The sequence below is a fragment of the Lysinibacillus sp. K60 genome (assembly GCF_019731275.1).
Taxonomy (GTDB): Bacteria; Bacillota; Bacilli; order Bacillales_A; family Planococcaceae; genus Lysinibacillus; species Lysinibacillus capsici.
The window spans coordinates 1-57671 of the sequence record NZ_JAASJR010000009.1 but is presented as its reverse complement, the minus strand read 5'-3'; the positions used below and the strand labels follow the sequence as shown (position 1 = coordinate 57671).

At 33.2% G+C, this 57671-nt stretch carries 59 protein-coding genes; 46 read left to right on the top strand and 13 right to left on the bottom strand.

Features of this window, described 5'->3' with window-relative positions; translation table 11 throughout:
* Positions 1 to 311: 311 nt before the first annotated feature.
* The 8 genes from HCH28_RS18330 to HCH28_RS18295 all read right to left on the bottom strand — a co-directional run bounded on the left by HCH28_RS18330 (position 312) and on the right by HCH28_RS18295 (position 10169).
* Positions 312 to 731 carry a hypothetical protein gene (locus HCH28_RS18330; protein ID WP_221682537.1) on the bottom strand — a complete coding sequence of 140 codons (420 nt, stop codon included), beginning with the start codon at positions 729 to 731 and terminating at the stop codon, positions 312 to 314.
* Between the two features lie 95 nt (positions 732 to 826).
* Positions 827 to 1594, bottom strand: a complete 768-nt coding sequence (locus tag HCH28_RS18325; RefSeq protein WP_221682536.1) for an AAA family ATPase — start codon at positions 1592 to 1594, stop codon at positions 827 to 829.
* A 62-nt stretch (positions 1595 to 1656) separates the two neighbouring features.
* Positions 1657 to 2037 (bottom strand): hypothetical protein, encoded by a 381-nt coding sequence (locus HCH28_RS18320; protein WP_221682535.1) that lies wholly within the window; start codon positions 2035 to 2037, stop codon positions 1657 to 1659.
* An 11-nt stretch (positions 2038 to 2048) separates the two neighbouring features.
* Positions 2049 to 3230 (bottom strand): replication-relaxation family protein, encoded by a 1182-nt coding sequence (locus tag HCH28_RS18315; RefSeq protein ID WP_221682534.1) that lies wholly within the window; start codon positions 3228 to 3230, stop codon positions 2049 to 2051.
* Positions 3208 to 4053: a S1 RNA-binding domain-containing protein gene (locus tag HCH28_RS18310; protein WP_221682533.1), complete on the bottom strand. Its 846-nt coding sequence runs from the start codon at positions 4051 to 4053 to the stop codon at positions 3208 to 3210. The genes HCH28_RS18315 and HCH28_RS18310 overlap by 23 nt, the downstream gene beginning before the upstream one ends.
* Positions 4054 to 4252: 199 nt before the next feature.
* Complete coding sequence (locus tag HCH28_RS18305; protein ID WP_221682532.1) at positions 4253 to 5188, bottom strand: hypothetical protein; 936 nt, start codon at positions 5186 to 5188, stop codon at positions 4253 to 4255.
* 153 nt (positions 5189 to 5341) lie between these two features.
* Complete coding sequence (locus HCH28_RS18300) at positions 5342 to 8587, bottom strand: type IV secretory system conjugative DNA transfer family protein (protein WP_221682531.1); 3246 nt, start codon at positions 8585 to 8587, stop codon at positions 5342 to 5344.
* A 160-nt stretch (positions 8588 to 8747) separates the two neighbouring features.
* A complete protein-coding gene (locus HCH28_RS18295; RefSeq protein WP_221682530.1) occupies positions 8748 to 10169 on the bottom strand; it encodes a hypothetical protein in 1422 nt (473 codons plus the stop codon).
* Positions 10170 to 10676: 507 nt separating this feature from the next.
* Here HCH28_RS18295 and HCH28_RS18290 point away from each other — a divergent pair.
* The 19 genes from HCH28_RS18290 (at position 10677) to HCH28_RS18200 (ending at position 29650) form a co-directional block, all read left to right on the top strand.
* Complete coding sequence (locus HCH28_RS18290; protein ID WP_221682529.1) at positions 10677 to 11882, top strand: ParM/StbA family protein; 1206 nt, start codon at positions 10677 to 10679, stop codon at positions 11880 to 11882.
* A complete protein-coding gene (locus HCH28_RS18285; RefSeq protein WP_221682528.1) occupies positions 11875 to 12453 on the top strand; it encodes a hypothetical protein in 579 nt (192 codons plus the stop codon). Before HCH28_RS18290 ends, HCH28_RS18285 begins: the two co-directional genes overlap by 8 nt.
* A gap of 798 nt (positions 12454 to 13251) precedes the next feature.
* On the top strand, positions 13252 to 13947 hold the full coding sequence (locus tag HCH28_RS18280) for a hypothetical protein (protein WP_221682527.1): 696 nt from the start codon (positions 13252 to 13254) through the stop codon (positions 13945 to 13947).
* A gap of 820 nt (positions 13948 to 14767) precedes the next feature.
* The gene (locus tag HCH28_RS18275; RefSeq protein WP_221682526.1) at positions 14768 to 15514 is read left to right on the top strand and encodes a hypothetical protein; all 747 of its coding nucleotides are present in this window, start codon (positions 14768 to 14770) and stop codon (positions 15512 to 15514) included.
* A gap of 104 nt (positions 15515 to 15618) precedes the next feature.
* Positions 15619 to 16674, top strand: coding sequence for a hypothetical protein (locus HCH28_RS18270; protein ID WP_221682525.1), 1056 nt, complete (start codon positions 15619 to 15621; stop codon positions 16672 to 16674).
* Positions 16675 to 16804: 130 nt separating this feature from the next.
* Positions 16805 to 18229: a hypothetical protein gene (locus HCH28_RS18265; protein ID WP_221682524.1), complete on the top strand. Its 1425-nt coding sequence runs from the start codon at positions 16805 to 16807 to the stop codon at positions 18227 to 18229.
* Positions 18230 to 18273: 44 nt separating this feature from the next.
* On the top strand, positions 18274 to 19233 hold the full coding sequence (locus HCH28_RS18260) for an SAF domain-containing protein (protein WP_221682523.1): 960 nt from the start codon (positions 18274 to 18276) through the stop codon (positions 19231 to 19233).
* Complete coding sequence (locus tag HCH28_RS18255; protein ID WP_221682522.1) at positions 19233 to 20117, top strand: P-loop NTPase family protein; 885 nt, start codon at positions 19233 to 19235, stop codon at positions 20115 to 20117. The genes HCH28_RS18260 and HCH28_RS18255 overlap by 1 nt, the downstream gene beginning before the upstream one ends.
* A gap of 7 nt (positions 20118 to 20124) precedes the next feature.
* Positions 20125 to 20931 carry a hypothetical protein gene (locus HCH28_RS18250; protein WP_221682521.1) on the top strand — a complete coding sequence of 269 codons (807 nt, stop codon included), beginning with the start codon at positions 20125 to 20127 and terminating at the stop codon, positions 20929 to 20931.
* The gene (locus HCH28_RS18245; RefSeq protein ID WP_221682520.1) at positions 20928 to 22868 is read left to right on the top strand and encodes an ATPase, T2SS/T4P/T4SS family; all 1941 of its coding nucleotides are present in this window, start codon (positions 20928 to 20930) and stop codon (positions 22866 to 22868) included. The genes HCH28_RS18250 and HCH28_RS18245 overlap by 4 nt, the downstream gene beginning before the upstream one ends.
* Entirely contained in the window at positions 22869 to 24932 is a 2064-nt protein-coding gene (locus HCH28_RS18240; protein ID WP_221682519.1) for a hypothetical protein, read from the top strand.
* Between the two features lie 61 nt (positions 24933 to 24993).
* Positions 24994 to 25467: an ABC transporter permease gene (locus tag HCH28_RS18235; protein WP_221682518.1), complete on the top strand. Its 474-nt coding sequence runs from the start codon at positions 24994 to 24996 to the stop codon at positions 25465 to 25467.
* Between the two features lie 63 nt (positions 25468 to 25530).
* Positions 25531 to 25905 (top strand): hypothetical protein, encoded by a 375-nt coding sequence (locus tag HCH28_RS18230; RefSeq protein WP_221682517.1) that lies wholly within the window; start codon positions 25531 to 25533, stop codon positions 25903 to 25905.
* A 19-nt stretch (positions 25906 to 25924) separates the two neighbouring features.
* Positions 25925 to 26482, top strand: coding sequence for a hypothetical protein (locus HCH28_RS18225; protein ID WP_221682516.1), 558 nt, complete (start codon positions 25925 to 25927; stop codon positions 26480 to 26482).
* Positions 26479 to 27465 carry a hypothetical protein gene (locus HCH28_RS18220; protein WP_221682515.1) on the top strand — a complete coding sequence of 329 codons (987 nt, stop codon included), beginning with the start codon at positions 26479 to 26481 and terminating at the stop codon, positions 27463 to 27465. Before HCH28_RS18225 ends, HCH28_RS18220 begins: the two co-directional genes overlap by 4 nt.
* Before the next feature lie 13 nt (positions 27466 to 27478).
* Complete coding sequence (locus HCH28_RS18215) at positions 27479 to 28066, top strand: hypothetical protein (RefSeq protein WP_221682514.1); 588 nt, start codon at positions 27479 to 27481, stop codon at positions 28064 to 28066.
* A gap of 24 nt (positions 28067 to 28090) precedes the next feature.
* Positions 28091 to 28264: a hypothetical protein gene (locus HCH28_RS18210; protein ID WP_221682513.1), complete on the top strand. Its 174-nt coding sequence runs from the start codon at positions 28091 to 28093 to the stop codon at positions 28262 to 28264.
* An 86-nt stretch (positions 28265 to 28350) separates the two neighbouring features.
* A complete protein-coding gene (locus HCH28_RS18205) occupies positions 28351 to 29205 on the top strand; it encodes a helix-turn-helix domain-containing protein (protein WP_221682512.1) in 855 nt (284 codons plus the stop codon).
* A gap of 79 nt (positions 29206 to 29284) precedes the next feature.
* Positions 29285 to 29650 carry a hypothetical protein gene (locus tag HCH28_RS18200; protein ID WP_221682511.1) on the top strand — a complete coding sequence of 122 codons (366 nt, stop codon included), beginning with the start codon at positions 29285 to 29287 and terminating at the stop codon, positions 29648 to 29650.
* 160 nt (positions 29651 to 29810) lie between these two features.
* On the opposite strand, the gene HCH28_RS18195 is transcribed toward HCH28_RS18200, so the two are convergent.
* Positions 29811 to 30650 carry a hypothetical protein gene (locus tag HCH28_RS18195; protein ID WP_221682510.1) on the bottom strand — a complete coding sequence of 280 codons (840 nt, stop codon included), beginning with the start codon at positions 30648 to 30650 and terminating at the stop codon, positions 29811 to 29813.
* A 591-nt stretch (positions 30651 to 31241) separates the two neighbouring features.
* Positions 31242 to 32141: an ATP-dependent DNA ligase gene (locus HCH28_RS18190; protein ID WP_255601680.1), complete on the bottom strand. Its 900-nt coding sequence runs from the start codon at positions 32139 to 32141 to the stop codon at positions 31242 to 31244.
* Positions 32142 to 32345: 204 nt separating this feature from the next.
* Between HCH28_RS18190 and HCH28_RS18185 the strand changes: the two genes are divergently transcribed.
* A complete protein-coding gene (locus tag HCH28_RS18185; protein WP_221682509.1) occupies positions 32346 to 33008 on the top strand; it encodes a hypothetical protein in 663 nt (220 codons plus the stop codon).
* A gap of 119 nt (positions 33009 to 33127) precedes the next feature.
* Here HCH28_RS18185 and HCH28_RS18180 read toward each other — a convergent pair whose 3' ends face one another.
* A complete protein-coding gene (locus HCH28_RS18180) occupies positions 33128 to 34900 on the bottom strand; it encodes a DUF4365 domain-containing protein (RefSeq protein WP_221682508.1) in 1773 nt (590 codons plus the stop codon).
* A gap of 206 nt (positions 34901 to 35106) precedes the next feature.
* Between HCH28_RS18180 and HCH28_RS18175 the strand changes: the two genes are divergently transcribed.
* The 3 genes from HCH28_RS18175 to HCH28_RS18165 all read left to right on the top strand — a co-directional run bounded on the left by HCH28_RS18175 (position 35107) and on the right by HCH28_RS18165 (position 36816).
* Positions 35107 to 35436 (top strand): helix-turn-helix domain-containing protein, encoded by a 330-nt coding sequence (locus tag HCH28_RS18175; protein WP_221682507.1) that lies wholly within the window; start codon positions 35107 to 35109, stop codon positions 35434 to 35436.
* Between the two features lie 214 nt (positions 35437 to 35650).
* Positions 35651 to 36406 (top strand): hypothetical protein, encoded by a 756-nt coding sequence (locus HCH28_RS18170; RefSeq protein WP_221682506.1) that lies wholly within the window; start codon positions 35651 to 35653, stop codon positions 36404 to 36406.
* Positions 36403 to 36816 (top strand): hypothetical protein, encoded by a 414-nt coding sequence (locus HCH28_RS18165; RefSeq protein WP_221682505.1) that lies wholly within the window; start codon positions 36403 to 36405, stop codon positions 36814 to 36816. The genes HCH28_RS18170 and HCH28_RS18165 overlap by 4 nt, the downstream gene beginning before the upstream one ends.
* A 55-nt stretch (positions 36817 to 36871) precedes the next feature.
* Here the strand turns inward: HCH28_RS18165 and HCH28_RS18160 are convergent, their stop codons facing one another.
* Positions 36872 to 37543, bottom strand: coding sequence for a hypothetical protein (locus tag HCH28_RS18160; RefSeq protein ID WP_221682504.1), 672 nt, complete (start codon positions 37541 to 37543; stop codon positions 36872 to 36874).
* 406 nt (positions 37544 to 37949) lie between these two features.
* Between HCH28_RS18160 and HCH28_RS18155 the strand changes: the two genes are divergently transcribed.
* The 7 genes from HCH28_RS18155 (at position 37950) to HCH28_RS18125 (ending at position 47459) form a co-directional block, all read left to right on the top strand.
* Positions 37950 to 38507, top strand: a complete 558-nt coding sequence (locus tag HCH28_RS18155) for a hypothetical protein (protein WP_221682503.1) — start codon at positions 37950 to 37952, stop codon at positions 38505 to 38507.
* A 163-nt stretch (positions 38508 to 38670) separates the two neighbouring features.
* Positions 38671 to 38868 (top strand): hypothetical protein, encoded by a 198-nt coding sequence (locus HCH28_RS18150; protein ID WP_221682502.1) that lies wholly within the window; start codon positions 38671 to 38673, stop codon positions 38866 to 38868.
* A 453-nt stretch (positions 38869 to 39321) separates the two neighbouring features.
* Positions 39322 to 40560 (top strand): S-layer homology domain-containing protein, encoded by a 1239-nt coding sequence (locus tag HCH28_RS18145; protein WP_221682501.1) that lies wholly within the window; start codon positions 39322 to 39324, stop codon positions 40558 to 40560.
* A gap of 17 nt (positions 40561 to 40577) precedes the next feature.
* A complete protein-coding gene (locus HCH28_RS18140) occupies positions 40578 to 43649 on the top strand; it encodes a DUF5704 domain-containing protein (RefSeq protein ID WP_221682500.1) in 3072 nt (1023 codons plus the stop codon).
* Between the two features lie 1139 nt (positions 43650 to 44788).
* Positions 44789 to 46108 (top strand): RNA-guided endonuclease InsQ/TnpB family protein, encoded by a 1320-nt coding sequence (locus tag HCH28_RS25140; RefSeq protein WP_255601679.1) that lies wholly within the window; start codon positions 44789 to 44791, stop codon positions 46106 to 46108.
* 286 nt (positions 46109 to 46394) lie between these two features.
* The gene (locus tag HCH28_RS18130; RefSeq protein ID WP_221682499.1) at positions 46395 to 46490 is read left to right on the top strand and encodes a putative holin-like toxin; all 96 of its coding nucleotides are present in this window, start codon (positions 46395 to 46397) and stop codon (positions 46488 to 46490) included.
* 243 nt (positions 46491 to 46733) lie between these two features.
* Positions 46734 to 47459, top strand: a complete 726-nt coding sequence (locus tag HCH28_RS18125; protein ID WP_221682498.1) for a hypothetical protein — start codon at positions 46734 to 46736, stop codon at positions 47457 to 47459.
* 185 nt (positions 47460 to 47644) lie between these two features.
* On the opposite strand, the gene HCH28_RS18120 is transcribed toward HCH28_RS18125, so the two are convergent.
* Positions 47645 to 47860, bottom strand: a complete 216-nt coding sequence (locus tag HCH28_RS18120; protein ID WP_221682497.1) for a hypothetical protein — start codon at positions 47858 to 47860, stop codon at positions 47645 to 47647.
* 293 nt (positions 47861 to 48153) lie between these two features.
* Here HCH28_RS18120 and HCH28_RS18115 point away from each other — a divergent pair, with 293 nt between their 5' ends.
* The 16 genes from HCH28_RS18115 (at position 48154) to HCH28_RS18040 (ending at position 57377) form a co-directional block, all read left to right on the top strand.
* Complete coding sequence (locus HCH28_RS18115) at positions 48154 to 48396, top strand: hypothetical protein (protein WP_221682496.1); 243 nt, start codon at positions 48154 to 48156, stop codon at positions 48394 to 48396.
* Between the two features lie 233 nt (positions 48397 to 48629).
* Positions 48630 to 49307, top strand: coding sequence for a hypothetical protein (locus tag HCH28_RS18110; protein ID WP_221682495.1), 678 nt, complete (start codon positions 48630 to 48632; stop codon positions 49305 to 49307).
* Between the two features lie 84 nt (positions 49308 to 49391).
* Positions 49392 to 49724 carry a hypothetical protein gene (locus HCH28_RS18105; RefSeq protein WP_221682494.1) on the top strand — a complete coding sequence of 111 codons (333 nt, stop codon included), beginning with the start codon at positions 49392 to 49394 and terminating at the stop codon, positions 49722 to 49724.
* 365 nt (positions 49725 to 50089) lie between these two features.
* Complete coding sequence (locus HCH28_RS18100; RefSeq protein ID WP_221682493.1) at positions 50090 to 50269, top strand: hypothetical protein; 180 nt, start codon at positions 50090 to 50092, stop codon at positions 50267 to 50269.
* A 247-nt stretch (positions 50270 to 50516) separates the two neighbouring features.
* On the top strand, positions 50517 to 50972 hold the full coding sequence (locus tag HCH28_RS18095; protein WP_221682492.1) for a hypothetical protein: 456 nt from the start codon (positions 50517 to 50519) through the stop codon (positions 50970 to 50972).
* A 16-nt stretch (positions 50973 to 50988) separates the two neighbouring features.
* Positions 50989 to 51357 carry a DMP19 family protein gene (locus HCH28_RS18090; RefSeq protein ID WP_221682491.1) on the top strand — a complete coding sequence of 123 codons (369 nt, stop codon included), beginning with the start codon at positions 50989 to 50991 and terminating at the stop codon, positions 51355 to 51357.
* A complete protein-coding gene (locus HCH28_RS18085) occupies positions 51308 to 51658 on the top strand; it encodes a hypothetical protein (RefSeq protein WP_221682697.1) in 351 nt (116 codons plus the stop codon). Before HCH28_RS18090 ends, HCH28_RS18085 begins: the two co-directional genes overlap by 50 nt.
* Positions 51659 to 51767: 109 nt before the next feature.
* Complete coding sequence (locus HCH28_RS18080) at positions 51768 to 52196, top strand: hypothetical protein (protein WP_221682490.1); 429 nt, start codon at positions 51768 to 51770, stop codon at positions 52194 to 52196.
* Positions 52197 to 52247: 51 nt separating this feature from the next.
* Complete coding sequence (locus tag HCH28_RS18075; RefSeq protein WP_221682489.1) at positions 52248 to 52571, top strand: YozE family protein; 324 nt, start codon at positions 52248 to 52250, stop codon at positions 52569 to 52571.
* A 37-nt stretch (positions 52572 to 52608) separates the two neighbouring features.
* Complete coding sequence (locus tag HCH28_RS18070; protein WP_221682488.1) at positions 52609 to 53031, top strand: helix-turn-helix domain-containing protein; 423 nt, start codon at positions 52609 to 52611, stop codon at positions 53029 to 53031.
* 52 nt (positions 53032 to 53083) lie between these two features.
* Complete coding sequence (locus HCH28_RS18065; RefSeq protein WP_221682487.1) at positions 53084 to 53293, top strand: hypothetical protein; 210 nt, start codon at positions 53084 to 53086, stop codon at positions 53291 to 53293.
* 530 nt (positions 53294 to 53823) lie between these two features.
* Positions 53824 to 54147, top strand: a complete 324-nt coding sequence (locus tag HCH28_RS18060) for a hypothetical protein (protein ID WP_221682486.1) — start codon at positions 53824 to 53826, stop codon at positions 54145 to 54147.
* Between the two features lie 80 nt (positions 54148 to 54227).
* A complete protein-coding gene (locus HCH28_RS18055) occupies positions 54228 to 54566 on the top strand; it encodes a hypothetical protein (RefSeq protein ID WP_221682485.1) in 339 nt (112 codons plus the stop codon).
* A 236-nt stretch (positions 54567 to 54802) separates the two neighbouring features.
* The gene (locus HCH28_RS18050; RefSeq protein ID WP_221682484.1) at positions 54803 to 55963 is read left to right on the top strand and encodes a hypothetical protein; all 1161 of its coding nucleotides are present in this window, start codon (positions 54803 to 54805) and stop codon (positions 55961 to 55963) included.
* Between the two features lie 28 nt (positions 55964 to 55991).
* Positions 55992 to 56429, top strand: coding sequence for a hypothetical protein (locus tag HCH28_RS18045; protein WP_221682483.1), 438 nt, complete (start codon positions 55992 to 55994; stop codon positions 56427 to 56429).
* Between the two features lie 369 nt (positions 56430 to 56798).
* Entirely contained in the window at positions 56799 to 57377 is a 579-nt protein-coding gene (locus HCH28_RS18040; RefSeq protein ID WP_221682482.1) for a hypothetical protein, read from the top strand.
* The last annotated feature ends 294 nt before the right edge of the window (positions 57378 to 57671 follow it).

Below are 57671 nucleotides of genomic sequence, written 5' to 3'. Positions count from 1 at the left end.
TATTTAGGCAACAAAAAAACGCCTATTACAAGGATTGAGTAGTTAAAGACAGACCTGTGCCTTTATCAATCGCTGTAATAAGCGTTTTTAGAAATAATGCTCTTCACCGTTTGGTTAGAGGAAAATAAGTTTAAAAATATACTTTGAGAATACCACAAATACTGGTTAAAGAAAATGAAAAAAACAAGTCCTTATAAAGAACTTGTCTTTCATTCTTCAAATGTAAAGATTGATTAAGAGTATGCTTCAAACGTTGATTTGGAAGAGAGAAAAATTCAACAGTTTTTGAAAAGAATTGATTAATGATTATATTAATCAAGTGTAATGGCATTTGCCTTTTTATCATTGATAATTTCTTTTTCAATAACTTCATAAAAATAGGGAAGTATATCTTTATCTTGAATTTCAAAGCTTGGATAATTGGTTGATTTTGTTTTCATAAAATCAAGACGATATTTATTAATTTTACTAATAACAGATCGGTTTAATAATATATCTAATGCACTGAAATACGCAACTGTACACTCTTCACCTAATCTACTATCATATTCAGCAACACTGCTACAAATACAAAGTAAATTATACTCTTCGCTATATTCAATGTCATATCTAAAGTCTTTATAATCTGTAGATACATTAATTACAAAAGGGGTAACATTATTCAAATATGCACTATTTTTTCTATCTTTTTTAGCTGCAATTTCTTTATTGAATTCAACTGTAAATTTCAATAGAATCACACTCCTATTATCAAACTTTGATATAAGTTATTAATCTTAATTTAAAATAATCGAGAATATCTCTAAAACAACATTAATAAAAGGATCTACAAGAAAATCAGTTCCTTGTGCTCTTCAATCCAGCTATTTACATACCTTCGTAAATCTTCGACTGGAACTGTCATCGTATTAAAAACAAAAAATACATTTTCACCTGTATCTCCAACATACTTTATGGTATTATCATCAAGCTCAAAAACCGCAACCTCAATCATATTTCCTATATCAAGTACAACCTCAACTAAATATTTTTCACCGTTGTATTCATAGCGATATTTTGAAACAATTTCTTCTTTACCAAGCCCATAATTTACAGGAACGTTTTTTACTTTGTAATCGTGCAACATGATTATTTCATTACCTAGTGTTATTACCTCTAAATCACCTTCTTGATTTTTGAGGTAAACTAATTTGTTGAAATAACTATCTAAATCCAACTTGGCTGCAACTGCATTACAGTCTTCAGAATTTGTAATTTGAATAGAAGCTACGATTTGTATTTCATTACTCACCATTTCTAAACGTAATCCATGGGAAGTTAAAGCACGTAACTCATCAATAATCAGTATTTTATCTGTACAATGTGTGTATATATTTTCTTTTACTATTTTAACTTCTGCTTCTGTTGCACACATTGAAAAATAAGCAGCTCTATTCACTTTTTTCGCATTCAATTTGTTATGTATTGCCTTTAATAAGGTTGTTTTACCAGTCGCTAAATTGCCAGCAATAATTACGTTATCTCCATCATGTAAAGCGGCCTCTATAATTGCTACCTGTGTTTCAAGTTTTGAATTTAAAATTTGAACGTTCATGAAAATCCCTCCAATTTATATAGGGTGTGTAATGTTTTTCACTACACACCCTTTGCTATGTTTTAAGGAAATCGAGTCATAGGCAACTTGGCCATAAATTGCTCCTTGATTTGTGAATCAGCTGCAAATGAAGTACCAATACCTAAACGAATTTTTTCGTCCGCTTCACTTGAAGGGACACGATCTTCATTTTTGTAATAAGCAATTAATTTTTTAAATAGATACTCATCTTCAATGATACGAAGCTCCACTTCACCATTTTCTTTGTTATCAACTAACAAGAAATGAATATTACCGTTAATGTCATGTCCAACAACATATAAATCACCTTCATATGGTTTAGGGTATCTAAATGCTTCGTCGGATACAACATGTGTTAAATCGCGATCCTCATTAATTTCTTCAAGAAGAATTATTACCCATTTATCTTGTGCAAATGTCAAATTTCTACCTCCTAATAGTCATAGTCCGCATCATCCATTAGTACGTCTTCATTGTAAAGAGACGCATGATATTCAGAAGCAGACATACCTTCCCATTCAGGAGTGAGGAATTTGATTTTCGATGATTTTACACCTGATGCTTCAAAATATGTGTAAAAGATAGCGGGATCATTTTTCTGTATTAATCTTTCGTCAGTTGTGAAGCGGATTATACTGTCGGGCATATATTGTTCTGCTAATTCTGCAATATCAGGGATCCTAGAGACATCATCAACTAACAAGATAACAAGTTCTGGTCGAAGATCGTCAGACAAAGAAGTAAATGCTAATTGAATTTGTTGGAACCTTTCAATGCAGTCAGAGTACCAATTCTTCACTGGTCGAATAACCTCCAACCAAAGGTACTTAAAATCTTGTTCATCTTTGATTGTTTTAATTGCATAATGTGGTCTAAAATAGCGGCCATTTGATAAATCAAATTTCTCCTGTGATGACCATTCAATTACACGGTCTAGTTCTCGCAATTTACAGTAGAATTCATTAGCGATAACTGTAGAAAAATAGTCGGTCATCTTAGGCGCATTACCAGGTACATATTTTATCGGTAAGAATTGATAAGAACGCGGAATATGAGTTCTTGGTAATATTAGACCTGCTGCTTTCGCACCAACTGGTGAAAGTCCATAAAGATGAGGTAATAACTTTTCACTTTCACAAGGAGAAACCCATTTAAAAGCGACAATTATACCACTTCTTAAACACTTTCTTATAAATTCTTTGACTTTTGTATCTGAATCAGTTGATGAAAAGACTGCTCTTTGTATCTGTGATCGTGTAGCGACACGATGATTAGCTAAAAAGGTTAATAAGGCAATTTCATGGTTAGTAAAATTGTTATCTTCTTCTTTTCCACGTAGCCAATAGTTACTATTGCGAATGACATTGTATTCTACTGGTAAAAAATATAGCAGGGCATAAGGGTCTCCAAATAAACTAAATGGGTTACCATTTGGCGGTAGATATTGTAATATATCGCGTGGAAGCGATGGCGACTTATATGGTATCGTCGTAGCGTATGTAGGAGATAATTTGTGTTGAGGAACGGCTCTTGCCTGTTCCTCAACATCACCTACTACAAAATTTTGAATGCTAAGATCTTGTGCAGTCATTTTATGAGCGACGTGCCTTTCCAATTTGGTTAACCCTTGGAAGTACGATATGCCCATAAATATGCCCAATTTGTGTATCTACACGACTTACTTTTAGCTGACATTTTTGCCCTTCGTTAAGGTGAACACCGACACGCATGGAAGGGAATGGTGCTAATGCCGAAATGTTATGTGGTTTTAAGGTTACAAAGACTCCTAATTCAGGATTGATATTGTTGATTTCAGCAGCATAAGTACCACCAGGTTTATAATCTGCTAAAAATACAGCAGGGTCCGCTTCTAAAACACGGCGACTAAACTTAACCTTTTGTTCTTCCACATTAACAGAAGTGATTTTCACCTCAATTCGTTCACCTCTAGCAACAACTTCTCGCATATCTCGGTGATAAGAATAAGAATATTCTTCTTTTGGCATACGTGTACGAACACCATTAACAATCAAATACAGGTTAGCTTTGTCTACGCCGGATACAAATGCAGTATAAACTTGCCCTTCCTTAGCAGAGTTCCAGAATAGATTTGCTTGGATGTTTAAAGCAGCTGTTCGATTTCCGATAAAGAAGGCATTGTTTTCATCAGCAATTACATCTTCAACAACAACCTCAAAATCACCATCTACAAATGCGTGAAGCGATCTAAATTCATAGTCATCCATTTTGTTCTTTGGGATATAACCATAAATACCATCGTAATAGACTTTCAGGCATTCAATCGTTTCCCCTGCCATTTGGAGCTCTTCAACACCTACACTAGTTACGGTAATAAACCGCTTGAAGCGGCGAGCATCTCTTAAATTTGCCTCAGCATACATTCGCTTTTCTTTCAATTGTTCTTCCAAAATTGTCATATCAACATTTCCTCCTTGTTTTACAATCAAAAGAACGCAAAAAAGCACCAAATCCACGTCTAATAAGACGAAAGATTCGGTGCTTCCGAACATTCTTCTGAAAGGTTTATTAACTTAAGTTACAAATAATATACCCTTTCTTTCTAAATTTTGCAATACCTAACATTCAGCTTTCCTTAAAAGTAAAATAGAGCTCATACTATAAAACTTTACATGGATAAAAGATGATCGGAGTTGATCTAACACCAGCTTGTATACATTCTTTTGTATATTGAGTAACAGCGTTTTGAAAATGGGTTAAGAATAGCTGACCGAAAAACGGCGTTTGTTTATCTTCCGTTTCAGATGTCGCGGAATTGACCAATAATACACCACCCTCATTAATAAATAACTCTGTATCGAAAATTTCTTTTCCATCATCATAGTTAAATAGATTTGACATTAAAGGATTGTCTGAAAATTCTCTGAAAAACATCTTAACACCAGTAATATAACGCTCTAATTTATTTTTAACAATCTGACGACCTGCATATTTATGCTCATCTGGATATAAAACATCACCCGCTTCTGACGTTTGATAATCAAGAACATTTTTCTCGAAGTATTCAAGTAAATCCTTAATAGCCTCTATTTGATTGGAATTAAGATCGTTATTGTTGTTATATTGTTCATGGAGTTTTCCAACGATATCAGCTAAATAACGAGGTTCTAAAAACAACTGAATAATATGGTTTATGGTTGTTTTATCACCAAAGGATATAATTGATAACTGTGTAATTGCAAAAATTAGTGAGCTCTGTTGCTCTCTAAAAAACATGTCAGTGTTTGATAATAAAACTTCCATAGTTTGTCGTAGGTCTGAAGCGGAGCTTAGGGCTCCTTTGAATGGCTGGAATTTTAATGTCCATGGCTTAGTTGGGTCAATTACTTTGATCTTTTCAATTGGGATTTCAAGTCTTTGACATAAGTTTAATACTTCATCGATTTTCTTGCTATTGGAGTCAAATAATACAAAGCCACTCTTTGATTTCCCACCCACAATTCTAATTATACTTTGGTAAAGCGGTTGACCAATTATGGTTAATACATCTTTATAAAGAGGTACTTCATTTGTTTTGTCTAGTAATGCTTGCATGTTATATCCTCCCTTTTCTTTTTGAAAAAAGAAAAAGCACCGAATCCACGTCTAAAAAGACGAAAGATTCGGTGCTTCCGAACATTCTTCTAAAAATGTAATAAATTAAGTTGAAGTCATTATATCAAGTCACGGTAGATACATCAATTGATTTTAAATATCTTCTTCAATCACATCTTCTGAAACAAAATGATTACCTGGTATTACAACCTCTCTTTTTTGATTTACTTTTTGTTGAGGCTGTACTTGCTGTTCATCAACTCGTTCTTGCTTCTTTTCAACTTCTTGTTTCTTTACTGAAGAACTACTTTCTCTCCCCTTTTGATTTCTTTTTGATTTTTTATTTTCTTTCACTATGGGTTCATCTGGGAAAAGACTCATTTGATTCATGACTGGAATTGAAACTGCTTTGTTATCAATTCCACTAGTGTTTTTAATATTGTGGTTAGCACTATCAATATCTAACATTGGTGGCTCCATCATAGGAGGATTAAATGGTTCATGTTGCACGTCATTTTGCAATGGCAAATCAACGTATTCAACGTTATTATTTGCAGAGTTCTCATCAACCTGATCAAATACAACAGGAACAACGACATCTACAGGGGGCTGTTCAACCATTGAATCTAGTTTTTCCCACGTAGCATCTGAAGTGTTTTCAGCATCATTTTCATCCATGAGACTTAACCAGTCATTTGTATCATCAGTAGAAGCGGTTTCGCCCATCATATCAGCTGATAGATTTGATGTTTCATTACCTATTTCAAAGTTAAAAGGTATCCCCGCTTCGTTTTCGATTTTCTCCTCATCACCATAGAATGAAATACTGGTATTTTCCTCTTCATCCACACTATATTCGAGGTTGTTTGGTCCTTCTGCAGCTGGGAATGGAATAACGTTATTGTGTTTCTTTTCATTTCTTTGTACTGGAATAGCTTGTGATTGTAGTGGTGGAGACATAAAGCCGTCGTCATTTGAATATTGTTCAAATTCTTTTTGCACCGAATCACCGATAGCAGATACATTAGCCATAAATTCATCAGGAATAACACTATGGAAGTCTGTAAGGTTTAAAATTTCATCGGTAGTTAAAGATTCCATTGATTCGTAACCTGCTTTTACATTTGTTACAAGTGTATCTAATTTATCTTGAGATATATGATCAGTAACATTAAATTCCTTTTCTTCTGTAGACTTAATATCACTGGCTACTAAATCCATAAATCTGTTAATAAATGCTGATTCATGAACAAACTGACCAACAGCCTTCTTAGGTATACCAATACTATTTCGTTCATTAACCACTTGTACAATCATTTCTTTAAACGGTAGTTCTCGAATATCGGTAGGAGTGAACCTTGGTTGCATTTCTTTTTGAGTATTTAAACGGAATCCCCATGTTTGCTTTTCGCTAGTCATTGGAGAACCTGATTCATTCATTGATTCTACAACAACTAGATGTTCACCAAATTCTTTAGAGAAATATTCATTATCTTCTACAGGTCCACGACCAAATACTGTTTTGTGCGAAGCGTTACCCATAACTGATTTACGATAAGACTGGCCAACTGCGTCTAATTGTGCAATAGATTGCATAGCAATAACTGCACCTACCTTAAAAGAACGCCCTAGCGTTAAGAAACGTTCAAATGCTTCGTTAGCGTATAAAGGGAATTCGTCCACATAGAACATGATTGGTATTCGTTCAATACCTGTCTCTTTACACTCTTTAGCTCTACGGAAGACTGCACTTTGGAATTGACGGATGAAGAACTGTCCGAATAAAAGAGATAATTCATCTAAATCTCCTAATGCAGTATTAATTAATACTACGCCACCTTCACGTAAAAACTTGTCCGCATCGAAAGCTTCTTCTCCATCATTGCAGACAAATAGACTTTTAAGCATAGAGTTTAATGCAATCTCATTTAGGTACTTTTTAGCACCCGTAACAAACTTATCCTTTTTATTTTCAACTAATGGACGGCCAGCGTATTTGTGACCTGGTGGATATAAGACTTGTTTAATTTCTTCTTTATCACGGAATGTTTTATAATCCAACACCTCATTTTCAAAGTAAGCTACGATTTGTTCAAATGAACTTAATTCTGCTCGCATACTGCTAGTTAGTGAAGGATCTTCCCTTTTAGAATCAATTGTTTTTCGAACAAATTCTACTATATCTGCTAAGTAACGAGGGTCTGTAAACATTTGCTGAATATGAGTGATATTTGTAGCAGGACCAAAACGGATCTTTGCTAATAACGTAAACGTACTAGCTGCTTCATTTTGTTGTCCTTTAAAGAACTCATCTTGATCACCAGTAAGAGCATTTAATGTACCCTGGAATCCAGAAGCGGCTGACTCTCTCGACCCTCCAAATGGATTGTATTTCATTGACCAAGATTTTGTAGGATCGATAACTTTAATTTTCTCGTCTGGAACACCAAGCTTTTTGCATATGGTCAATACATCATCTACACCATCACCTTTTGGTTCCAAGAAAACCAAGCCCATATCCCGCTGCCCTGTAGCAATCTTTAATATATCCTGTGCTATCCGTAACAACAAAGTTGTAGATGTTTTACCTGAACCGGTTGCCCCTATTATGGCCTCATGTAAAAATCGTTCATTTTCTTTTATAATAATTGGTTTCTTTGTATCAAATTCGAAACCGACTATAACATCACATGTTTCCAATTTGTACTCGTGTGCATATTTTTTGATGTAAGGAGCTTCCCAAGTCATAAAGTGCTTTTGAAGCAAATCTTTATTTATCATGTAATCACGCGCTTGTAAGAAAAGAGAAAGAGCGCTAAATATTACTGGAATGACAAACAGAACTAATATTAAAGAATCCAAATCATCTGTCATAATGATGTCTTTGTATGGTTCAAAAATCCGTACACTGGTTAAATAATCTAAAAAGTAATCTACATTATATTTTGCAAATGCACACCAACTTAGAAGATGAAAAGGAGCTAAATTAAAAATTGCTGCTTTCCATCTTCCCTTTTTGGTCTTTGACCAATCTTTAAGTATTACTGGCCCTTTTTTCTGAGGTATTGAGATTGTACTATAATGCCATGTAAAGTACGGTAAAAGCCATATCAGAATAAAAAGCCACCATGGCAGTTTGTTTAATAAAGCTAGTTCAAATACACCTAGTAAATTCATTACCCATGTAAAAATAGCTATTGGTAGTAGAACAGCAACATTAAACCAAGATAATACTGAAACTATTTGGTAGTTTAAAGTCATCCGAACGAATTCTTCCCGTTTCGTTTTCTTAATAGCCTTTTCGAAGCGGTATTTTAAGAATCCTTCACGTTCGATAACATATTCAGTATCTGATTGTAATCCGACCTCTTGCTTCTCCTTTTTTTGTAAGAAGCCCATTAAATCCCCCCTTCTTTGTTTGAAAAACAAAAAAGCACCGAACCCAACACCTTAAAAATAAATCTTTAAGGTGTAGGTTCGGTGCTTCCGAACGTACTAATTATTTGTTTTTCTTAATTTCAATTATATGTTTCTAACTTGTAAAGTCAAGACCAATAAGCTACTTAACTACGAATACAGAATCCCTAAAATCAATAGGTTCTAATTCTTTATAGAGAACGGGTCGGTTAATACGAAGATCCATCATATGCAATCTTTCATAAAATAACTTATCTTCTCCAGCTTTTAAAGTATTATCAATTAGTCCTACTGAATAAGGGGTTAGCTCTCTAAAAACAACTATAGGCACAATTATATATGTTTCATTCTTTTCAACGGCTACCTTTTGAAGATTATTAAATATCTTAATACACCGTTTCCATTTAAGAGTATTTAACCCTTCAATATTAAAGAAAACACAGTAATATTTTCTGTCACCAGTAAAACGACCTAGCACATCGCCAATGTTTTTAAAGTAATCAAATAATAGTCCGTCAGTATTTGGATCAGAATAATTAAAAGTCTTTTGTAGATCCTTGAAGCGGAATGCATCAATGAGTGGATACTTAAAGTCTTTACTATATTCGGTTCTCAGAGAAAGAATGGTACTTTCAAGATTACTACTAGTAGTAGCTATGATATTGAAATCATCAATGAATTCACCACACATAGCATTAAAGGCTTTTAGAAAGTTAAGATATCTAAGATTCACCTGTAAATCAGTGGTCATTTGATTGTTTGAGTACCGTGGATTTTCTAATACAACAATCATCCCTTTGTAATACCTTAACTCATTATTCTCCTTAAGTTCCTTCAATCGATTATTAAGTCGTTTGAATTTAGCAAGTAGCCTTTCACCGTACTCTGTTTTTCTGTCATATTCCATGAAATAATAAGCTAATTCACCATGGGTATCTATAAGATTCCCTTGCTCATCATAACGAGATAGATTTAAACAAATTTCGCCATCAGGTTTATATTGCATACTTTCTTTAATTTTTGATTTCCGAGGCGATGCATGTAAGTTATCACGTAAAGAACATATGTTCGTTAACTTAACTCCACCGAAAATCCATTGTTCATTTTCCGAATCTCTAGCAGCTTCTTCTACTTGCCGATTAAATGCTAAAATATTGCATTGTATCTCTGTTTGAAAACGGGAATGTATGTTCTCTAACGGTGGGACCCTCCAAGGGAAAAATCCCAAATCAAAATCAAACCCTGAGTGCTTATTCTTATCCAGTTCCGTGATCCCCATGAACGAGTAAATTTCGTTTTGACCCTCTTGAGTCAAATAATAGTACACTTCCGTAGAATCAGAAACCCTATGTTGCTTTATGTAACCAGCATCCTGTAATAACTTTATGGTTTTACTTAAAACCTTTCTGCCACTTTCAAAGTCCTTATCCTGTCGGGTTTTACCCTTAAGTTCTGGTCTTAAATAACTCAATATTTGATGTATCTTAGCCATTCTAACCTTTAAAATGAACCTTAGAATTTCCAGTTGTTTATTGCTTAATTGCTTGTGTGTTGGGGGTGCCATTAATTAATTTCTCCCTTCTCCTTATTACTCCGATTTTAGGTTAATGAAGTTCGGAGTGCAAGATACTTATAGAAATATCTTGACAAAATAATAAATATCAATATTTTGTAGGGCGCTGATATATGGTGCTGATATAAGGTGCTTGCAGCACCAATATGTAGCACCCTAGTTTGGGAACGATTTTTAATCTAATATCTGTTTAGAAAACCTAAGACATTTCCCTGAACAAATTTCCAATTTCTAATTACACATTATAGATTTTTTGTTCTAGCAAATTACATGCAAAGCATTTTTCCAAAGAATATAGCTACTTTAAAATTAAAATATATAAGGGGGAATTTAATTTCTATTTTATACACACATTATACTTACAATGTATTTATAATTTATACATATATTGTGTGTATAAAATGTATGTATAATGTGTTGACGAGTGGCAATCTTACCCTGTATAATAAATACAGAAACATTGGTTTCAATAGGACAATTATTAGGAGTGAATTTTGAATGACTAAAAAGAGAACTAAAAACGTAGTAAGAAAAGCTGGCGTAGATGGAGGAAATGGTGAAACAAAGATGTATTTTGAGGGAGTTGATGAGGGACTAGCCATCCCAACAGCAGAACTCATTTTGTTAAATGCAAATAGTAAAAGTAAAGGTAATTTCTTAGCTAATGATGTAGTAACGCCTAAAAATATTCATGAGCACTTAGATATTACTTTCTTATCGTCTAAAGCTTTATCAAAATCAAATGAGCGTTATCTTATTGGAAAAAGAACATTAAAAGCTTTGGGTGCCAAACCAAAAGAGACACCAAAACATGCTCAAAAACATACTTCTGAAATTGTGGCAAGAACGGTACTTGCAGGTTTATTAGTGGATGCTATAAGAAACAACCCTGAAAGTAAGACAATAACTGCCCATTATGATTTAAATTTGGCTTTACCTTTAAATCAAATTGACGAAGAAGCATTCCAAAAACACGCTGAAAGATTTATTGGAACTCATGAGATGAAATTCCATTACCCGAATGGTGAAGAAATCCTCGTAACAATTGTTGTAGAATTTGCGATGACTTTACCTGAAGGAGCAATTGGAGGTTATGCGATTGTTTATAATCTCGATGGAACTCCAAAAATTTATGAAATTCTTGAAGAAGATGAAAATGGTAATCAAGTTAAAACGGAAGTTACTTTTGAAGATAGAGAACTTTTGATGGGTGATATTGGTGCAGGTTCATTAGACTGTGCAGTAATGTTTGGAGTTGATTTTGATTATGAGAACTCTGAGGGATTTGAACTAGGAACAAAAGAGTCAGTAAATAAGATTCGTACAGAATGGAATAAACTACAAAAGCAAGATCAAATTAATTCTCTAACACAATTCACAGAAATTTATAGTAACACTGAGATTTTTAACTCTGCAAAACTACAGAACTTCTCAACTATGTATCTGAATGATGATGCAATTGTAATTGCTGACAGTCTAAAGAGTATTTATGAAAAAATGCCATCAAGAGCACGAATTGTTTTATATGGTGGTGGAGCTATCCTTTATAAAAATGCATTAATACCATTATTAGAGGAATACAGTGATAAGGTGATCTTTGCGCCAGATCCTAAGTTTATAACTGCAAAAGGATTACTAATTTTTGCCCTTACCCCTGCATTTGAAGAAATCAAAAACAACTACTTAGAGGCACTAAGTGTCTAAACGTAGAACAACAAAATATGAACATGGGGATCGTTATCAAGTCTATATAAATAGAACTGTTGATGATGAACTACTATCATTTATAAACAAGCAATCTGATATATCTGGTGCAAGTATGTTAGGACTTATATTGCTCTATCAAATGTATGGGAATATCGATATTGATGATATGCTGCCAAGGAATTATAGAGTAAATTCCAAAATTCCTAATTCAACTATTAATGTTCCTAACTCTATCCAAAAAAATGAAGTTAGAATTCCTGAAACACTTGTTGTATCTTCAGATAGTCAAAATAATAGTACTGAAAATACTGAACGAGATAAGGCACCTAATGCTGAACCTCGTTCAGCATTACAAGTGGTAGTAGATTCAACTACATCTACTGATATAAAGAATATAGAAACAACTGATAATCTAGATAACAAAAATGGTCTAGTCTCCCCTTCTCAAAATGAAACTATTGAGAGTAAAGAAGAAACACCAAAAAGTAAGGGTAATGGTTTAACTTCAATTAAGACTAATTCAATGATGCAGTTTGGCAATATGATGAATCCAAAAAAGGGTAAATAAATACACCGTACTTAAATGTACGGTGTTTTATTTTATACATATATTGGTGATTAGAAATCAATAGATCCTTTCAATATCTTTACATATGAATAATTATTTTTTGTGTTATCTAGGTTGTTTTAATCCTTTAATACATTCCCCAGCTTCTGAAATTACTTTTTTAAAGTAAGATCTTTAATAAAAAATAAAAGTAAAATATAGCTAGTAAAATTAATTGCAGTACTTAATCTAGCCACATTAGAGTCCTTTTACAGTCCCCCACCACTCTTATTATATGAAAATTACCTCTTGCCCAGTAAGGGTTGAATACCAAATAAATCTTGCCCAGTAACCCAGTGGGCATGATTTATTTGGCTAATATAGATAAACAATTATCTTGGGGGGAGTAGACGTTATGTATAACAGCAATAAAGTTAATTTTTTTGCTGCTAAAATATAAACCATAAAAATTTGGTTATTCTAATAAATTATTTTTTACCTTTTTTTTCATGCTGTATCCCTGCTTTCTTTTTTACTGGAAAGCCATATTTTTTTGAATGATTTTTCATTTCAGCAATCAATTTGTTCTTTTTTTCACTCATGCAATCACCCCTCTTCATTAGATCCATACCCAGTGGACCAGATTTATCATGCTGTTTCCCCCTATTATTAAAATAAGAGAAACGTATCTTCAAGTTAGTCATTTATGCTTTAATAGTTACAAATTTAAGACTCAAAAATTATTGAGTCCCCTTTCACTAGTATTATGACCAAAAAAACTCTTATCTATACTCATACAATTAGAGAATTACACATACTATGGAAAAAATACCTCTTGCCCACTGGGTAGAAACGAGAAAATGGGTGATAAATATGTTAGTCACTAAAAAACGTAAAGTAAGAAGCGATAAAAAAGTTAATATAAAGCCAACAATCTTGTTGGATGCTAGAACTGCAATATATCGACTATCTGATATAACTGATACCCCTGTTAAAGATATTGGTGAATACTTATGTAAAGAGGCTCTTACCAATAAAGATATTATAGATGAGCTTGCAAAGCATTTAAAACGCGATGTAGCAATAGATAATACATTATATAGAGGTAACCCGAAGAATCCTTCCATTATTCGTAGAACTGAATCTGGAGATTGCGAACGTATTACTATTAGGGTCACTGTTGATATGAACAATATACTTGAGAACCTGGCATATTGTTTAGGTTGTGCAAAGGCACGTGTTACAGCAGCTCTAATTGAATATGCAATAACCGATTTTAGTATAGTTGATGATTATGTAAAAGGATTTTTAGAGGAAGGTATTGACAAACATAAAATGAAAGAGCTAAAGAAACTGTTCAATTATGTTAATGATAATGAATCAGGTAACGAATATTCTTGGGCTTCTATGCTATCTGTAATTGTGGATGAGGTTAGATCAAATACAGCCACCCTACTAAACGATCCTAATGAAATTATTGAAGAGTATTTGATTAATAACTGGAGAGATAACTAAATAAGCATATTGAACACCACTAACTATGTGGTGTTTTTTTATATTCCCCCTCCCCCACCCTTATTTATCATTACAATATGATGATAATATGTGTATATTTTATACGTATAAAATACAATTTGAAGGAATTTATACATATAATACATACGGATATTGTGTGTATAAAAAAATATGTATGTATATTATCGCTATATTTTATATGTATAATATACATTTAAAATATAGCGATAATATAATTGGAAAGCTATTCAGTGATTATCGTTCATTTATTCTGTTCAATTATCGATAGTATTCAGTTAGATTAATCTAAATTAATAAGTTAATGGTCTATTAACGCAATTGATTACTGATATTCTTTAGTTAAGATAACTACTAATGATATATTAACTGTTCTATATCGATAACGATTAACTAGTATATTTGGATATATACTGGTTAATATAATCTTGATAGTTAAATTAACAAGTTTATAATGGTTAATGCTATGTTAATTAATTGAATAATCCAAGAAGTGCTTAATGTTAATAAGAAGATTAATGATAGATTAACTGTTAATTGAATGGTTGTTATTGGGATATCCGATAAATAGATTAATGTCGTAATTTGCTTTATCGTTAAGGTATTCTGTTCATGTGAATGGTTTAATTGGATAATTTAAAGTTAACTAACTTTGTTTAATAAGCGAGTTTCCTTGGTTCGTTAAACTATCGGATGCGTTGATTAAAATTTTATTAAAAAGCCTTTAATATCAAGCGTTTGTTGATTATCGATAGATTAATGTGGTATTTTATTTATAGAAGGAAAGAAAGGAGGGGTAGTATTGTCTGAAGAAATAACTAAATTAGCTCTTGTTAATGAAGGGGAAGAAAATGCAACTTCGGATGTTGATTATTTGCAAACTTGGAAAATAACTGAGTTTACTGAAGTTGTAAATGAAACTTTTAAACAAAAACATAATATAGAACTAAATATTACTGTTAATACACTTAATAATTACTTTAGAGAATTAGAGAATGATGATATTCATTATTTAAATCGATTAAGTGGTGTAAAGATTTATGATCAAATGGATTTGAATATAGCGGAATACATTGCTATTAGGCGTTCCAAGAAACTCAACAATGGAATAACGTGGCAGTTACCCCAAATTTTTGATGCTATTAAGAGAGATTTACCTTGTCGTCCCAAACCTGAAGCAACTGAGTCGAGTGAAAGGGAAACGTCAGAAGACATTACAAAACAGCTTGAGGAATTTAAAGAATCATTTAAAGAAACTTTAATTGAAATTGTAAAACATGAAGTTGGTCAAAGAAATGATATTCAACAACAATTAATTGAGATGAAACAAGCTAATGAAAAGCAAGTTAGTCGAACAATGGTCGAAGTCGTTCAAAAACAAGGTGAATTCAGAGCTCAAGCACGTGCTGAATGGGATAAAAAGTCACCATCAGAAAGACTTGAAGGATTGATTTTTAAGAGAGAAAAAATAAAAGAGCGAGAACAATTTATCGACGAGTATGTCGAGAAAAAATTTATGGAATGGATAATTGAACAAACCAATAGTTGAATTCAAATTTCTTTTCCAATAAAATAGTAGTATTACTAGCGAAGCACGCAGTAATTCCTTACGGGATTACTGCGTGCTTTTTGTGTGAAAGGGGAAAAAGGGATATGACTAATGATGAACTAGAGTTAGAGGTTGTTGATGAAGAACCTAATAAACAAGAAACATTCAAGGATCATTTTTATTTAGCGTATAAGCCACATGATTTCTCGATAACATGGGACTGGCAGCATTCCATTTTTGCTAGAGTCGGATTTATGCATGATGATGTCTATCATCCATTTATTAATCATATAAAGACAACTGCTCGTAAACATCAAATGCGTATATTACATCTCTCAACTGAAATTATCCAAGATCAGTATGAAGATAAGGATATCATTAACTTGTATGATTTTGAGCTATTGCCAACTGAAGAGGGGGCAGCTGAATTAGAAGATACTAGAATGAAATGGGTTCAACTTTATCTAAAATTGTTATGCTATGTAAATGGAAAAGAAAGAGCACACTTTATCCCTCAAATGAAATATTATCGAACGGAAGAAGGGCCTCTTGCAGGTTATTTAAGAGCAATTGACGAAATGGCCGATTCAACTGATAAAACAACATTATTGAGACATCTGGAGAAACTTCAAATTGTAAAATGGGGTGTTAAATATAATGATGAAAAAGGAATAACGGATTTTATATATCATATAAAAGGCTCTTCATTTAAGGAACAATTAGAGTCTTTCTTTATAGGTTGTTGGGCAGTTATGAATGTGCATTATGCAAGAGATTTTAATGATGAAAATATGGATAGCTTATTAACAATGGTTCAATTTAGTAAAAACTTTATTTATCCATCAATTGATCAAACTGGAAGAGACATTATTGAGGGTGTTATTCAATTGCTAGCTGATTTAACTATGATCTCAACAGATGAAATTCTAGTAAAACAAAAACATGCTCTGTTTATTCAATCACCACAGCTGTTTCCTAATCATTATCCGCAAGTAAGTCACATGTTTTATGGGATGGAACATTCACCAGACTTTAATTTGCGTACTATGATAACTGATTTAAAGCCATTAATGGAAAATGAAGCTATATACAGAAGTAAGGTTGTATTAAATGACGGAAAAGAATTTATCAGAAAGGTATTTTTGGCTATTGCAACCTAAAAAGGGATATGCTAATATATTTCACATAAAGCAACCAATTTAATACTAAAATTTACAATGCGAAGCACGCATTATCCTTTATCAGGGGGTAATGTGTGCTTTTTTTGTTTTTTTAAAAGGAGGGATAAATTTGAATCTTATTATCGCCACTTCAAATACTGATTTTGCAAAATCACTACGTGAAAAACTGAAAGAGGTGGATTGCAATGTTCTGGACATTGTTTCATCAGTAGAAGATTTAATTTCTACAATTAGTGAATATCCAGGTAAAATCGATGGAATTCTTCTGAAAACGGATTTAGCTAAGAAAAACAATGATTATCGTCTAGAAGTATTAAGTGACGTTGTACTAAGTATTCGACAGACACCCGAATTCGAAAATGTTGTTTTCACAGTGTTATCTGACTATCCCAAAGGACACCCGTTATTGGCTGAGTTTTTAAATATGGGTATCTACAATTTCTTTGCTCGGAACGGTATAAAATTTACTGTCCAAAACTTAAAAGACTCATTTATAAAACCTATGTCTTTTTCGATAGCTTTGGAGTACGGAACTGTTAACAAAGAAATTCCATGGCGAAGAGATCTTACAAAACCTCAAACGCTTGAAGTTAAATTTGTTAATCCAGAAGCTGAAACCCAGAAATTAGAACAATCCACCGGTGACATAGCTATAAGTGATAACTCAGATAATGGCTCTGAATCAAAGAAAAATCCAATGGACTTTTTATCTAAAATTCCAAAACCGAACATACCAAAACCTAATATTTCTTTACCTAAGATGGCAGTGCATGAGAAGGATACTACAAATGAATCGTTAGATGATGAGTGGATATTTGAGAAGAATGAAAATTCTTTCACAAATAAGATGCCTGTAGTTGGTACAGTCCTGATTGGAGTTGCTGCAGTTCAGAAGCATTTAGGTGCAACAAATACAGCAATCAACATAGCAAAGTTTCTAAGTAAAGCAGGGCATAATGTTGCTTTGGTTGAGGCTAATAAAAATATGGATTTTGATAGGATTCATTCGTTAATTGAGGGTGAAACCATAACTCTAAGTGAAAAGGAGTTTAACTTTCAAGGTATCACCCATATCAAATATAGAGATGATATGGATCTTAGTGGTGTTTATACCAAATTTCAATTTGTAGTTTTAGATATTGGAGATATCCGCAACTCACAATTTAAAGCCGAGTTCAACCGCTCCCATATTAAATGTGTTGTAGCTACGGCAGATGAGTGGAAATACCACTGGATAGAAGAGTTTTTACTTAATGTTGATTCGACAGAGGATCTTGTCTTTTTGGTGCCAAGTAGCGATTTTAAATCTGCAAATGATCTTGAGTCGAGGCTGAAAAAGCACCTTGTCTATCCACTAGAGAAACACTCGAATCCTTATGAAGTACCAGAGGAGTCAGGTGAAGTGTTTAAGCAACTTTTAAAACTCTATCTTAAAAATCATGAACTACGGCTCAAGGGTAAACATCTATTGTTAACAGCGTTATTGGGCGCATTAATTTCTGCTATAGGTTTTACATTCTTTATATTTAAATAATAAAAAAGGTGGTGAATCCTGTTCGTTAATCGAATAGGGGGAATTTGGGAATTCGACTAAAGACAAAGAAATTAATACTAGTTGGCACAGCTGGATTTATGTTGGCAACAGGCATTTATAGTGGTGGTGTTTATTATTGGCACTCAAAAGTCCAAGAGAATGAATTGAAGTTAATTGATAAATATGAGAAGCAGATTGAGATCTTAGAAACAACTGCAGCTCAGAACTTCACAGCTTACGCACTGAAAAATGATGTCAAGAAGGGGGATGTTATTACACCCGAAATGCTGACGTCAGTTTCTGTACCTGAAGCAGCAAGTGCAGTTGATATTGTAAGACCAAGTGATTTAAAAAAGGATGATAAGTTTGTACTGTATGCAAAAACTGATATGAAATCAAGGGCAGTACTTGTTCAGTCAATGGTATACAACACAGTAAATGTTACGAATGACATACGTGAAGCTGAATACAGTTTCATCGAACTTCCATCAAATATCTCTACAGACAGTTATGTTGATATTCGTATCAAATTCCCAACGGGGGATGATTATGTAGTTCTAACCAAAAAACATATCAAAAAGCTATCTGGTATCACTTTATGGTTTGACATTGGTGAATCGGAATTGTTAACGATTAGTTCAGCCATTGTTGATGCATATCTAGAAGGTGCCAAAATTTATGCAATCCCATATGTTGATGAACATATGCAAGAAAAAGCAAAAGCGACATATCCAATTAAACCGAATGTACAAGAATTAATTAAAGAGTCGCCAAACGTTGTAAATCTTTATGAAATGGAACTAGAAAAGTTAAATCGTGGCCGTCTTGAGAACAATCTACGTGAATTAAGTGAAGAACAAAAGTCAAAAATTCAAGATGGAGATCAGCAAGTACAATCCAAAGTCTCAGATGAAAATGCTAAAGCAGCTGAAGAAGAGCGATTAAATGCTATGAATGAACAAGCTCAAGAACAGCAAGCTTTGATAGGAGGCGAAAGTGAGTAATGAAACTAGTTCAACTACTTGGTTCAAGAAGTAAAGCAGATTTTGCTATTTATCTCGGACATACTATTGCTGACTTAGGAAAACGAGTATTAATCGTTGATTCTACAAATAACCTCGAATATCAACATTCATATATTCATTTGGAAGGAAATGAAGAATTGTATGAATTTCAAGATGTGGATCTTCTTATTAATACAAAATCATTGCAAGATTTAATGACAAAACTTAACAACGCGAATGAAATGTTGGAAAACTATGATGTCATTATTGTGGATGCAAATGACAGCAGCACTATCCTTAACGATTGGCCAAAATTTCATGAGGTCCTTTATGTAAGTGATAATACTCGTTTTACTATTACCCAAGATATTGACATCCTAAATGATTATGTAGATTCAACTGGCAATACAGTACTTAAACGTGTACATTTCGAATCAGCTCATAAAATACCAAATGATTATTTAGATCTATTAATTAACAACAGGTTGGAATTCAAGCTAATCGATGATCCTTTAGAATACGACGATTTAGAACACAAATTACGTAATTTTATGCAACATGAGGGTCTTATTCCTTATAACAAACTACCAAAGGATTATAGGAGACTATTAAAAGTCATTGTGACTGAAATGTTTGATTTAGGGATAAAAGATTTCGAAGCAAGTACCCGCAGAGGTCCATTTAATTTCTTATTTGGCCGCTTCAAATCAAAGAATAAGACTAATAGCGAAAGCAATTTGAGTAATCATGAGGAAGATATAAAACCTGATGAGCAGGCAACTTTATTAGTTCTAAACAAAACAAATCAAAGTACAAAAGATTCAAATAAACCTGATGATAAGATGACTAGCAATAAAAAGACAAAAGAAGTAGTAGGAGGGTGATCATCATATGGGCAAGACAATAGTAAGCTGGTCACCAGTACATGGGCAAGCAGCCACTACATCAAATGTTGCTGCATTAGCTGCACACTTTGCGTTAAGTTACAATCATCAATCATTAATTACACATACACAGTTAACCTATTCTTCCTTAGAATCATTATTCAAAAAAGAGATGACGGAATCAAGAGGGTTTGACAGTGGAATTGAGGCATTAGAACGACTTGCACAAAGTAGTTTACTAAAGCCAGATGCAGTAAGGGATTATACTGAAACAGTTTATAAAAATCGATTGGATTTACTTGGTGGTACTCAAAATCAATCATTAGAGACGCCTCATCTTTTAGAAATACTGTTAAAGGTTGCTGAAAGTGCCTATGACATCGTATGGATTGACGCACATTCGGGAACACGTAGTAATACTTCAAAAAGGTTATTAAAAAAGGCAGATTTAGTAATGGTTAATTTGCCTCAAAACCGTTTTGTATTAGATCAGTTCTTTTCTGGCGAAGGATTCCCAGAAGAATTAAAGGACAAAGAATTTATTGTTTTAATAAGCCAGTATGATCAGAATGTCAAACCAGGGATTCAAAAAATAAAAAGTAAGTATGGTAAGAATCATCCAGTGTTTGCGATAAATTACTCTAGCAAATTTAAAGATTCCGCAAACAAATTTGAGTTCACAGAGCTTTTTTACAGAGTAGTCCATTCAAGTAAAGGTTCCGACATGCAAGACCTTATTAAATCGTTAGAAAAAGTAAATAAGTACATCTTAAAAAAACTTGATTTAGAAGAATTAGAGGAGGAAGATGAATGACTTATTCACTAAATCTTCTTATCATTATCGGAATCCTTTCATTAATACTCTTTCTAATACTAATGAAGCTAGCTCAAGCTAAGAAAGAAAGTAAAAGCTTAGAGTTAAAAAAAAGCGACATCAATAAAGAAGAGTATACCGTAGCTGCACTACAAGATTACATAAGTGAGGTAATGATAGCTAATACAACAGGTAATCTTTATGAAGAGGGTCTGACTGAAGAATCGTTTAACCGGAAGAAAAGACGGAGAAACGAACTAAAAGAGGCACTCAAAACTTGTAATACTGGTAATCTTGCAGCAAAAAAACTAGTACGTGCTTATATTTATGATTCGCTTAAAAAAGACAAGAAAATTAATGAAACAACAATCAATTATGCAATTCCTTTTAATGTTCCTTCAAAAATGACGGCACGCGATAAATTTGATACAGCATTATATGTAGCATTCAAAACCAAGAAATATAACGCCTTAGGATGGCTAATTGAAACATTTAAATTAGATGAACCTAAAGAAGATGGTGGATTACGTGTTTTAGCAGAAGAGATTGATAAAATTTATGATCAAGTGGTGCTAAATTATCCATTAAAACTATCTGATAAATTGCATGTGTTATCAGAAAGAATCTACTCGCATTTTAAAGGGTTCGGAATAATTGATGAAATTCGTGACATGAATATCGATGGAACATCAGGAGGTGTTTCAGGGTTACCAGAGCGATTAACTAATCTTATGGATATTGACGACCCTTACTATTTTGATAATGCAGATGGAACTGAGATTGATGAGGTATTTGCTGAGCATGTTATGAACCAGAATCAAGACGAGTTTACATTCTTAAATAGTGCTTGGATCATGTACAAAGGTAAAACAATACACTTATCATTCCTTTCATTTGAACATGAAGCTGAGCTTATTCGTGTAACAAATAATGTTTATAAGTATGGTTATCCAGGACAGCTATCAGAAACAAGACCAGCCATTATTAATGAAATGGCAGATGGTTCGAGGGTAACAGTAATGCGTCCAAAACTTACCGAGTCATGGGCATTCTTCATTAGGAAAAAATTCAATGCAAAGAAGATTACTGTTGGTGAGCTATTTAAACAAAAGAATAGTGAACTGCTCATTGCTACGCTTGGATTTTTAGCTAAATCAAACAGATCGTTAGCGATAACAGGACAACAAGGTAGTGGGAAAACGACACTTATCATGGCACTGTTTGATTTTTTAAGCAAGACCTTAAATATCCGTGTGCAAGAAACAAAATTTGAGCTTAATTTACGAAATCAGTATCCAAAACACAATATCTTATCATTCCAAGAGACGGAAACTTATAGTGGTCAGGACGCATTGGATTTAGCAAAGAAGACTGATGGTGATATGACAATCTTGGGGGAAGTTGCAACTGACCCAGTAGCAGCTTGGATGGTTCAATTAGGACAAGTTGGTTCACGCTGTATATGGTTTTCTCACCACGGTAAAACGTTGGCAGACTTAGTGTTTTCTTTACGTAATTCTTTGTTAAAAACGAATATCTTCAGTGATGAAAAAATTGCTGAGCAACAGGTTGTGAGCGTCCTTGAGTTTAATGTTCACATGAGGCAGGACAAAGCAACAGGTGAACGATTTGCTGAAAGAATTACTGAATGTGTACCAATTACTTATCAAGATGAAAAATCTTCTTTTGAAGAATTAAACAACTCTAAAGATAAGGAATCGAAGACAGAGTTGTTAATCAACTTAATGGCTAACTTCTTCCATCAAAGAACACAAACTAAGCAATTTATTGAAAATACAATCTTGGAGTATCGGGACGGCCAGTATGTAGCTGTAAATCGCATTTCAGATGAACGAATAAAAGAAATTAAACTTGAGCTTTCTTTAGAAGAACGAGAACAGTTTGATGCATTTATTCGAGAATATTGGGGGGAGTAAATGATGAATATGCTTGCTCAATACATCATAGTGGTTGCATTAATCATTACTATCCTGTATGTAGTCAACCAATATTATAAGTATTCTCGGGCAAAGCGTAAAAGACAAGAGACTATTGGTTCTGGTAAAGGTCTACCATTCCCGCGGATATTAAATAAGTATACACAAAAGGGATACAACGTAATTTTAAGAATTCCGATTCTACGAACAGTTCTTATAAAAGTACGTAAAAAACTAGAAACTTTATCTGTTTATGACGAATATACACTTCGCCGTGAAGTCATGAAGATTATATTCTCCATAATTGCACTATTTAGTGTTGGATGTCTGTTTTTAGTCATTATCCGACCTTCTTGGTTAGTGATATTCTGGATTCTTTTAGGAATATTATTGCTTTCTGGGATTTTAATAGACTTCTTTGTATATAGAGTCGAAAACCGATTGTTGAAACAACTCAAAAATTTCATCATAAGAGTAACTTTTAATTATCAACAAACAAAATCGGTTGATGAAGCAGTATTTGATTCAATACAGTACGCTGGACCAGAAATGAAAGTACACGCTGAGCGTATTAATAAAATTCTGAACGCACTTCATTCAGAAAAGGAATTAGCTGCTTATGAAGAAGTTGCACCATCTCGTTATTTACGTGTTTTTGCTAGTTTAGCAGTTTTAGTTAAAGATCGAGGCGACAATTTTGATGAAGAAAAAGGAAGCTCGTTTGTTAGAGGTGTAACCTCTATTAATAAAGAGCTAAACGATGAGATATTATATCGCTCTAAATTGTCCTATGCCCTTCGTAGTATCAGTGCATTAGCATTAATTCCTATTTTCTTAGCCTTACCAACAAAACATTGGTCTATCTCTCAATTTCCAACAACTGAATCATTTTACGGTTCACGAATTGGATTTCTAGCTGAAATAGCTGTATACGCCATTAGTGTTGCATGTTACTTAATCGTTAGAAAAATGAGGGAAATCAATGATAATTCAACGGAATTTAAGCCAAAAAGAATTAGATGGGAAAGATGGTTATTTAAAAAGATCCCTCTTTTAGAAAAGTTTTGTAAGGCGTTATCGCCACAAGAATTTACTAAGAAATATCATGAACGCCAGCAACTTATTAAGGAGGCCAATGAAAACTTAGAAGTTAAAGAGTTAACTTTACAACAGGTTTTATCTTGTCTAGCAGTATTCATTGTCCTGGTATCTGCATTTACACTAGCTCACGTTCGTGAAGCCAACACCGTATTAAATCAAGTCGCTACACAATCTATATTCACATCGCAATTGACTGAAAAGGAATTGCAAAGTGTAGCGGAAATGAACGAATTTGATAAAAGTGTTATTGAAGATTTAAAGGAAATGAAGAAATTACCTACCGATGAGGAATTAAGAGAACTAATTGCTGATCAACTTAATTTAGATTCCAGAGATTTAGAAGTAACTAACACTTATAAACGCATCACTGGTAAATGGACAATAATTTCGAATTCATTCCTTCAATGGTGGGAAGTGTTAATTGCTATCGTCATAGCTTTCACAAGCTATCTCATTCCAGTTCAAGTCCTAAAAGTAAAACGTAATGCTCGTCTGAAATTAATGGAAAGAGAAGTCTATCAATTACTTGTTTTGATTTCTATATTACGTGATTTCGAAGGAATGAGTGTTTCTATTATTCTTAACTGGCTGCAACGCTTCTCATTAGTATTTAAAAAGTCGATCACTATTGCGATTGAAGAGTTTGATAGTGGTCAAGAAATGGCCCTTGTTAAACTTTCTGAGAATAACACATTTGAACCTTTCCAGCAAATAGTAGAGAGATTGAGATTGACGATTATTCGGTTATCCATTAAAGAAGCTTTCACAGACATTGAAATGGAACGTGAATTCTACTTAGAGCAACGCCGGGAAGATCAAAAGAGATCACTCGAAAAGAAAAGCCAAATAGGGGAGTTCTTAGGATTAGGACCATTAGTATGCCTAACATTCATTTACTTAATATTCCCAATTATTTACATTGGGGTAAATGAATCCAAAAATATGATAAATATGTTTACTTAGCTACTCGTGGTTTATAGCCACTAGCATATAAAAAAACTATGAAAAGAGAGGTTTTATTTCTATGTCAGAAACTACAGCAACCGCACTCAAATTCGCTGCCGGTATTATACTAGCAATCGTATTAGTTAGTATCGCCATTATGGTATTTACGCCTGCAGCAGACTCGGCCAAATCAGTAACAACAGATTTTACAGCGAACACTACAGAATTACAGGATCAAAAATACTTAGTTTATGACAATACAGTGGTTAGTGGTTCTCAAGTATTAACAGCTCTACGCCGCTTCGAGTCTCAAGCTAAAGACGAAACAATTGCACTTTACGTACAAACTGGTAAAAATGCTACTGGTCAATGGTATTACTCACGTTTTGAAACAGACAAAGTAGAAAAAGGTGGAGCAGCTTCAGACATTTCTACAACAACAAATGTTACTCACGCTGAGTACATCAACCCATCAGGTATGTTTGCTGCATCTGTACACCGTGACTCAAATGGTGTTATCCGTGCAATTAAATTTGTACAAGAAAAACAATAATCCATTTTAAATGGAAAGGAGGAAGGGGGCCAATCCGCTTCAACGGAAGCCCCCGCCTTATTTATGAACAGTACTGTAACTACAGCCATAAACTATGGTCTATCTGCTTTAATATTTGCAATGGTTTTGGCTTATGCATTGAGTCCTATAACTAACATACAAAAAGAGTTTGAAATATCTCCTGGAACAGTTGATACGGTTTATTCTGTGCAAACAAAAATCCCTGAAGAGGTTTTGTTCACTGGCGCAGAAGTTATAAGTTCAATATATAAGCTAAATCTTGATGGGATTACAGTAAAGGTGAATGGTATTACTTTTAGTACGCCTAAAGACGTAAAGGACAAGCTGTTTCATATCTCAAAGTATGTTAAATACTCTCAATCCATTACATATGACACTAAAGGAAAAGTTGCTTATATAACTTATACTTCAAAATAATGAAGAAAGGTTGATTTTAATGCCAAATGCCGTTGCTAAGATATTCGCTATCATTCTTATGGTTGTTTTGTTTTACTTTTCAACGTATCAAAACTATAAGAAGGAGGAGGATCTTGCTTATATAAATACCTCCAATGCAGTAACAAAATTTGTTGATAATGTTAGGTTAAAGGGATTTATTACACCATCTATGTACGAGGATTTTGTTAATTCACTCCATACAGGAAACCAAGTATTATTCAATATCGAAATAGAACATGAGAAAAAGCAGTATACACCAGTCTATAGTGATCCTGCAAATCCTAATAGCTTTACTGGTGAATATAAAGTTCAATACACAGGTATCTATTGGGACCAAATCAAGAAAACACTATTTGAATCGAATGTTCCATATGACAAACGAATGTATAAGTTAGAAAACGGTGACTTCTTTAATGTATATGTAGAGAACAAGACTAAGTTTAAATCGACTATGCTTTTTGATTTTTTATCAGGTGGAGCGGGTACAGATGGCCCTGTAATAACTTTCCCTTATGGAGGCATGGTACAAAACCAAGATTGGAATGATAAACAATGAAATTAGCTCATTACATAATTTTGTTCATTATCATTTATTCATTTCCTCTTTTATTTACGGAGTATCGCTATCAATACGCTAAACAAACAATGCAAGAAAACCATAAGCATGAAGTAAGTATGACCACCGCAACGCATGATGCAATAAATATCTTGAGAACAAATGTGAAGACTGAATTAGAGAATGGTTATGAATCATATAAAATCAATCCAGTTAACCCACAACCAGCGTTTGAGACATTTATGAAATCATTATCTTTGCAATATGGAGTTGAGTTAGATTACTCGATGAATAGGTTAGCCAGATACGTTCCAGTTTTCGGGATAGTTGATTATGATGGGTTACTTCTAAATGTTTACAAAGAGTACAAGGATGATAGGGGAGATAAGGTTTTAGATCGTGTATGGTTGCCAAAAATTCCATTCTCGTATCTAGATAATGAAGGAAACATTATTAACTTTACTATAGATGAGGAAGTAGAAGTATATGATGTTGAATTGGGTGAGTGGTTTGAAGGTACACGTGAAGAGTTGATTAATGATCCTGAGGTAACTATTTCATTTTTAGAAGATAAAGAGACTTTTCATAACGTCCGACGAACAACAATTGTTAATACATTACAAGAACATCTTGCCTATTATATAAACGAACATAACGTTTATACAAAAAGCTTAGATGTAACATATAAGTTTATGCTTCCTTATATTCCAAAGGAAGACTGGTATAACACTGTTGATGATATTTCAATCCTGGCTTTCTTTCAAGGGTATCCTTCTATTTTAGAGAATGTCTTTTATCAGCAATATGCGTTTGTTGGTACCCGACTTCAATTTAACGACCGTATATTAGCTGGGGATGTTAATGGCCAAAAGAGATTTTGGTTTGAATCATGTGGATATCCTTATACTGCAAAAGAAATTTATTCTTCGAAAAAAGATGCAGCTGCAAAAGGATATAGCGAATTATCATGTCTAAATAATTAGGGAGGTAGTAATTATGGGAGTTTTACAACGGATAAGTGAGCAACCAAGAGTGCCAATCGGTAGAATTACATTTCACCTTCAAACATCTATTTATCGTAAAAAAAGTGGGGAATATGAAAAAGTACGTGAGTACCTAAAAATTGGAGAAACTAAAGATATATACAGTGTTAACGGCGATTACATTGAAATTCAAGATGGGCTCTATATTAGAAATATGGATGAACATCAATATACCATGACTTTTGGGGAGCTTATCGTGCAAGGAGCAAATGTGAAGTCCTGTTCTAAAAACGGCATTATACTTAGAAAATTGAGACCTGGTTTAATACTAAGGGTTGTATCAATAAAGTTTATTTCAAATGATGTAACAGTCTTTGGTATTAATGAAAAAGAGTTTATTAGCAGCGATGAAGATGTTCAATATATTATGGGTATTTTCGAATTTGATGACGATTCAACTGTATTAAAAAATGGTCAAACAAAAAAATTCAAAAAAGGTGATACTGCTCCATATCAAAGAGTAGATGGCCATAATCTTTTTCTATTGGATGGCACGTGTCTAGACATATCTAGATTAAATGGATCTTTTCATGGGCTTTAATGAATGCAGAAGGGGGAAACTTTCGTGTTTTTAACTATTCTTTCTTTGTTCGTATCAATAGGCTTTGTTTATCTTGCACAACAAGAATTAGTTAAACAAAGCCAAGCTAATAACAAAAAGGTAATGCTATTGTCTTTAAATGGTACCTTATTTGCGCTTGGAACCGTTGTTTCTTCAATCAAACACATTATGACTTAGTAATGAAAAAGAGTAACCTCATTCAAATACAGGGGTTACTTTTTAATTACCATGAAAGCAGAATCAGAAAATTATTGGAGGAGAATATGAATCAATCGAAAATGATTAAGAGTAACAAAGATTTAGTTGCTTTAAGAATTAACACAATAAGATCTGATTTAGGTTTATCGATAGGCGTTATGGCAGAAAAAATAGGAATTTCCAAGAGTACACTAAATTCATACATTAGGGCGTTAGCAATGCCTCCAGAAAGAATTGTATATAAAATATCTATTTTGAGTGGGAGAAGTATTGAATGGATTTATTTTGGTGATAAGAGAGATTATATTAGGCAGCTATTAGAATTCTATGGCTATAGTCAATTTTTAAGTGATTATCCAGCTACTATAGATCATGTACTGGATCGCTCTCAAGAATACATGGTTTATCCTATTGAGCATAGGTACGCACACGATTTACAAATAAAAGAGGTCTTTTATCAAATTTACTATCCGATTTTTGTTAGATACGTCGATGAATTAATAAAAAAATATGTAGATGAAATTCACAAGTACCCGATTTATCCTGGTGATGATGAATATCAAAGATCAAAATACTCCAATTTAGTTCATAAAGTAATTAGGCAAAATGCAGTTAAATATGGAGAAGAAGGAAAAATCTTATTAGTGGCAGAAACAGAATTTAAGCGATTTGTAGATCATTACACTAAAAATAAGGAGTTGGTTCCATGTGATGATGAACCGCAACCGTTTCCTTATCGTTTAAGCACTAAATTAAGGGACAAAAAGGGGACAATAGAGGTTATTGAGTATTTAAGTCGTTTATATGGAGAAGTCTTTGATACCAAAAATGAAGCGGCAGATGAAATCATTAAAGTATTTAAGGATTTAGGTTTAGAACTTGAGAAAATTAACACAAAATACTCGGGCCTGTGCAAATAAAGAGTTGAACACTTTATATTAAGTTATTAATATGTTTCAATCCAAAAATAAAGTTGTTTAAAAGAAAGGATAAGCTTGATTGAAAAAAATTAAAATAGCAAATGAATTATTAAATAACACTTTAAATATTTACATTAAGGAATTTGTCCAAAACTACAATTTAAACATTAGAGAACTTGAAGAGGGTAAATGTTTGGATGAAAGTTTAATACGTTTCCATAATTGTGTTTCTTATATTGAAACAGAAAACTTTGATATTACAGGATGGATGCTATTTGAAATTCCGATTTTCTATGCATTTTGTTTTAGGAATGAAAGAACTAATCAAAAATTCGACTTAGCCGCATGGGATCTTGGAGAGGTCATACCCAGATATTTAGATGAAAATTGGTGTGAACGAGACTGTAAATCTATTAATGAAGCAATAGCCAATTATAGTTTTTAAATAACTATATTGTAAATGAAATAACTTTATTATCATTACACAGGGCCAACTTAATTTTACTTTTAACCTTATTAAACAGACCGAGAGACCATATGTCTCGGTCTGTTCAGTTCAGGTGAATCCTTCAGCTATAGAAGTTTAAGATCGATATAAATCTTTTTTATTGGTTTGATATTCTTACAATTGTTGAATAACATTCTGGGAATTCGGACCAAAAGTCAATTATAGCTTTGACATACTTGCTATACTCTGTTAAATCCTCACGCAAGACGATTTCTGAATTTGTTGTTAACTCTTCTTTTATTAGTAAAATTTCCTTTCTTTCTTTGAATTCTTGTTGCTCTTCAGGATTAAGAGAATTAAAGTATTCTTCTTCTTCTATTTTGTTTTTCGGAGTTTGAAAATAAAAGAGTGCATTCGTTAGATCTACAAATAACTCCTTGTTAGAGCGATATAGACGTTTTGCTGAATTACCATCCCCATGTTTATATACATTTGCTATCTTGTTTAATTCATCTATGAGTGGCCATGATTTAACAACCCCAGTTTGATAATTAAGGGCTTTTAAAACATCTTTTATTCCCCCAAATGTTGTGGCAAAAGAAGGCATTTTGTCTTTAGTTCTAACCAAACTTAATCTATGATTTAACTCGCTATATAATAGCTTTCGTATTTGCTGTTCAAACACTTGATATAAGTTTACAAGAGATGAAAAGTGAAATTGATATTTCATCAGATAATCACGTTCAATACGGAAAGCAGCCTCACTTTCATACTCTGAATAATCAATATCAGCTAGGTCCATTCCATGGCTTTTTGCCATAAGCTTCTCATACTCTTCATGCTTATAATCATAATATCGATCGTCTATATTACTATAAACCAACTCCATTGTTCGATTGTATGTGTATTGCATAGTGTTATAAAGTTGAACAAATTCATCTTTTTTTTCTTTGAAAAGAAAAATTTTTACATAAACTTGATTTGAATTATCAGACATAGCGTTGTTCTCCATTTCAATAAGTTATTTATCATAATTATTACCATATCAGTTACAGAGAGGAAAATACATACTTTAAAGCAAACAAGTTTGTTTGTCATATATTTTTCTTAAACCGTAAAAAGACCGAGACATGTGTCTCGGTCTAACAAATCGTAAGAAATGTATTTAAGCTGACAAATGATTACACGTGCGATTTTTTCTTGTCTGCCTTAATGTCAGAATATTTCAAAACAATAATAACGTCAAGCAAATTTTTTGACTAGTTGTTGCAATGATAAAAGGCTGCATTTTAATTAGCACCTAATTCCAATATTTCTGTTTAATTCAAATTAATCGAAACAAGGTTTGGAGATATTTTGTTATCTAAAACGGTCTAAGCGCCAACTTAGTTCATGGTACAATTCGAGTGTTATCATTAATACCCTTATTAACGGGCCAAGAGGTATCATAAAATGTCTATAGATAATAAAAAAATCATGCTTTAAGTTGGCGCTTAAAACATGACATAAATTAGAGTCGCAGCCACCCTACAACTATAGAAAAATTATAACCTATAAAAACTAAAAAATGTTTCTGTATATGTTTTTCTTAAGATGTTTGTTTCTCCGTATTATCTTCCAAACAAAAGCCCTTAAATGAGGCTATTCTAAGTAATCCTGTTTTGGTTTTTTCCAGGTACTGCACCTTACAATTTAGTACTGGTTCAATCCAAGTAATATTGCGTTCGTTCTTAATTATTAGTTGCTTTGCAATTTGCCGAAAGGCCATTTTTTCTTCTCTAGAGAAACCAAATTCAATGTTGGCAAGTCTCTTATACTTCCCATTGTTCAAGCGGGTACCAACAACTAGGGAAAATGGTTGTTCACTGAAGCCCAAAATAACTGTATCGGCTATTTTGAAATGTTTATATTTTAACCAATCTTTTGATCGGTGATTAATTTTGTATACAGAATCACGTCGTTTTCCTACGATTCCTTCCATGTTCTTATCCTTAGTTAATTGGAATACGTGGGTACCATATCCTTCCACAGATGGGGTTACAATCATACTATTTGAAGGTTTAATAATTGAAGATAACATTTCTTTACGTTCAAATAAAGGAAACTTCATTACTGGGTTATCTATAGCTAATATATCAAAAGCTATAAATGTAGCTGGGTGGGTTTTAATAGCTTGTTCTATCTTGTCCTTATTGGAAAGGCTACCCCGAAAGGCAAAGTCCTCAAAAACAGAAATGCCGTTCCTTAATACCACACCTTCAGCATCGATAATAGCTGTATGTTCCTTAATGGATTGACCAACTTCTATTAACTCTGGAAACTTTGAAGTGATGTTGTTACCCTCACGTGTGAAAGCCTCAACTCTATCGCCTTCTTTATGAATAATAGTACGCCAGCCATCCCATTTGATGTCGAAAATTGTGTCCGAATCATCTTTAACTTCCTTGCCAGTAGCAAGTAACATAGGTTTGATTGGAGTAAATAGCATTTTACTTTCCCCCTTAGATTCAATTATCGCATGAAAAACTAAATGAATGTACCAGTAATTTATGCCAAATTAACTATGATTTTAGGTGTGAACTATATTTCAGCATTACACAAGGCATAGTCCTTTTTTAATTTTTAGGAAGAATGATTTAATTAATCCGTTTCTGTGCTAATATTAAATAAAAGGTAAAGGAGGAAGGTTCCAATGAAGGAAATATTTTCGCAGGGAGTTGTTGATAAAACTGCGTATTTAAATTGGAGAACGAGTCGTCATGATCATATCCAAAATATGCTTGTGATAGCAGATGGATTTAGGGATTCCGCATTACTTCTGGTAAAAGAATTATTAAAAGACAATACTACTAATAGAGCTGATAACATAATATTCCCAGTTTTGTTTAATGCTAATCACAGCATCGAAGTCTATTTAAAGGCAATTTGTTGGACACAAAATTTATTGCTAGGAATTAATGATACTTTCCCTGGGAATCACAATTTAAAAGGGTTATTCGATAAAGTTGTGGAGTTGGAGAGTAAATTAGGTCATCCAAGTGATAAAAGCAGGTTTATGGATATGTTAAGTAAATTGGAGGCATATATAGATGAGTTGTATGGGAATATCGAGAGAACTGTAAGAAATGGAAATGGGAAAGATAGAATCATTCATGATATTACTTTTTGTCGATATACTTTAAATAATAACTTAGAACCGCAGTTCTATATAAATACATTTGATAACGTTGTAGTGGATTTAGAAAACTTCTTAGCAGTCTTTAAAGAGATTTTCGATAATCTAAGTTCTTTAGCAATGCATTACCAAGCTCATTTAGAAGCAAAACAAGAAGCACAATATGAATGTAGAGAGTAAAATCCAAGAAGCTAGATAAAATATTATCTAGCTTCTTTTGTTTTGTCTTTAAACTAATTTTCCGCTTCAGCAGTCGTTTAGTTTATCTAGCTGAAGCAGTGTATATAGGTTGATATACTTTATTCTATTGGCAGTAGTTCTTTATAAAGTTGATATATTGGAAATTCCTTGTAAGCCTCTTTAACGTCATCTGAAAGGTTTTCAAATGATTCTTGTGCTTCAAAAGTACTTCCGAGCAAAACGTTTGTACAAAAGAGTAATTGATGATTATCTGTATTTTTTTTCATTTGCATCAGTTCTCTAGCTTGTTCAATGGATAAGGAACCATTCATTCTTTTTAGGACTTGCATTAAATTAACGCGAATAATTTGTTCTTCATTTTCGGCTAATCCTCCAATATGGAGTGAATATATACGGTTAGCCAGATCTAAAAACTCTATCTTTTTGCTTTCATCATATGCTTTAATGCAGCTTAAACAAAAGTCATTGATATATTGAAATGCTTCCATGATGGGATTAAGCTTTTCAAAGCTTTTAAATATTATCTCAAAATCAATATTAATAATATTTATCATCTCGTTAGGTTTCATAGTAGCATATATTGAAGTGGGGCATTTTTTTATTAGCTTCTGATCTTTATGATCTCTAATTTCCAGTATCGTTTCTTGATTTATTACCTCTTCCGAAAAAGCGTTGATAAAGTGAGGTTGGGGCTTATTTTGTTTATATAATAAGAAAATCAAGCCACCTAATTCGAATGTATAAAATCGCTGAGCTACATCATTGTTTTTAAATTGATTATTTACTACAGCATCTACTAACAATCTAATTTTATGCTGTAGGGTAGGAGGCTCTTCTTTAAATAAAGTGTAAGTATCTACCCTTAAAATATCGAATGCTTCTTTTAGATTTGAAAAATCTTGATAGAGGTTTTTAACTTTAGTAAGTATGGCTGGATCGTTTATACGTGCACCATTAAAGACATGTCCAGCATCTTTAAATATTATTTCCTTTCCTGATAATAAAGCTATGAGTATAGGTAATATTTTTAGTTGTGTATCTACTGAGATAAATTTTTTGATGTCAAATTTAAATTTATGATCGTCCGTCACCTTTATTTCTAAAGAATTTTCGAATGTGAAAATAACATTATTAGTACTCTTATTAATTTCAATTTCTACTAAAACATCTTTATACTCTGTTCCTTCAATCATTATTGTTTCTAATTGTTCAGATATTTCCCCAATCAGTTTAATTTGCCCAATTGGAATTTGTAATTCTCCCATAAGACCATAAAGAGTAAAATCATGTTCTTCTATGTCCTTATCTTTTGCTGGATTATAAGTAAGACTAGTCATCCGAAAAGAAGAGAAATCTTGTTTTTTAAATGGATTATGTTCAACTATATTAATCGGTTGTTTACGGGATTCCTTTATGAAACCACTGCATACAGAACGAATGTTAGTACAATCTAAAGCACGTAGCGTAATTTGTCTTTTTTGCTGATGGCCATAATGATTAATAAGGTTCTTCAATTCTACGGGTAATAATTGTTTGTAGAAAATTTTGGTGTTCGCCAAGTCATCTACTTCAACCACAAACAAAACCGCTCCATTAGTTTTATAAAAATTTCTATAATGGTCCAGTTCAAGGGAATAACTTCTTTTTGGACCAGAAAAATGTTTAACGCTTGTTCCTTTTACCTGAACGGGGACTTTGCCTATAAGAGCGTTTCTTTTTTCAGATGTATCTTGCATGACGTCGATATGACCATCAAAAGATATTCCTTTGTCTCCAGTAGGTATATCAGGTATTAGTGTATTAAGAGTTGCTTCTCTTATAACTGCAGTAACTGCAAATGTTTCAACTTGCATATTGGAGAATGTGGCCATTTTTTCACCATCCATTTATGAAATGTTATATGCTTATTGTACTATTTAGTTCCATGTTTATCTATGAATGTATATTTTTAAGTTTTCATATAACTTAATGAAATAATGAACTGAAATGGTGTTAGAATTGAAATATAACCAATATTAAATATCTAAATCGTTGTGGTTGCTATCCAATAATCAAGGTAGTGGATGGAGGAAATAAAATGAAAACAAATGAAGTGATAATTAAAAAAGTTAGGAAATGGCTAGAAGCGGAAGATAAGTCATATAAATGGCTTGCAGATCAAATGAACATTAGTAAATCACTTGTGGGATTAATCTTGAAAGGTGAGCGGACTTTAAAACCAGAAAGAATAGAAGAATTAGCAAAGATAATGAATGTAACTACTAAAGAACTTTTGCAGCCTGAAGTTGTTAATGATGAAAAAACAACCGTAAAGATAAGAGGGGCAATAACTAATCCTAGGTCCAAGAGAGAGCTCGATTCTTTACTATTCGCAATTGATGATTACGTAGGGTTAAAGAACAGGTGAGAGTACTAGATAGAGATAGGAATGTTCAATAGACAATTTTAAATAAACTGTGATTAAAGTAACCAAAGTATACCTTCGTGGAAACTTTGGTTACTTTTTTATTTTTATTATTGACTTTTATAAAATGTTAGGATAAATTGTAAATACAGTAAATGTTTCTTGTAACCTAAAGGTTGATTTTAGAAAAAACAGGTTACTTAATAAGGAGGGTAATATGAAAGATTATAGTTTCTTAGAAAACCTGAGTATGAAAGAAAAGGCCGAATGTTGGGCAATTTACTCACGAATAGAAGGAAGTAATAGTTTATTCTTAGAATTTGAGTTTAGAAAGAAATACTCAAATGATTTATCAGCTAATTTGGCCCTAGTAAAAGAAATCGAAGAATCCGAGGATGGAAAAGTTTTAAGGGCTATTTTAATGTACAGAGAAGCCTTAAAAAGAATTAAAATTCTTAGTACCCTAGATGAAGATATACTCGATTATGTATTTTCCGATTTTGAATTAACTACATTAGAAAATGAAGTTTCGAAAAATAAGGAGCAAATTAAAGAACTTTTAATGCAAGGAAAACTAGCATCAGAAATAAAAGATTACTTAGGGGATAAAATTCAGGAGGTATACAGTTCAGAATCACTAGGGGAAAATTTCGAGCATTTGGATGATTATGTAGAACTCTATTTTCATTCAGTTATTACAAAATTAATTTTTGAGACATCTGTTGAGCTGAATGAAGAATACATTCGGTCTAATCCATCTAAATTCATAGTAAAACTAGATGATGAAATGTATAAGCATCTCGAAATAATTAGATTAAATTATAGTAATGCTATGACCACTCCAGGAAATATTGATATTCTCAAATTTCTTCTTAAAAATCATATTGAGGAAATTAAGCGTAAATCAGATTATTACGATGAAATGGAAGAATTAGTTGTAAAGTTTATTGAAAATGGAGGAGCTAAAGAATGAACCTTTATCCAGATTTAACACAAAAAATAAGTGAGATCAAAAGAACTCTTGTTAAGAAAATTTACATAGAAGCATACAAGCGTATTTTGAGTGAGAGAGTTATTGTTGAAATAGTAATTGTTCAAGGGGAGAAAAGGTACGCATTAGGTATTAAAGGAGTCCCGAATTTCTATGGTGCCACAGCTGAAGACAACGCGATAAAAACATTTAATTTGATTAATAAATATGCTAAATATTGTGGTTATCGATTCGATTTCATCATCAATCAATTTGAAAATAAACAAGTTCCAGCTAGAAAGGCACTTATAGCCTGTGAAATAGATGAAAATTTCTATAAAATGATTATTCAAGGGAAGATGATAAACGAATTAAATAACGGTATTGGAAAACTTCAATTTCAATTAGTTTAATACCTTGAAAGAACTCCGTTTTTAGAAGCGGAGTTCTTTTTTAAAGATAATTAAATTAGAAATTTGACTTAATACCTTTAACAGTTAGTTTTTCTTCAAGAAGGTCAAAGTTGAAGTGTTTTAGTGTTGGATTATCTGTTCGAAGATCATCAACCATTTGTGTGAGTGTACGATTCTTTTTATCTTTTGCTATTACATCATTTACAAATTCGATACGTTCGAAGAAAGGTTCCCTATACTTATACTTCATTACATCAGCTTTATAGCGAGCTAACTTACCGTAAATCGGAATATCCCAACAAACGATAATAAGATTAATTGCAGTATGTAATTGTTTAGCGGTGGGGTTCCACTTGTTCTTATAATCATCATCTTTCGCTGAATTGTCTGTGCCTTCAGTTGAATTTTCATTATGTGGAGTCTCATCATCAAGCTCCCTTGTATTTTCTCCCGAAAGAGGATTAAATATTTTAATAGGTTCAAGGTTAGCTAGACGTATAAAACTCTTGGCAGCTTCAGCCCCACAAAAAAAGGACCCATTATCATATTTGTCTTTTTTGTTTTCGTACTGGAAAGTGTAATATTTATTCGTGCACTTTGCACCAGCGCAACTGATTTTGTCTTGCCCCTTTAACAACTTTGTATGCGCGATTAGTTTTATATTGTACTTTTCAACAATTTCCTCGCGCCTGTGTTCTTCCCGGCAATTTAACTGATTTGATTTCACAGTAATACCTCCCTTATATCATTAATTTGGCTATATAACTGATTCTACTCTAGTCCATTTAACATTGCTGACCAGTAATTATATAAGTAAATAATATCAGTAGTCCAATATATTTCCAACTAACCTCTTACTACATTAGCAATATAAAACTAGATTGACATAAAATGTTTGTGATGGTAAATTGGTTCTATACTTGATTAAACGACTTTTCTGTTCCGCCACACGGTAGAACAATTTTTTAAACACTTTCTTAATGGGTGTTCTAACGATTCTTTAGGGATTCGTCTGAACTTTATTTGAGAAAGTGTTTTTTGTCGTTCTCAAGTAAAGAAAGGAGGGCTGTTATATAGAGAAATTCTCTAAAAATTAGAATGAATTCAGCTAGAAGCTGAAATGGGAAAGGGGCGTGTTATCTATAGCAATTTTTGATTTTATACTATCCATGATGCCAGCTCTATATGTAATAGGGTCAATTGTGATTATAGGTGCATTAGAAGGTGTGTTGGAGGAATACTTCAAATTCATGGATAAGAGAGTTTTAGAGGTCGTAGCTGCTACGGAAGATGATCATTCTAATCCTCAATTACCATCTACCTTTTGGTCCAAGCAAAGGATAGTTAGGCTTATCTTCAAATTGTCACGTATGTTGATGATTTTGATCATTCTATCCATTTCCTTTATATCTACTTTAAAGGTTATCTTGGCTATTATGGATGGCGGGGTTGCTAGTATTAACTGGAACTACGTATTGCTAATGCCTTCATTCAAAATGTACAAGGCATTCACAAAAGTGATGAGTGATGTGGTGAATAATACTGATGAAGCGGCTAATGATGCATCGAAGGTATTTTCAGGCTACAACACAGTATTTGGGTTGTATGAAAGTCTTAAATCACTTCAGTCATCAACTACAGAGAGAGAAGAAATAAAAAAGCCGACCAATACAGAAGATGAAACACAGTAAACTGGTTTATCTAACGTATTAGGCCGAGCAAGGTAATTTCATTCTAGCCATTTATAAATACAAAGTCAATTTTTTGTTGCTGTAAATGGCTGAATGAAATTAATATTACCGCTCAGAATATGCTATACTAACTGCAAGTATATACTGAGTAGGAGGGAGAAAAGTGAAATTGAACGCTAATGTGGATGAGCTACGTAGATTAGTAAATAACACACGAAATAGAAATGTATTTGTACGTTTTTTAGTCTTTTGTACAGTAACAAAGGCTCTTGCTCCAGGTTTTTTGAGATACCCAAAAGATACACTCAAATTGTATCTAAAACATCTTGCTTCTGATCAAAAGGGCAAGTTAAATGTATAATCTATCCCCCGCTTCAACTAATCTATATGGAGTGGGGGTTTTTTTAGGATACACATGAATATTTCTCTTGAAGAAATAAAATGGGTTTGCTAAAATATGACTATCGAAATTAATAAGTCGGGAAGAACCCGCTTCAAAAATCACTATTCGTCATAACTACTTTGTTATGGCTAATTAATGGTGTTTTGAAGCGGGTTCTTTCTTTTTATTAAAATCCATTTCAGAGAGGAGGAATCTAAAGATGCTCAATAAACAGCAACGGGTACAAGAAACAAGTTTGGAGATCCATTTAACTACATCGTATCCAAAACGCAATATTGTCTTATTGCAAGAAGTAATATTGGCAGCTAAAACATAAACGCTTGCTATATTGTCCTTCGGAAATTTGATACATCCTCTAAAAATGGTAAAATTAGAGTATAAGAAAAATTAATTCATTCGGAGGGAAAAATTATGAAACGTGGTACTTTTAGAAAGAAATCTAATAAATTATTACTTGCGACTTTGGCTCTAGCCGTGGCGACGCCTGTTTACGCTATTCCTGCTCCTTATTCGGTTGCAGAAGCGGCAACGAAAACGACATTTAAAGATGTCCCTAAATCACATTGGGCATATGAATCTATTAAGCAAGTAGCGGAGAAGGGTCTTGTTGCAGGCTATAGTGATGGTACATATAAACCGTCAGCTCAGGTAACACGTGCGGAGTTTGCGACTTTCTTATCACGCGTATTTGATAGCAAAGACCGTACACCAATTAAATTTACGGATGTCGGTTCTTCTCATTGGGCAAATGAAGCTATTCAAGAGGGATTAGCTGTTGGATTCATTAAAGCTAGTGACTTCTCAAATAACAAATTTGAGCCAAACAAAGCGATGACTCGCGGAGAAATGTCTCGTTGGTTAGCAAATGGATTAGCCCATGCTAATGCAGATTACGGCAAAGCAATTGAACAAATGGCGAATTCTAGTCTTACACTTATTCCGATTCCAGAGTTTTATGGCGGCGGGGTAAATAAGAAGGATCTTCCGTACATCGGGGTGGCACTTGGTACTGGCTTGCTATCAGGCTATGAAGATTTCACATTCAAACCAAATGGCAATACAACTCGTGCTGAGGTAGCAACTATCCTTATCCGCTTCATGGATGCTATGAAGAAAGCTCCATCTGAATTTACAGGATTGCAAGAGCTACTTGAGGTTTCTAGCACAGGAACAAATATCTTAACAATCTCTAAGTTCCAAAAAACGAAATATACAGGATATGAAGGTGTTTTAGGAAAGCCACATACTCATTTGAATAAAGGAGTAGCGACAATTGAACGAGCAATAGTGGTAGATACTACTGGTTCTAAGGCTAAAGGAATCTATAAAGATATGTTCTTTAATGGGGAAGCGGAGCCTTATAAGTTAAATAAAGACATTTATTTAGTATTTTACGAATATACATTAGTTCCAAGCCGCGATGTCAGCATGAGAGGTATTGCCGATGGTGCTTTAGAGGGTTATTCATCAACATTTAGTGTTGATAAAGATAAAATCGATCGATTTAAAATACCAGCGCCTGAAGAAGTTTTTAAAAAGGGCGAAAAATATCGATATTGGGCATCAGATCTAATTAATAATAGTTCAGGCACAATTATTAAGGGACGAGCAGATGATAATAGTCTTTACTATTATGAAATTCCACAATAAGGAGTTGACATACTATAGTGAGAGTTCATAAAAAAGAAATAATATATATTATTTCTTTTTTAGCTATATTTATTTTTTGGTTCAATATGGGTGGAACAATTTCTGTATCTGCAGAGCGAATTGAAGTTATCACCGAAAAAGTAGAAATAAGCCCTATTGTACACTGGTGGCAAATCGATAACGGGAATTTTAGAGCGGAGAACTGGAATGGACCAGTTGAAACAACAAATGCTGGGACAGTCGAAAATCCATTTCCGAAAAATACAGATGTTCATGCTCGACTGAATCTACGAGATTATCCAATGCCAAATACCTTTCATAATGTCAACGACGAAGATGACACATATGATGTTTCAGAAGTAAAAGGTATTGAGGGAACGAATCCTCAATGGGGTTCAACAAATGGAAAAACTTATCTTGGTAAGTTTAAAGGCATGTATACAATAGATGTACTCGAAATAAAAGTTGAAACAGGAATAGATTATATACCTGAGATTGTGAAAAAATACGGTGATTCAGGCCCGCCAAAATATAATCCCAAATTCCATGTTGCCTACCCAGTAAAAATGTGGGTTCAGTGGAAGGGATACGTCGAGAAGGGAGGTCCGGGTGGAGGACCAGGTGAAGGACCCTCATGTTCTGTCGATTTTGAACTAGGTCCTGATGGTGGCTCTCAAACAAAAGGATTAACTGAACCCTCACCAAGTGGCAGTATCAGCTCAGATAGCGGTGAGTTTGATGTAGTACAAGGGATTCCGTCATCAGAATACTTGCGTGCAGACGCAAAGAGTGAAGAATACCTGTATGAACAAGACTTTGTACAAAGAACTGGAAACACCGTTTTTAATGGAATACCTGTTAGTAAGACTTTTACTTTAACGTGGACAACGAGACACAAAGATTCTGATGGGGATTATTACTACGTTGACCATTCGGACACTGAAACAGTTGAAGTTGCGATAAGTGGTATAAAGCGGCCATTTTCTTATTGGGAGATCATCACGTATAACATTTGGAAATTGACGCATTCAGAGTTCACCAATTATGCATTGCCTAATGAGTTTTTACGTATCGATGCATTGACGAATGTCACTGCTGATGGAAAGCATAGTGATAACGTGGAGGATCACGTATTCCCACCTGATTGTCCTGATATTACACTTCCATCAGAATCAATTGATGGAGGAAGTTCTAGACCAAGTGTTCCAGATATTACTGGAGAAGCTACTGCAGCTGCAGAAGCGGAAATTGGTGACAATGAAGTAGAAAATGATCGCGCTGAGTTTAAGGGTTCTGTCATCATGGATGATTCTCGTACAACTACAGATGGTCCAACACCTTCAGATGTTCCTGATCCAGGCATGATTGATATGTCAGCAACAGGATTGTTAATCGACCCTTTAAAAACAAACTACTTTGAATCACCAAGCACTGGTAAAGTGTTCTATGAACCTGTATTCTCAATCGATGGTTCCGCTTCAGCAAAGGACTTCCCGTTTGATGTGAATCCAGTAACGGTACATACGCCTGTCGTAATATACTCTAGGGCCTCGGACGATAAGGAACATGACCAACGCATTAAGCCGCCGTTACGTTCTACACCACCAAACCCTGACCAAGATCGACATGCGTTTATACTAGATAGACCGTTTACTGTGTCATTACCAACAGGTGGGCAACACCGCAATATACCTGGTTATGGCAATCGTGATTATTCAAAATACATTAAGATGAAACAAGTTATGTTTCCGTTTGATGTGTATACCGCAACAAAACAAGCATTTTACCCAGCTAATACATGGATTTCTGTTCCAGTTGATATGGAAACAGTAGAGTTTTTCCTCCCAGTTTGGGTACCTGAAAAACAATACACTATCCAGTTTAGAGCGTTTGCGATTAATGCACTACCAAGTGGAGATTTTGGTGGATCTGAGCATCATGCAAACATTACGATTCCGAATCCAGCCTTCAATGTTCCACCAGCAGGTAGTTTATCAGCTGCTCACGTAGCTATTGATTCTATTCAGGTCGATGTAGTGGGCCGCTTATATGATTTCCATGTGACAGATATTTCCGACTACAATTGGAAATCTGTATTTAGACAAGGTGATGGTGTAACACCGACTACTAATTCATACTGGGTGGGATTAAACGGCATCGATGGAGCAAAACGTGGCAACTCAAATCCATTTGTTTTACCTGTACGACATGGTAGCCACCCGAATGGATTCCAAAACGTAGCGGTCAAAACGGGATATAAATTTAAGTTTGATATGAAAACAAAAGGAGATATGGAGAGTATAAATGATGCCATCCGTATTAAACCAACGTTTTATCATGTAACAAGTGACGGAAAGAAACGTCAGGCTGTAGATCTTTATTATCATGATGATAACAACTACTTTGTTAAAATTGGCTCTGATAAAGATAAGACGTATCGTACTGTTTCATTAAATGATACAATGCGAAACGTACCAAAAAATGAAATCACAAATAACGCGCTGCACTACTACAATTTTGCTGATCGTTTCAATTTGAAGGAAACGACAAGTCAATATTATGAAACGGCATTTGCACGTTATTACGCCAAGCATATGTCTAAAGAACCTGTACAGACTGGCCCGTATGGATGGCAAATTCAAAATTGGAAGCTTCGTACTTATAGAGGTCCTTTAGCAAATCAAGTTCCTCCAAATACAATGGTTCCACCAAAAGAAATCGTAACAAAAGAACAAACTTGGTATGGTGAGTACAGTCTGCCAGCTAAACTATACGTGGTGCCAAAGAATGCGAACGTTCAAGAAGCAGGACGTGTAGGGATGCTGAATGAAAATCATCCTCTATTCTTAAAAGACGGCTTCATTATCGTGAATTTTGATATTGATACGATTAATGAGGGCGATCTTAATAATCCGTATCTATCCTATTACAAAGCTCATTACATGAGTCAATGGACGAATATGGAAGGATTTAAGAATAGCTTTGTCGATGGTTATGGTAATACCTTCAATCTACAAGAAGGCGACGTTATCTTCTACCATGCCGATCAATCATCATTAGACGATTTTAAACCGAGTGTTACCCACTAATAAAAGAATGAAAAGCTTAGGATTTAGTTCCTAAGCTTTTTTATTTTCGATAACTAGGTACCCAATGATTAAGATAGTAGGTTGTAGATGGATACTAGATGTTGTAAAGAGCGCTTTTTTCTTTATGAAGAACATACATTCTGTTATAATGGTAATATATACTATAGAAAGGTGGTGTAAGCCAATTCATCTAGAAACTTGTAAATTTTGTTAGAAAGTTTACATTAATAAATGAAAACCTATAACGCTGACTCACCAGCGTGTATGGAGGCTTCGGCACTCCGTAAGCACAGTACCAAGTTGATAAATATACATTGCTGTAACAACTTACAAGTGTACGTGTGCAGTGAGATTAATGTATATGATAAAAAGATGGAACGTTTAAGTAACAACTTACAAGTGTACGTGTGCAGTGAGAAACGTATGGCTCTATTCGATAAATTAATAGCCATGTAACAACTTACAAGTGTACGTGTGCAGTGAGATTCAGCGAAACAGTACGATACGTCTTATCTTTAGTAACAATTTACAAGTGTACGAATGTAGTGAGCGCCGGAATGTCCTGAAATCGAATTACCTCCTGGTCACAACTTCCAAGTGTACGGGTGCAGTGAGATTGTAAAGTGCATCATATGCTGTTTCTGTTGCAGGTCACAACTTACAAAGTGTAGTGTACAATGAGATTGCAAAAATTATCCACTAAGCTTCTGTATCAGTGCAGTAAGATATAGAGTCAAAGCCCATTTTAATTGTTGGAAAAGTCCCAATAAAATTTGTAAGCTGTCACGATATACTTAGGTTTTTCTGGTAAAAAACTATACGCTGACTCACCAGCGTGTATGGAGGCATCGGCACTCCGTAAGCACAGTACCAAGCTGATAGATATACATTGCTGTCGCATCTTACAAGTGTAAGTGTGCAGTGAGACCTTCAGGATCACAAACAAGAATGTCGTCTGTAGTCGCATCTTACAAGTGTACGTGTGCAGTGAGTAAGAGGAAAACGCACCACTTTTTATAACCCTCACAACTACAACTGTACGTATATAAAAGATCAAAACAAAATAAATGAAGTGCGAATGCGAAGTAAACATGAAAATACTAGTCCATTCGCACTTTTTACATTTAAGGAGTGTTTGAATGATTAAAGTGGTTAAAACGATGAAATATGAAATAAAGTATGATAAAGAGCTTTATAATCTTTTAAGCGATATACAACATGCGATTTGGTTAATCAAGAACCGAGCTACAACAGCTGCTTATGATTGGCAACAATTTTCATTTAGTTATAATGAAAGATTTGGTGAATATCCCAAAGAGAAGGACATCATAGGGAAAACCCTTTCGCCTGACGTATATGGCTTTTTAAAAGAAATGGGCTCATTCGTATCATCATCAATTATCGACTCAGCTGTTCAAGAAGCGATCACGAAATTTAAAAACGATAAAGTGAAGATTTTGAAAGGTGAACAGTCCATTCAGATTTACCGTCGTAACGGATCATTTCCAATACGAGCATCTCAATTAAAGGGCTTAACCAAATTAGACAATAAAACATTCAGTGCCAAGCTATCCCTATTATCAAATGAAGGAGCAAAAGAACGTGATTGCAAAGGTCAATTTTTAGTGACGTTAATTACGGGGAATGGAGCTTACGAAATATTGGATCGCGTTATTAACGGAGACTATAAAATGTGTGATAGCCGTATTTACAAACGAAAAAACAAATTTTATCTTTTGCTTACATATAAATTTGAAAAAGAAGCGGAGAAAGTATTAGATGAAAATCGAATAATGGGCGTTGATATTGGAGTCGCTGTGCCAGCAGTACTTGCTATTAATGTAGAGAAATATTATCGCCAATATGTAGGAGATGCTAAAGAAGTAAGTGATTTTGTAGCGCAAATTAATAACCGCAAAAAGCGTTTGCAACGTTCACGTAAATGGGCAGGAGAAGGTAGTCGAGGAAGTGGCCGAAAAAAGTTAATGAAGCCGGTAGATGCAATTTCTGATAAAATCCACAACTATCGTGAGACAAAAAACCATACGTGGTCGCGTTTTATCGTGAATGAAGCGTTGAAAAATGAATGTGGTACTATCCAGATAGAGGACTTAACGGGCATAACAACAGACAATACCTTTTTAAAAGATTGGACATTTTATAGTTTGCAACAGAAAATTATAGACAAGGCCAGAGAGCATGGTATCAAGGTTGTAAAAGTGAAGCCAAATTATACTTCTCAGCGTTGCAATAAATGCGGATTTATCCATAAGGATGTCAAAAAGGAAATATGGCGGCCAACGCAAGCTGATTTTAAATGTCTAAATTGTGGGCATGAGTCGAACGCAGACTTAAATGCAGCACGTAATATTGCCATAAAGGATATTGAGAAAATTATAGAGGATCAATTGAAAGCACAAGAGAAGAAAGTAAAACATGTGGAAGAATATTTAGTGTAATGAATAAATATAAATCTAAGATGACCATTTGGAGTTCCAGTACCATGTAATCTTATTAATAGATTATAAATAGAAGATATTTTCATAAATAGAAAGGTTCTTATGCAAAATACCTTGATTAATCAATGTGTATGGAAGCCGCGGCTCCTTATGTTTGTACAAAAAAGGGAATATATCCATTATTATGATATAATAGAAAGGTAACTAGATAGAGGTTTCAAGTGCGGTTGGCACTCAATTTTCACCTATTTTCCTTAAATGTTTGAGGAGAAAGGAGTTGATGCCAATGACAGTTTTTGAAGGTATGATGATTGCGATAAGTTTTTCAACGCTTATTGTATCCGTACTTGCATTGTCATTTACTTTTACACAAAAAAAGTAAACCGCCACTAAGCCTCGCAAGCATGTGAGATGGTTTACTTTTTCTCATAGCCAATCGCCTTTGAAGCGAATTGTCTTGTTACAAAGACCATTTGGCGTTACCGCGCCAAGTGGTCTTATTTAATTTATATACTACTTCTACAAAAAGTATAACATGGAGGGAATTTTTACACAAATACAAAAAGTTACTCTAACAGTAAGACATTTATAGTTTACATTATGATCAATGGGTAGGAGGAGTAAAATGGTTTCTAAAATGATTGATTTTGGTTGGCGTTTACCCGAAGGATTCAGTAAAAACCTCGGCAATTGCTTTGATATGGTGACAATAGATATTTATGCTACGCCTGATTTTACAGAAAGGCACATCCCTATGTTTCTGAGTGAAGGGGACTATATGTTAGTAACAGCTAAGAGTAAAGATCGTGTGGATTATCGAGAACTCGGACAATTTACTGTATTAGATGGAATATTTAGCGAAGGAGATTACTTTCATAGTTTTTTTATTGCAGAGAATATTTTTGATAACATGAATGGAAAAAAAGTAAAGCTAATTGCATTACTTTATGAGGAAAGAGGTATTATTCACAAATGGAATCCTTTTTTTGAAGAGCTCTTTCTACCGCTTATTCAAGACGATATAAACAAGGGTGTTGATTCACATTGGAGAAGTTTATTAGAGATTCAACAAAACTGTTCTCTTGATTTAGATGTATATGAAATTGTTTTGGCAAATCAGGTTGATTACGAAATAGACGTTGACTGGAATAAAGGAGAAATTTTTACAACCGTAGTTTATTACGCTTTATTAAACCATATTTTTTTGGTAGAGAATGAGAAATATCCAGGGATACCTGGTTCTGCAAGAACGCTTCAGGCTTATAGAGATTTGTATGATGATCATTTAAAAAAACAAGTTGATTTGGACCAATGGAGGGCAAAATATAGACTTAGAGATCCTTGGAGTTAATATCAATTTAGTTAGGCATTCAAAAGACCCCTCTATGTAGATGGGGTCTTTTTAGAAGCGGTATCTCCATTTTATAAATACACCTAGACAAAGCAATATCCAGATAATCAAGTAAGGTTGAATAAGAATATTCCAAGTTATTGTTATAATACGAAAAATATTATCGAATAAAATTGTCATATCTTCTACTTATTCTGTAATTCTGCTACTAGGTCTATACCTTTAGCAGAGATATTAAATTTAAAACCTCCAGTAGGAGTACTAATAATATTGCATAAATAACCTTTTTCTTTTAAAGATTCAAATTTTTCCATCAAATCAGTGGTTTCGAATACTGTTTTTTCTCCTGATTGTTTATGCAAAAGTAAAAGAAGCTCTAGTTCATCTGTTGTTAAATCCATCTAAACATACTCCCCTTAAAATATGTATTTATTTTCTAATTACATTGTTTTATTTTAACCTATTTGGTAGAATAATTACAACTTAATTAATAGCCGGGAAGAACCCGCTTCAAATAAACCATATAACCATGGTCTTTTTAAACATGGTCAAAATGGAATTTGAAGCGGGTTCTTTTTCATTGTAAAAAGGAAGCTTATTTGGCTATCTCCTTGAAAGTTTTAAGGAAAATGGGTTTTTGTACAACAGGAAATTTTTTACCTAAAATAACAGTAAAAAGGGAAGGGAATCTATCATGAATAATAATCTTCTAGGAAGAACTGATGAGAGTGAAGAAGAATTAACGTTAGCTACTTGTTATGGCAGAAAGGTAGATATTTTGAAGCATAGCTTGAATAATTCCAAATATTTAACTTTAGAACAAATACCGCTCTCAGCTAAAGAACGTGAAACGCTCCTAATATCACTCGAATTCGGGATTGAGTTAGTAAAAAGAATGAGGAGGAAACACGAACCGAACGAGGATACTAACGATTAAACAACTACGATCCATTCTTTAAAGAATAAACTAGAAAATTAAAAGAAAGGTGTAATTATGACATTCATTCAAGGTTTAGTGATAGGAATTTTTATTGGTTCTACAATAATGTATTTTTCTTTTCTTATTTCAGAGAAAATTAGGAAAGATTAGTCTGAATAAAGAAATTATTAAAAAAATATACCAGATAGAGATACCAGGTCAATAAAAACGAAATAGAAAGGATGATAAAAATGTTTCTATTACTATCTGAAATCACATCAGATGAGGGGCTGAAAGTAGCTGAACAATTAATCGATCTTATTTTAGCTATATTACCAATCCCTCTTACACTATCTCTCTTTGCCTTCGCATTTAAGATTATAGGCGTTTCAAGGGGGCATAGCCCTTCACCCTCAATTGAAGTGCTACCAAAAATAAATAAACAGGTTTTAAAAGAGCTCCCGGAATGGAAGATCTTTGAAACAGTAAATATAAATTTAAGAAAGAGACTTAAGAATTGGGATAAAAAAACACTTGAAGCACATTGTCCAGAAATTAAGGACATTATTAACTTCAATTTTAAAACATTTAAAGAGTCAACAACGTATCTAAATGAATTTGGCGTTTCAAAAGAAGTTTCTTTTATTTTTCTACAGAATGGCCAGCTGCTTCAAAGAATTGATCAAGATCTTAAAAAACAACCTGGAGGAGAATCCAAGGTATTAATGCAACTTTATATAAAGATGGCTAAAGAGCTGGCTATGATTAGCAAACAATTAGAAGATGCAATGCAGAATCATATGGAGTTATTAAATGTAAATTATTTGAATGAAGAAAAATTGTCAAAACAAGATTACCAAAGAATCATAGAATCTAGAACAAACATGGATAAACCCAACAATACAGACTACGATCCGTTTCACAAATGAGTGATAGCCAAATGGTATGGGAAACAAGAAAATGCCGATTAATGGGCAATTATATATGAAAAGAAAATTAGGAGGATTTCTCATATGAAAAACTTTGAAATAGGGTTTATTCTAGTGGCTGTCGTTTTCGTTTTAGGTCTCTTTGGTTATTTATTCTTTTCACCAGACCCTCTAAGATTTTTTAGCGACTATCCGTTAATTGATTCGATTTCAGTTGATAAAATAAAGCATTTTGAAATAGGTGATGACAAAGCTCTAATTGAAAAAGAAATTGGTGAAGGGTATGAAACAAGTAGCTTAAACGAAGAAGGCATCCGTAGTTCGAAAGTAGTCTATAAAAGGATTGAGAATAATCAGGTAAGGTTAATTAAATTTCATTACACAGATGGAAAGTTGTCCTCTTTAGTTATTAATTAAGAATTGAGAAACAGCATTAAATATTCAGAAGAGAACGAGGGGTAATCGAAAGAAAATGTTCAGTAAAGAAAAGGAGATAAAGATGCAGAAATTGAGTGTTTCAGAAAAGACATTTTTAATTACTTTTAATATAATAGTAAATTTTGCACATTCAGCATTGTTGTATTTAAGTTTGACCTATTATCTTAATGGAGCAATAACTCTAGCTATTATGGGCTTTTTACTTTTATTAATTTTAGTTATTTTTCAGTGTCATCAGATTATAAAATTTGTAGAACGTTGTAAATCAAAATGATAAATGGAATATAAAACTTTTAATAATTACTGAGCAATGTGAGGATTATGTATGGAAAGGAGGGTATTAAGTGAGGGCTATTACAGTGATACTTTCAGTTTCTGCGTTGATATTTACCTTATGGATTGTATTCTTCGGAGATATTACTAGTTTCGAAAAAGTTAAGCAATTATCATACAACTGGATTGCATTCGTTGTTGTAGTTTTAATGTTTTTTGGAGGTTTTTTCTATGCCTTAAAAATAAAATAACCAAATGTGCTTTTTTTAGTATAAGGACGATTTTTGCAGCAACTTTATTTGAAGATTGTTTTACTTTGAAAAGTTGGCAATAAAAAATATGCCAGAGAAAAGGAAGTGTTGTTTTGGACATGGTTTTTCGGATCGCTTTTATCGTTTTTTATTTAGGGATGTTATGCTGGGGTATTTATACTGGAATTTTTGGAAAGGGAGAAGAAAATGATGATTAAAAATCTTCAAAGGATCCATTATTCATGAAATGAATAAACCTTATTTGAATTTAAAAGGGCGTGTAAATATGTTGTTTAGAGATAACGAAGATGCTCTAAAATTTTTGGCAATATTGGCAATATTAAGTCTTGCTAGTTTTGGTGGACTATTCTTTGTAAGTAATACACCACTTAAAAATGATATAGAGGTAGCATCTTTATATGGAAATAAATGTATCAAAGAAAGAAATGGTGCCATTTTAGAAGAGGACCATTCATTAATAATAAAATATACGATGGAATCCGAACGATTTGACATATTTTGTTATAACGAAATGATCACAGATATGAATAGTCAAAATGTCAGTAATATGTGGGAAACAAGATATGCCAATAGCTCTATTGTTAAATGGAATGAAAAAGAATACGTCTTTACAAGACCTGATAAAAGATTAGTTATTACTGATGCCAATGTTAGCACACTATTAAAAGAAAATCGTAATTAGATGGGAGAAGAACGATATGTTAACGGAAAAGGATATTCAATTACTAGAGTATATGGATTATCAAGTTATGAATAATGGGTTCGATGGATGGTTAGGTAATCGAGCTTATGAAAAAGTATTTGAATTTATTGAAATATTAAAGAAAAGAAATTCAGGATTGGACCAACAAGTAGCTTCCATTTTTACTAAAGCTACTGTATCAGGGTTGGGGTATTATCAGCATAAAGATTCAATATTTATTCCTGAAATCAAAGGAATGTGTGATGAATATGAAAAGGAAATCGAAGAATGTAGTAAACAGTACCAGCAACTCGCTAAAGACTTTATGAATAGTTATGGTTTGGAAGATTACCTTACTAAATTCACAAAAAATATTAGAAGTTAAATTAGTTAAAGGTCTTAAAGGGAAAAAAGCTCTTAATAGAATAGTGGAATTATTAGCCGAGGATGCTGGCGAGTGCAATACGGATCTTTGGGATGATAGCGATAAATTGGAGCTTCTAGAAGAAGAATCAAGCACAATAACGTGGACACATGACATCAAAAGTGTAAGTTACGAGCAGCGCTATAGAGTTTACGATTTAATTAATTTCAAAACATTATTTAAAGGAAATCATGAAGAATGTTCAAAATTCATGAAGGACAATAACTTTGCGGATATTGAAGTTGATATTGTAGATGCTTAAAAGAAAGAAAGTGTTCAGTAAATTAAACAATGAAATGGGGTAGTAGTTATGGGAATGTATACAGCATTTAGAGGTAAAGTAATCATTAAGGAACAATATAAAGAATTGGTTGGTTGAATTAATCAATAGTGGTGAATGGGGTATAGCAGTTAATAAATATCCATTTCTAAAAGAATATTACGAAATACAAAGAAGTACCATTATTCCTTACGACATTGAAAGAATAAGCGAACAATTAGATGAAGATGGAGAAATTTACTTAGAACATGATCCATCTGATTGGGCTTCAGATAGTACTTATTTTACTGGTTTAAATGGATTAGAATGGACATTCATTACAAGTTTAAAAGACTATCCAGATAGCGAACATGGCAATAAATCACCAATTGAAACCTTCATTGATGTAGTTCTATCAGAAGTTACTTCCAAAGTCATTACTATACAAGAAGCGTATGAAGAATGGATATATAATGATATTCCGTTCGTCGAGTATGATTTTGACAAAGTAGTAATAAATAAAATCACTCGAAGTTCCTGAACAATTACTGAAAAATATGAGGATAATACACCCTAATGAAGGAGGCTTTCTGTGAGAAATTGGATGACCTTTTATAGCTTTGCTATTACTTTTAGACATGAACATATTAAGAAAGAACGAGTAGTGAGTTGTTATCATACATTAAAATGTGAACGGATATTTTTTTTTGCGAACCAAATGTATAGAGATAAAAAATTCCCTAACGATAGGAATAGTTATATAGAGTTAAAACAATACGTCACTGAAAACTATAGTGAGGATATTGTAATTGGTTTTGAATTAATATGGAAAAAGTACGAGAAAGCAAAGTTAAATGCTTTGAATGAAGCTCATAAAGAAGCTTTAGCATACAACGAAAACTATAGTGGTAAATAATATTGGAAAGATATTGTGCCGTGAAGGTGGGTTACTAATGGATGTACTTCCAAAACGATTGAAAGAATGTAGACAGAATTTAAAAAGCTTTAAGCCTGATTATACACAATCTTACGTTGCCGACATAATAGGTATAGCGAGAACAACATACACAGCTTATGAAAACGGTACAAAATTACCTCCTATTGATACTTTAGCAAGTATAGCACAACTTTTTAATGTCTCAACAGACTATCTAATTGGCAGAACTGACAAGAAAAGACCTTATACAGAAATATTACAAGAGTTTGAAGAAACTCAGGATATTGATAAACAATTATCCTTTTTAAAAGAAAATATTTTAAACACAAATAACTATACTTTTGATGGTCAAACATTATCTAAGGGAGAACGAATAGCACTTAGGGAAACTATAGATTTCAGTCTTCACCTTATAAAGAAAATGAGACAACAATTATGATACTACTGAACACTTTGAGGAAATAATTCTTGAAAGGAAGGGAGATTGAATTATGGATAAAATCGAAAAATTGGAGTTTAAAAGACTCAAACAAAGTACAGGGGGCCATTTTATCACTTTAGATCTGTCCTCTACTGCTACAATAAACCCAATCGACACTTGCTTTAGCCAAAGTGTAATAATGAATGCAATTGTTCCAAAAGATTTTTGGAAAACTAATACCTTATTATTAAAATGGTTTGAAAGAGATAAGGGGAAATAGGATCCTATCAATTTTAATGCGACATCATTTGAATAAAAAGAATGAACTACTAAAAAATAACCGTTATCAATATTTTGAAGATCCTAATGCTGAATGGTATAAAAATTCGCATATATTGGGTTTAGTGCAAGGAGCACGAAAACAAAAACTAAATTATAATATATTAAAAGTAAATTTGGAAGGCATTTGAAAGTCATAACTGCCGCTTCAGCAAAAAAGCTAGCAAGAGCAACTACTCAAATAAAGCCTGTTAACAGCTCGTACCCAGGTAAATAAAGTGAGGTAACCTTTAAGTAGGCTATTTTGAGTAGTGTGAATTTTAAGCCAATTAATAAAGCATAGGTACGATATTCAAATATATGAAAATACTTTTCCCTATATTACACAGCATTTAAGAACATTAAAAAAACTACTAATTTTACTACCACATGGAAACGGATAATCGTTGGACCTGCAATAAAAGAGTATAAATCGATCTAATGAAGGGTCATTGGAGGATTATTAAATTAGATTCAGAAAGTGGGAGAGGAATGAGGTTTCTATTTGTTATATTAACTATTATGTTAATCCCAGTATTTTATGTGGTTGTTCTTAGTTTTCAAGACTCTCAAATTTTAGAAGGTACTATACAACAGAAAAATTTTCAGGAAAAGAAATGCACTCAGGAGCCGACATTTGATCCAGCATTAAATATGGTTATGTTAAAGGAAAATTGTGAGGGCCCGAATTGGACTATAACAATTGATAATAAACAATATCATGTGACGGAACAATTATACAACAAACTAGACATTAATTCATTTTACACGTTTTCTTATCATCCACTTAAAGGTATGTCATTACTTAATGAATAGTTGTGTAGAAATACAAGGAGAAGATGGTACATAAAACAACGAAAGAGAAATATGTTCAATACTAGAAAAGGAGTTTTAATATGAACAAACGTCAAAGAAAAAAGAATCAAAAAAAGTATCTCTCTATTCATGCAGATGAGTTTAATTTACTTACAATGACAGAAGATGAACAAAAAAGAGCTTGGAGAGAATATCTGCAGTTTAGAGAACGACATGCCTATTGCAAAACATACCGGAAATTAAAAGAATTTAAAAAAGTTAATAAAGGAAAGATGATCTATTATCAATTTTCTGTAGGTAATCAAATGAGTAAATTTTTACAAGAAATTTCAATGTTTGGTCGCAAGGAATCAAAGCATTCAGTTACAATAACTCAATCATTAACAGAGAATGAAAAACAGATGTTAAAGACAATCTAAGCAATAGTTGGTGAACAAATGGAGTGTTATGAGAAATATAATAATATCAATGTATAAAGTTCCTAATTACATTGTTTATTTATTAAATATTTGGTAAAATACCAACAACTTAATCTATTAACGGGAAGAACCCGCTTCAAACAAACCATTAAACCATGGTCTTTTTAAACATGGTCAGGTTGGTATTTGAAGCGGGTTCTTTTTTATTTATTTAAAGAAAAGTAGGAGGCTTCATATTGCAAATGAACTTAAAGCCATATCGAGCATTAACTGAAAAAGAGTATGTAAATTTGTTGAATGGATATAGAGAACATCTAATAACAATTGAAAAGTGGACTGAATTTAGGTCCAAGCATTCTAAATTAAGGCTACCAAGTAGTAAAACGTTGATTGATTCGTTTGGGAACTGGAATAACGTTAAAAATGCCTTTGGTTTAAATAGAGAAACAATTAAGAGAATGAAAAAGGCGGAGTACATTGAAATATTAAAACCCCATAAAGCTTATATCCAAACACAATGGATATGGGAAGAATACAGAAAGCAACACGCAGAATTAAAACTCCCTAATTTAGAAACGATCATTAGACATTTTGGTAGTTGGAATAGTATGAAGCAGACAATGGGATTAGAAGTGATAAGACTGACAAATTTGGTGGCATTATCTCCAGCTGAGTATATTGAAAAATTACAACCCTATAAGGAACTTCTTAAAACTCAAGGAGTATGGGACGAACATAGAAGACAACATCCAGAATTAAAACTCCCTAGTATGCAAACTTTATGTGGTCATTTTGGCTCGAAGAAAAAACTAGAGCATGCATTTGGAATTGCTAAGACCATTCAACAAGAACGAGATGAGTATGTAGCTCTTTTATTACCTTACCAACGATACCTTAGAACAACGGCTTGTTGGAATGAATATAGGCAACAACATCCTGATCTAAACCTACCTCATTCCAGAACTTTAGAAAATTGTTTTGACGGATGGACCAACTTGAAACTTGCTATGGGTTTTGATGTGAAAAGAAGAAGAAAGAATAAAAGCAAGAAAGATACTTATATGGTGCTTTTGCAGTCACATAAAGACCATCTTGTAACGGTTAGAGGGTGGGATGAATATAGAAAGAACCATCCAGAATTGGAGCTACCGAGTAGCCAGGTATTAAGAAAAGTTTTTGGTGGGTGGAATAGTTTGAAATTAACTTTAGAAGTTAAGGTGAAAAGTTTTGAAAATCTTGGTATTAAAGAGTATCTGCAGCCACATAAAAGCCATCTTAAAACCGTTAGAAGCTGGGATGATTATCGAAGACTCAATCCGAATTTGAAGCTGCCAAGTAGTCAGACATTAAGGAAATATTATAAATCTTGGACAAATGTAAAAGATTTATTTGAATAACAATCTAAAGAAGAATGGAATTATAAAAATGATTTTTAAAAAAGTGAACTTAATAGCTAAAGCTACTAAAAGCAGAACAACAAAAGAGATTTGTTATGTTTCTACGATATTTAAACAAAATGTCTTAATAAATGCATATGGAGATTTTGAAGTAAATGACCAGGATTATGATGTAAATTTAAAGCTTGATATTCCAGTCCATACCTTCGAATCGTTTATAAATGCATTGGTGGAGCTAAGAGGGGATTTTGAAGTAGCGTGTGCTTATTCAAAAGAGCCAATTACTCATGAAAACCGTCCGAGCAACAACGATATAGTAGGTGACAAGAGTTATTCATTTGCTTATTGGGAGTCAATTCATAAGAATGTCTTGTATTCGAATTATAAAGAAGCAAATGTATTCATTTATTTAAGTGAATTTGAACGTTTTGCTAATTTATATGTTTATCTTAAGAGAAATAATTAGAATACTAATTTTAGTTTTTTTAGGTTTGATAAAAAGTGAAAAATAAAAAGTTACCCGTTTTATTATTATGACTTTTGGTAATCCTCATTAATATTATTGTAAAAGCAACTGTTATAAGCAGTATAATTCTTTTTCTGCTCTCATACATAGTGGAGATTACACCAGGCATTGTCTATGGTACATTAGCATTCACTCTGGTTTTAGCTTTTGCGATCAATTTTAAATTTGAAAACAAAATATTTACGAAATTGAACGAAGTTTTTCTTCAAAAATGATTTTAATTCAATTTAAATATTTGACCTAATTGTAAGTATGTAGATTATTCGGAAGAACATGTTCTTTAAAAATATAAATATGAGGTGCGTGAAAATGGTAACTAAGAAACTTTTTGGAAATAAGTTATCTATACGAAAAACAAAACCATCTTTAGAAGATCAAAAACTTGAGTTAAGATTCAAAGCCGAACAACTAGGGTTTGACGTTGTTGAGCAAGATGAAGTGTTAAATGCATTGTATTTTACAGAGCAATTAAACAAACTAATTACAGAACAGCAAACAGCTTCAACTTACAAAAATAATGAGGATCTTACAAAATTACCTTTAGAATATTTAGAAACAGAATTAACAAGAATTATGTATCACGCATTTACGTTATTAAGAGCATTGTCATGGTCAGTAAAAAACGGTCCGTTCTATACAGCAATGTATGCAAATGCAGTCACAGGGTTTATTTCAGACACACTTCATAATGCGCCGAGTTTGTTGAGGGGAAAACTTTTTGCCGAAGATAATGATGAAGTCAAAAAATTAAGATTAGCTAACATAATTCTTGAATATGTAAGTTTATTAACAGTCTTAAAAGAACACTTAGAACAAACGAAATTAGATGGAAAAATCCGAGATGATATGTGGCATTATTACACTAGATTTCATCTGACAGATTATTAGAATTATTAATTTCATGAGAATCACTAGTTAAAGGAAGATGTAAAGGGGTTCTGGAGCTCTTTTTCCGACTAGTTCTTTGAGAATTCTATTCTTAACAAGGCACAAGCAGAAGAACATACAACATATTCTAAATTACTTTGGCTATATGAAAAATGGAGTGAAGGATTTTCCATATTTATTAGTTATTGAACAATGGAAATATACAGTAACAGGGGGGAAGTGGAGATGTTCGAAAAACATAAACTCAAATGGAAGTTTAGCCGATTGAGAGCAGAATTGGAGAAAGACACTAAC

Bases quoted from the DNA above. Each gene is read 5' to 3' on its own strand.
- HCH28_RS18045 (WP_221682483.1), top strand. From the start codon at position 55,992: ATGATTTTTAAAAAAGTGAACTTAATAGCTAAAGCTACTAAAAGCAGA.
- HCH28_RS25140 (WP_255601679.1), top strand. From the start codon at position 44,789: ATGATTAAAGTGGTTAAAACGATGAAATATGAAATAAAGTATGATAAA.
- HCH28_RS18095 (WP_221682492.1), top strand. From the start codon at position 50,517: ATGAATAAACCTTATTTGAATTTAAAAGGGCGTGTAAATATGTTGTTT.
- HCH28_RS18300 (WP_221682531.1), bottom strand. From the start codon at position 8,587: ATGGGCTTCTTACAAAAAAAGGAGAAGCAAGAGGTCGGATTACAATCA.
- HCH28_RS18175 (WP_221682507.1), top strand. From the start codon at position 35,107: ATGAAAACAAATGAAGTGATAATTAAAAAAGTTAGGAAATGGCTAGAA.
- HCH28_RS18195 (WP_221682510.1), bottom strand. From the start codon at position 30,650: ATGTCTGATAATTCAAATCAAGTTTATGTAAAAATTTTTCTTTTCAAA.
- HCH28_RS18125 (WP_221682498.1), top strand. From the start codon at position 46,734: ATGGTTTCTAAAATGATTGATTTTGGTTGGCGTTTACCCGAAGGATTC.
- HCH28_RS18240 (WP_221682519.1), top strand. From the start codon at position 22,869: ATGATGAATATGCTTGCTCAATACATCATAGTGGTTGCATTAATCATT.
- HCH28_RS18250 (WP_221682521.1), top strand. From the start codon at position 20,125: ATGGGCAAGACAATAGTAAGCTGGTCACCAGTACATGGGCAAGCAGCC.
- HCH28_RS18230 (WP_221682517.1), top strand. From the start codon at position 25,531: ATGAACAGTACTGTAACTACAGCCATAAACTATGGTCTATCTGCTTTA.
- HCH28_RS18085 (WP_221682697.1), top strand. From the start codon at position 51,308: ATGGTTTGGAAGATTACCTTACTAAATTCACAAAAAATATTAGAAGTT.
- HCH28_RS18055 (WP_221682485.1), top strand. From the start codon at position 54,228: ATGAACAAACGTCAAAGAAAAAAGAATCAAAAAAAGTATCTCTCTATT.
- HCH28_RS18305 (WP_221682532.1), bottom strand. From the start codon at position 5,188: ATGCAAGCATTACTAGACAAAACAAATGAAGTACCTCTTTATAAAGAT.
- HCH28_RS18220 (WP_221682515.1), top strand. From the start codon at position 26,479: ATGAAATTAGCTCATTACATAATTTTGTTCATTATCATTTATTCATTT.
- HCH28_RS18120 (WP_221682497.1), bottom strand. From the start codon at position 47,860: ATGGATTTAACAACAGATGAACTAGAGCTTCTTTTACTTTTGCATAAA.
- HCH28_RS18145 (WP_221682501.1), top strand. From the start codon at position 39,322: ATGAAACGTGGTACTTTTAGAAAGAAATCTAATAAATTATTACTTGCG.
- HCH28_RS18215 (WP_221682514.1), top strand. From the start codon at position 27,479: ATGGGAGTTTTACAACGGATAAGTGAGCAACCAAGAGTGCCAATCGGT.
- HCH28_RS18310 (WP_221682533.1), bottom strand. From the start codon at position 4,053: ATGACAATTTTGGAAGAACAATTGAAAGAAAAGCGAATGTATGCTGAG.
- HCH28_RS18185 (WP_221682509.1), top strand. From the start codon at position 32,346: ATGAAGGAAATATTTTCGCAGGGAGTTGTTGATAAAACTGCGTATTTA.
- HCH28_RS18225 (WP_221682516.1), top strand. From the start codon at position 25,925: ATGCCAAATGCCGTTGCTAAGATATTCGCTATCATTCTTATGGTTGTT.
- HCH28_RS18070 (WP_221682488.1), top strand. From the start codon at position 52,609: ATGGATGTACTTCCAAAACGATTGAAAGAATGTAGACAGAATTTAAAA.
- HCH28_RS18190 (WP_255601680.1), bottom strand. From the start codon at position 32,141: ATGCTATTTACTCCAATCAAACCTATGTTACTTGCTACTGGCAAGGAA.
- HCH28_RS18235 (WP_221682518.1), top strand. From the start codon at position 24,994: ATGTCAGAAACTACAGCAACCGCACTCAAATTCGCTGCCGGTATTATA.
- HCH28_RS18060 (WP_221682486.1), top strand. From the start codon at position 53,824: ATGAGGTTTCTATTTGTTATATTAACTATTATGTTAATCCCAGTATTT.
- HCH28_RS18255 (WP_221682522.1), top strand. From the start codon at position 19,233: ATGAAACTAGTTCAACTACTTGGTTCAAGAAGTAAAGCAGATTTTGCT.
- HCH28_RS18295 (WP_221682530.1), bottom strand. From the start codon at position 10,169: ATGGCACCCCCAACACACAAGCAATTAAGCAATAAACAACTGGAAATT.
- HCH28_RS18040 (WP_221682482.1), top strand. From the start codon at position 56,799: ATGGTAACTAAGAAACTTTTTGGAAATAAGTTATCTATACGAAAAACA.
- HCH28_RS18290 (WP_221682529.1), top strand. From the start codon at position 10,677: ATGACTAAAAAGAGAACTAAAAACGTAGTAAGAAAAGCTGGCGTAGAT.
- HCH28_RS18280 (WP_221682527.1), top strand. From the start codon at position 13,252: ATGGAAAAAATACCTCTTGCCCACTGGGTAGAAACGAGAAAATGGGTG.
- HCH28_RS18180 (WP_221682508.1), bottom strand. From the start codon at position 34,900: ATGGCCACATTCTCCAATATGCAAGTTGAAACATTTGCAGTTACTGCA.
- HCH28_RS18130 (WP_221682499.1), top strand. From the start codon at position 46,395: ATGACAGTTTTTGAAGGTATGATGATTGCGATAAGTTTTTCAACGCTT.
- HCH28_RS18105 (WP_221682494.1), top strand. From the start codon at position 49,392: ATGAAAAACTTTGAAATAGGGTTTATTCTAGTGGCTGTCGTTTTCGTT.
- HCH28_RS18090 (WP_221682491.1), top strand. From the start codon at position 50,989: ATGTTAACGGAAAAGGATATTCAATTACTAGAGTATATGGATTATCAA.
- HCH28_RS18165 (WP_221682505.1), top strand. From the start codon at position 36,403: ATGAACCTTTATCCAGATTTAACACAAAAAATAAGTGAGATCAAAAGA.
- HCH28_RS18270 (WP_221682525.1), top strand. From the start codon at position 15,619: ATGACTAATGATGAACTAGAGTTAGAGGTTGTTGATGAAGAACCTAAT.
- HCH28_RS18325 (WP_221682536.1), bottom strand. From the start codon at position 1,594: ATGAACGTTCAAATTTTAAATTCAAAACTTGAAACACAGGTAGCAATT.
- HCH28_RS18245 (WP_221682520.1), top strand. From the start codon at position 20,928: ATGACTTATTCACTAAATCTTCTTATCATTATCGGAATCCTTTCATTA.
- HCH28_RS18115 (WP_221682496.1), top strand. From the start codon at position 48,154: ATGAATAATAATCTTCTAGGAAGAACTGATGAGAGTGAAGAAGAATTA.
- HCH28_RS18205 (WP_221682512.1), top strand. From the start codon at position 28,351: ATGAATCAATCGAAAATGATTAAGAGTAACAAAGATTTAGTTGCTTTA.
- HCH28_RS18110 (WP_221682495.1), top strand. From the start codon at position 48,630: ATGTTTCTATTACTATCTGAAATCACATCAGATGAGGGGCTGAAAGTA.
- HCH28_RS18170 (WP_221682506.1), top strand. From the start codon at position 35,651: ATGAAAGATTATAGTTTCTTAGAAAACCTGAGTATGAAAGAAAAGGCC.
- HCH28_RS18065 (WP_221682487.1), top strand. From the start codon at position 53,084: ATGGATAAAATCGAAAAATTGGAGTTTAAAAGACTCAAACAAAGTACA.